This is a genomic window from Azospirillum terrae (assembly GCF_053470425.1).
Map to the genome: position 1 here is coordinate 1 of NZ_JBPXMR010000002.1, position 57671 is coordinate 57671.

Annotated in this window: 40 protein-coding genes (1 of these 40 running past the window's edge); 34 read left to right on the forward strand and 6 right to left on the reverse strand. The window is 70.7% G+C overall.

Annotated elements, in window-relative coordinates; genetic code table 11:
- Nucleotides 1-558: 558 nt before the first annotated feature.
- From ACSVDD_RS06565 to ACSVDD_RS06600, 8 genes are all read left to right on the forward strand, one after another.
- Nucleotides 559-1200 carry a hypothetical protein gene (locus ACSVDD_RS06565; RefSeq protein WP_448188522.1) on the forward strand — a complete coding sequence of 214 codons (642 nt, stop codon included), beginning with the start codon at nucleotides 559-561 and terminating at the stop codon, nucleotides 1198-1200.
- Nucleotides 1197-1661, forward strand: coding sequence for a hypothetical protein (locus ACSVDD_RS06570; protein WP_448188523.1), 465 nt, complete (start codon nucleotides 1197-1199; stop codon nucleotides 1659-1661). The genes ACSVDD_RS06565 and ACSVDD_RS06570 overlap by 4 nt, the downstream gene beginning before the upstream one ends.
- Nucleotides 1662-2116: 455 nt before the next feature.
- Nucleotides 2117-3733 (forward strand): hypothetical protein, encoded by a 1617-nt coding sequence (locus ACSVDD_RS06575; RefSeq protein ID WP_448188524.1) that lies wholly within the window; start codon nucleotides 2117-2119, stop codon nucleotides 3731-3733.
- 25 nt (nucleotides 3734-3758) lie between these two features.
- The gene (locus tag ACSVDD_RS06580) at nucleotides 3759-5396 is read left to right on the forward strand and encodes an asparagine synthase-related protein (protein WP_448188525.1); all 1638 of its coding nucleotides are present in this window, start codon (nucleotides 3759-3761) and stop codon (nucleotides 5394-5396) included.
- Nucleotides 5397-5421: 25 nt separating this feature from the next.
- Nucleotides 5422-6225, forward strand: a complete 804-nt coding sequence (locus tag ACSVDD_RS06585) for a division plane positioning ATPase MipZ (RefSeq protein ID WP_448188526.1) — start codon at nucleotides 5422-5424, stop codon at nucleotides 6223-6225.
- A 395-nt stretch (nucleotides 6226-6620) separates the two neighbouring features.
- The gene (locus ACSVDD_RS06590; RefSeq protein ID WP_448188527.1) at nucleotides 6621-7232 is read left to right on the forward strand and encodes a DUF4337 domain-containing protein; all 612 of its coding nucleotides are present in this window, start codon (nucleotides 6621-6623) and stop codon (nucleotides 7230-7232) included.
- Nucleotides 7233-7670: 438 nt separating this feature from the next.
- The gene (locus ACSVDD_RS06595; RefSeq protein WP_448188528.1) at nucleotides 7671-10100 is read left to right on the forward strand and encodes a methyl-accepting chemotaxis protein; all 2430 of its coding nucleotides are present in this window, start codon (nucleotides 7671-7673) and stop codon (nucleotides 10098-10100) included.
- A gap of 83 nt (nucleotides 10101-10183) precedes the next feature.
- Nucleotides 10184-10840, forward strand: a complete 657-nt coding sequence (locus tag ACSVDD_RS06600; protein ID WP_448188529.1) for a response regulator transcription factor — start codon at nucleotides 10184-10186, stop codon at nucleotides 10838-10840.
- Nucleotides 10841-10870: 30 nt separating this feature from the next.
- On the opposite strand, the gene ACSVDD_RS06605 is transcribed toward ACSVDD_RS06600, so the two are convergent.
- Complete coding sequence (locus tag ACSVDD_RS06605; protein ID WP_448188530.1) at nucleotides 10871-12625, reverse strand: SWIM zinc finger family protein; 1755 nt, start codon at nucleotides 12623-12625, stop codon at nucleotides 10871-10873.
- A 125-nt stretch (nucleotides 12626-12750) separates the two neighbouring features.
- On the opposite strand from ACSVDD_RS06605, the gene ACSVDD_RS06610 reads away from it, so the two are divergent.
- Both ACSVDD_RS06610 and ACSVDD_RS06615 read left to right on the forward strand, forming a co-directional pair.
- Nucleotides 12751-14001, forward strand: coding sequence for a metallophosphoesterase family protein (locus ACSVDD_RS06610; RefSeq protein WP_448188531.1), 1251 nt, complete (start codon nucleotides 12751-12753; stop codon nucleotides 13999-14001).
- The gene (locus ACSVDD_RS06615) at nucleotides 13998-17543 is read left to right on the forward strand and encodes an ATP-binding protein (protein ID WP_448188532.1); all 3546 of its coding nucleotides are present in this window, start codon (nucleotides 13998-14000) and stop codon (nucleotides 17541-17543) included. The genes ACSVDD_RS06610 and ACSVDD_RS06615 overlap by 4 nt, the downstream gene beginning before the upstream one ends.
- Nucleotides 17544-17565: 22 nt before the next feature.
- Here the strand turns inward: ACSVDD_RS06615 and infC are convergent, their stop codons facing one another.
- Nucleotides 17566-18099, reverse strand: coding sequence for a translation initiation factor IF-3 (infC, locus tag ACSVDD_RS06620; RefSeq protein WP_448189147.1), 534 nt, complete (start codon nucleotides 18097-18099; stop codon nucleotides 17566-17568).
- 217 nt (nucleotides 18100-18316) lie between these two features.
- On the opposite strand from infC, the gene ACSVDD_RS06625 reads away from it, so the two are divergent.
- The 21 genes from ACSVDD_RS06625 to ACSVDD_RS06725 all read left to right on the forward strand — a co-directional run bounded on the left by ACSVDD_RS06625 (nucleotide 18317) and on the right by ACSVDD_RS06725 (nucleotide 44015).
- Nucleotides 18317-18844: a helix-turn-helix domain-containing protein gene (locus ACSVDD_RS06625; protein WP_448188533.1), complete on the forward strand. Its 528-nt coding sequence runs from the start codon at nucleotides 18317-18319 to the stop codon at nucleotides 18842-18844.
- A gap of 297 nt (nucleotides 18845-19141) precedes the next feature.
- Nucleotides 19142-19576 (forward strand): hypothetical protein, encoded by a 435-nt coding sequence (locus ACSVDD_RS06630; RefSeq protein ID WP_448188534.1) that lies wholly within the window; start codon nucleotides 19142-19144, stop codon nucleotides 19574-19576.
- 37 nt (nucleotides 19577-19613) lie between these two features.
- The gene (tssK, locus tag ACSVDD_RS06635; protein ID WP_448188535.1) at nucleotides 19614-21014 is read left to right on the forward strand and encodes a type VI secretion system baseplate subunit TssK; all 1401 of its coding nucleotides are present in this window, start codon (nucleotides 19614-19616) and stop codon (nucleotides 21012-21014) included.
- Between the two features lie 25 nt (nucleotides 21015-21039).
- Entirely contained in the window at nucleotides 21040-21867 is an 828-nt protein-coding gene (locus ACSVDD_RS06640) for a DotU family type IV/VI secretion system protein (RefSeq protein WP_448188536.1), read from the forward strand.
- An 11-nt stretch (nucleotides 21868-21878) separates the two neighbouring features.
- The gene (locus ACSVDD_RS06645; RefSeq protein WP_448188537.1) at nucleotides 21879-26171 is read left to right on the forward strand and encodes a type VI secretion system protein; all 4293 of its coding nucleotides are present in this window, start codon (nucleotides 21879-21881) and stop codon (nucleotides 26169-26171) included.
- Nucleotides 26168-27310: a type VI secretion system protein TssA gene (gene tssA, locus ACSVDD_RS06650; protein ID WP_448188538.1), complete on the forward strand. Its 1143-nt coding sequence runs from the start codon at nucleotides 26168-26170 to the stop codon at nucleotides 27308-27310. Before ACSVDD_RS06645 ends, tssA begins: the two co-directional genes overlap by 4 nt.
- 136 nt (nucleotides 27311-27446) lie before the next feature.
- Nucleotides 27447-27995: a type VI secretion system contractile sheath small subunit gene (tssB, locus tag ACSVDD_RS06655; protein WP_448188539.1), complete on the forward strand. Its 549-nt coding sequence runs from the start codon at nucleotides 27447-27449 to the stop codon at nucleotides 27993-27995.
- A gap of 75 nt (nucleotides 27996-28070) precedes the next feature.
- Nucleotides 28071-29558 carry a type VI secretion system contractile sheath large subunit gene (gene tssC, locus ACSVDD_RS06660; protein ID WP_448188540.1) on the forward strand — a complete coding sequence of 496 codons (1488 nt, stop codon included), beginning with the start codon at nucleotides 28071-28073 and terminating at the stop codon, nucleotides 29556-29558.
- 90 nt (nucleotides 29559-29648) lie between these two features.
- Nucleotides 29649-30149, forward strand: coding sequence for an Hcp family type VI secretion system effector (locus ACSVDD_RS06665; protein ID WP_448188541.1), 501 nt, complete (start codon nucleotides 29649-29651; stop codon nucleotides 30147-30149).
- Nucleotides 30150-30158: 9 nt separating this feature from the next.
- The gene (tssE, locus tag ACSVDD_RS06670; protein ID WP_448188542.1) at nucleotides 30159-30620 is read left to right on the forward strand and encodes a type VI secretion system baseplate subunit TssE; all 462 of its coding nucleotides are present in this window, start codon (nucleotides 30159-30161) and stop codon (nucleotides 30618-30620) included.
- Entirely contained in the window at nucleotides 30617-32464 is a 1848-nt protein-coding gene (gene tssF, locus ACSVDD_RS06675) for a type VI secretion system baseplate subunit TssF (RefSeq protein WP_448188543.1), read from the forward strand. The genes tssE and tssF overlap by 4 nt, the downstream gene beginning before the upstream one ends.
- Nucleotides 32428-33546 (forward strand): type VI secretion system baseplate subunit TssG, encoded by a 1119-nt coding sequence (tssG, locus tag ACSVDD_RS06680; RefSeq protein ID WP_448188544.1) that lies wholly within the window; start codon nucleotides 32428-32430, stop codon nucleotides 33544-33546. The genes tssF and tssG overlap by 37 nt, the downstream gene beginning before the upstream one ends.
- Nucleotides 33543-34706, forward strand: a complete 1164-nt coding sequence (locus ACSVDD_RS06685; RefSeq protein ID WP_448188545.1) for a hypothetical protein — start codon at nucleotides 33543-33545, stop codon at nucleotides 34704-34706. The genes tssG and ACSVDD_RS06685 overlap by 4 nt, the downstream gene beginning before the upstream one ends.
- 70 nt (nucleotides 34707-34776) lie before the next feature.
- Nucleotides 34777-35793, forward strand: coding sequence for an eCIS core domain-containing protein (locus ACSVDD_RS06690; protein ID WP_448188546.1), 1017 nt, complete (start codon nucleotides 34777-34779; stop codon nucleotides 35791-35793).
- Nucleotides 35794-35858: 65 nt separating this feature from the next.
- Nucleotides 35859-38534 carry a type VI secretion system ATPase TssH gene (gene tssH / locus ACSVDD_RS06695; protein WP_448188547.1) on the forward strand — a complete coding sequence of 892 codons (2676 nt, stop codon included), beginning with the start codon at nucleotides 35859-35861 and terminating at the stop codon, nucleotides 38532-38534.
- Nucleotides 38531-40555 (forward strand): type VI secretion system Vgr family protein, encoded by a 2025-nt coding sequence (locus ACSVDD_RS06700; RefSeq protein ID WP_448188548.1) that lies wholly within the window; start codon nucleotides 38531-38533, stop codon nucleotides 40553-40555. Before tssH ends, ACSVDD_RS06700 begins: the two co-directional genes overlap by 4 nt.
- Nucleotides 40556-40559: 4 nt before the next feature.
- The gene (locus tag ACSVDD_RS06705) at nucleotides 40560-41177 is read left to right on the forward strand and encodes a toxin-antitoxin system YwqK family antitoxin (protein WP_448188549.1); all 618 of its coding nucleotides are present in this window, start codon (nucleotides 40560-40562) and stop codon (nucleotides 41175-41177) included.
- Between the two features lie 15 nt (nucleotides 41178-41192).
- Nucleotides 41193-41579 (forward strand): DUF4280 domain-containing protein, encoded by a 387-nt coding sequence (locus ACSVDD_RS06710; RefSeq protein ID WP_448188550.1) that lies wholly within the window; start codon nucleotides 41193-41195, stop codon nucleotides 41577-41579.
- Between the two features lie 71 nt (nucleotides 41580-41650).
- On the forward strand, nucleotides 41651-42442 hold the full coding sequence (locus ACSVDD_RS06715; RefSeq protein ID WP_448188551.1) for a hypothetical protein: 792 nt from the start codon (nucleotides 41651-41653) through the stop codon (nucleotides 42440-42442).
- 3 nt (nucleotides 42443-42445) lie between these two features.
- Entirely contained in the window at nucleotides 42446-43171 is a 726-nt protein-coding gene (locus tag ACSVDD_RS06720; RefSeq protein WP_448188552.1) for an SPOR domain-containing protein, read from the forward strand.
- Nucleotides 43172-43592: 421 nt separating this feature from the next.
- Complete coding sequence (locus ACSVDD_RS06725; RefSeq protein ID WP_448188553.1) at nucleotides 43593-44015, forward strand: response regulator; 423 nt, start codon at nucleotides 43593-43595, stop codon at nucleotides 44013-44015.
- Nucleotides 44016-44063: 48 nt separating this feature from the next.
- On the opposite strand, the gene ACSVDD_RS06730 is transcribed toward ACSVDD_RS06725, so the two are convergent.
- Nucleotides 44064-44399 carry a YgaP family membrane protein gene (locus ACSVDD_RS06730; RefSeq protein ID WP_448188554.1) on the reverse strand — a complete coding sequence of 112 codons (336 nt, stop codon included), beginning with the start codon at nucleotides 44397-44399 and terminating at the stop codon, nucleotides 44064-44066.
- A gap of 61 nt (nucleotides 44400-44460) precedes the next feature.
- Nucleotides 44461-50040, reverse strand: a complete 5580-nt coding sequence (treZ, locus tag ACSVDD_RS06735) for a malto-oligosyltrehalose trehalohydrolase (RefSeq protein ID WP_448188555.1) — start codon at nucleotides 50038-50040, stop codon at nucleotides 44461-44463.
- A 194-nt stretch (nucleotides 50041-50234) separates the two neighbouring features.
- Here treZ and ACSVDD_RS06740 point away from each other — a divergent pair, with 194 nt between their 5' ends.
- Complete coding sequence (locus ACSVDD_RS06740) at nucleotides 50235-52517, forward strand: GGDEF domain-containing protein (protein ID WP_448188556.1); 2283 nt, start codon at nucleotides 50235-50237, stop codon at nucleotides 52515-52517.
- Nucleotides 52518-52561: 44 nt separating this feature from the next.
- Entirely contained in the window at nucleotides 52562-55471 is a 2910-nt protein-coding gene (locus ACSVDD_RS06745) for a PAS domain S-box protein (protein ID WP_448188557.1), read from the forward strand.
- A 9-nt stretch (nucleotides 55472-55480) separates the two neighbouring features.
- Here ACSVDD_RS06745 and ACSVDD_RS06750 read toward each other — a convergent pair whose 3' ends face one another.
- Both ACSVDD_RS06750 and ACSVDD_RS06755 read right to left on the reverse strand, forming a co-directional pair.
- Nucleotides 55481-55996: a metallophosphoesterase family protein gene (locus tag ACSVDD_RS06750; protein WP_448188558.1), complete on the reverse strand. Its 516-nt coding sequence runs from the start codon at nucleotides 55994-55996 to the stop codon at nucleotides 55481-55483.
- 88 nt (nucleotides 55997-56084) lie between these two features.
- Nucleotides 56085-56333, reverse strand: coding sequence for a DUF4170 domain-containing protein (locus ACSVDD_RS06755; protein ID WP_448188559.1), 249 nt, complete (start codon nucleotides 56331-56333; stop codon nucleotides 56085-56087).
- A gap of 219 nt (nucleotides 56334-56552) precedes the next feature.
- Here ACSVDD_RS06755 and ACSVDD_RS06760 point away from each other — a divergent pair, with 219 nt between their 5' ends.
- Nucleotides 56553-57671 carry the 5' portion of a pyridoxal phosphate-dependent aminotransferase gene (locus ACSVDD_RS06760; protein ID WP_448188560.1) on the forward strand. It continues 84 nt past the right edge of the window, so 1119 of the gene's 1203 nt are visible here — the first part of the coding sequence; its start codon is at nucleotides 56553-56555; its stop codon lies off the right edge, out of view.

The window sequence follows — 57671 nt, forward strand, 5'->3', positions numbered from 1 at the left end:
TGATCCGGGGCATCGTGGAACCTCCTGGGTGGGATTGGTTCCATCCCCACATTCCAACGGGTCGGAGGTTCCGCGCTGCTGACGCCCCCTATGCCGCGTCAGCGGCTTCGTTCAATCCGCATGCTGGTGACACATTATAGTTTTCAGCGTTCATGCGCTTTCGGCGGCGGTGTCCATGCTGTTGCGGCGTTGGGGGCGAGATTGTCGACCGCGTCATGCATCGCGCGGCAGCGCTGCCCCCGCCGGGCGGACCCGGGAACAGGAACGGCACGATTTGGCGGCTCGCCCGCAAGGGGAAGCGCTGGCGCGATGCGTCGATGGCCGTGCGCTGGACCGCCGCCGGCATGTGGAAGGCCAAGAGGGTCTTGCCGCTGGAAAGCCGACACGCCGCTGCCGGCCCGTCCGGCGGCGCGCGCGGCGACCATCGCCACCGACGACGCCCTTGCCAGCGTGAGCGCGGCGGCGTAAGCGTCAATCCGCAGGGCCCACCATTTGCGACACCGGCCGGGACAGCCCCAACGAACATGAAAAGGCGGTGTTCAGGAGACTCGCTCAGTCATGGCCACGAGACACCGGGCGACACCGCCCACCGACGCCCCCGCCGCGGACGCGCCCCGGCCCCTCGTCCCGGTGATCCCCGAGGACGTGCGCGCCTTCCTCGGGGACCCGCCTCTGACCGTCCTCGAAGACCCCCGCGCTTATGAGGATCAGCTCGCCCGCATCGCTGGCGCCGTCGCCCCCAAGGACGCGATCGAGTGGCTCTGGGTGCGCGACGTGTGCGATCTGGTCTGGGAGTCCCGGCGCCTGCGGATGGCCAAGGTGGAGGTCGTCCGGCTCTCCATGGTCGAGGCCCTGGATGACGTCCTCCTCGATCCGGGGCAACGGACGCTCAAGGCCCTTCTCCGCGCCGATCCCAACTCCAGCGACGAAGACGGTTTGGCGCTCGCGTGGCTGGCAGGGGACGCGGACGCCCGTGCCGAACTGGAAGAGCAGCTCATGGCGCGCGGGCGCACCCTCGCCACCGTGGAGGCGCAGGCGCACCTCCTGCGCCTCAACGCCCTGGAGCGCCTCGACCGCCTGATCGCGATCGGCGATGGCCGCCGCGACGCCATCCTCCGCGACCTCGAGCGCCGCCGCGCCGCCGTCGCCGCGCGGCTCCGGGCCGTGGCGGAAACCCTCATCGACGAGCCCGCGCCATGACCTCCCACCGTAAAGCCGCCGCCAACCGGCGCAACGCCCGCAAGAGCACCGGCCCCAACACCCCGGCCGGCAAGGCCCGCTCCAGCCGGAACGCGGTCTCCCACGGCTTGGCGGTTCCGCTGGCGGTGTTCCCGGACCTCGCCCGCGCGATCGACGCCGTGGCGCGGCGCCTCGCCGGACCCGACGCCGCCGATCCCTCCCTCTTGGAGCGCGCGCGCGCCGTTGCCGTGGCGGAGTTCGATCTGCGCCGCGTGCGCGCTGCCAAGCGCCGGCTGCTGGAGAGCGCTCTGGCCGAGCCCGCGCGGGCGACGCCGGGATCGGGCGCGGCGCCAACCGCGGTCCCGGAGTCGCGGCTGGCGCAAGCCCTGGTCGAGACAGCCCCTGAGCTGCTGTGCCTCGACCGCTACGAGCGCCGGGCCCTGTCCCGGCGGCGCGCCGCCTTGCGGGGGCTTGGCGTGTGACAGCCGGTCAGACGGAAGAAGAGGTGTGTCTGATATATAGCAATTATGCTAAATTCATAACATATTTTAAGTAGTGCAGCGCCTACCGGTCGGTTGCGCAGGGCCCGCCGACACAGGCTGGGGCTCGCGTCGTACTCCGCTTTCACAACCAAGCATCTGGATGGTCTGGCAACGCTTGGCTTGGTCGGCCGATTTGGCAGAACGAACCCAAACTGTTGGATTCCTGTTCGGCGGCTCTGCATTGTCGTCGAGGTTGCCGCCCAACCGGCATCCGATAATACGGTTGCGCCTCACGCCCAACGGGTGATCGATCGCTGTCTTGACACAGCGGATCGCGACGATCTGGTGGCAGTACCGCGGCGAGACCGTCTCCGTCGGTCAATCGGCTGGGGAAATGCCGCGGTTCGGCATCGTCTTGATGTCGAGGCAGAACCGCGGAGACCGGCCTCCGCCTGGTGGCCGGCGCCACACTGGCCGAGGTGGCGGCGCTGCTGGGTGCCGCCGGGGCGCTGGTCGACGTGCTGTGCCACGGCGAGCCCTGCCTGACCATGGCGCTGCGCCAAGCCATCGCCGCCGCCAACCGCATCCCGCTGGTCGAATGGAGCGCCGCGCACAACGCGACTGCTCTGAAGGCGGCGCTGGAGCCGCGCGCGGCGGCGGCCGGCCCGGCACCGGTGCAGGCCGACCCGCGGCTGCCCGACGGGCTGCTGACCCGCCGCTGCCGCCGGCCGCGCGCAATCCCCCCCGCCGGCTCCGTGCTGGCATTGGCGCGCACCGACGCCGCCGAGGCGCAGGAGCGCCTGCTCCAGCCGCTGACCTCGCTGCTGCGGCGAGGCCGCATCGACGGCTTCACCTTGCTGCTCGACACCGGCGACGGCAACGCGCCGGAGGTGGCGCACCACGGCCAAGTCGACGCCAGCGGGCGCTACGACGCCGTGCTGGTCGGCGGCGACCTCGACCGCAGCTTTGCCCAGGCGGTGGCGCTGGGCACCGGCGGCTACGCGCTCGACCTGCCGGCCGGCGTGCCGGTCGAGGAGATGCCGGCCACCCTGCAGCGGCTGGCGCGTGCCGCCGCCGCGCTGGCCGCGCCGAGCGCCGCCGTCCTCGCCGACGCGCTGGCGGTGCTGCCGGTGGCCGAGCGGCCGGCGGTGGTGGCGCCGCCCCACCTGGAGTTCCACCTGTCGGTGCCGAGCCGCGGCGGCCGGCCGACCGCCCTGGTCATCGACGCGTCGAACGGGCTGCTGCTCGATTCCGCGAAGGAGGCCGTCCTCAGCGCCGTGATGCAGGCGACCGAACGCTTCGGCCTGCCGCTGCTGTGGTACGGGCCGTCCGATCCGGACTTCGAGCGCAACGTCCCGTCGCTGCGCCCGATGGCGGCGCGCGGCGCCCGCGACGTAGCGCTGGAGCTGCTGCGCGCCGACGCGCTGCTGCCGCTGGCGCCGCTGGAAGGGCCGGGCGACGGCATCGTCGGCCGGCGCGCTGCCTTGCAGACCGACGCCGCCATGGTGCTGTTCGGCGGTACCGGCCACGCCGGCATCTACTCGGCGGTCGGCCCCTACGCCGCCAGCTCGCTGTCGGCCGGGCTGTGCGTGCCGAACACGGCGGACGCCTGGCTCGACGCCATCGCCGGCATGGTCGAGGGCACGGCGGAGGCGCCGGTGGACGCGGCGGCGGTGTGCGCCGAGCGCGGCGTCGACCACCTCGCCGACGCCTGCTGGGCGCCGCTGATCGCCGCCGCCGCCGCGCCGCAGCCGGTGTCGCTGCCGGCGTTGCTGGAGTTGCGGCTGACCGTCGCCGATCTGGCGCACCGCCTGCCGTTCAGCGAGGCCGCCTACCTGGAGCGCCACCCCGACGTCGGCGCCGCGGTGGCGGCCGGCGAGTTCGCCTCCGGCTACGACCACTTCATCAAGCACGGCTACGCGGAGGGCCGCATGCCCGAGTTCGTCCCGGCCGACACGGTGGCGGTCGACTCCCTGGTCAAGGCCGAGATCCCCGGCTGTGAGGGCAGCCTGCGCGAGGCCGAGCACATCGCCGCGCAGATCGAACGCATGCTGTCATCGCTGCCGCGCTGAGCCGCTCCCGAAGAGGTCCAATCCCATGTCCTTCATCGCAGGGTACGTTCCGGCTCCGGGCAACGGCGTGGATGCGGCGCACGCCTTCATCCTGCGCGCCGCCGAGTGTGCGCAGGCCGCCGGCGCCGACCATTTCGGCTTCCAGGACGCCAGTGGCGGCGCCCTGGTTGTGGGCCAGCGCTTCACCGGCGGAATGGCCGAGGCGCCGCAGCCCTACCAGTCCGAGGACGGGGCGTGCCGCCTAGTGTTCTCCGGCGTGCTGTACAACGCCGCCGAGCTGCAGGAGCGCATTGCCCCGCCGGCCCCGGCGCTGCACGGCGGCGAGGTGCTGCTCGGCCTCTACCGCCACGAGGGCGAGGCGGCCTTCGCCCGGCTGGCCGGCGCCTACAGCTTCGGCCTGTGGGACGCTGCGCGCGGGCAGATGTTCGTCGGGCACGACGGCGGCGGGGTGGGGCGGCTCTACGTGGCGCAGGACGCCGGCAGCGTGCGCTTCTCTTCGGACGCCGGGCTGGTTGGCGGCCCCGGTGGCGCGCTGAGCCCGGCGGTGGTGGCGCAGTTCCTCGCCTACGGCACCGTGCTGCCCGGCGCTGCGGTTGGGGAAGGCGTGTGGAACCTCGACCCCGGCGGCTACCTGCGCATCACCGAGGGGCGCGCGACGCGGTGGAACGCGGCGGCGGCCGGGCTGGAGCCCGAAGCCGCGGCCGAGGAAACACTGGCCGGGGCGCTGGCGCGTTCGCTGCGCGGGGCGTTGCGGCGCGGGCGGGCGCCGGCCGGTCTGCTGGTCGGCGGCGGCCTCTATTCCGGGGTTCTGACCGCGGCGCTCGGCGAACTCCATGGCGCGCTGTCCGCGGTGAGCGTCGGCCTGCCGGTGCTCAACGAGTTCGACGGCGCCGGCATGGCCTGCGAGCACGCCGCGGTGCCGCTGCGCGCCGTCGACGTCACGCTGGACCATGTCATGGAGCGCCTCGATTCCGTGCTCGCCAACGCGCCGAGCCCGGTCGACGACCCACAGGCACTTCTGCTGGCGCTGGCGGTGGAGAGCGTCGAGCCCGGCGTCAGGACGCTGTTCACCGGCATCGGCGGCCGCGAGCTGTTCGGCGACCACGGCTGGGACGCGGTTGAGCCGGCTGACGTCCGCGCCCTGATTCGCCGGCCGGCCGACCTCCAGGCGACGCGCACGCTCGACAAGTGGCTGCGCACGCTCCCGCCCGGCCAGCCGCTGCCGCACACCGATGCCACGCTGATGGTTGCCGAGCGGCGCGCTGCCTTGGTCTCGGCCGCGGCGGCGGCGCGTGGCATGGTCGCGGTGCACCCGTTCCTCGCCAATCCGGCGCTGCGACCCTTCGCGCGTGCCGTGGCGGAGGCGGCGGAGGCCGGAGGCATGCGCCCGCGCGCGGCGCTGCTGGGCCGGCTCGGCCTCGATCTGCCGCCGGTGCTGGCCGGGCGCGAACCGTCGCAGCCCTCGCTGTACCGCGAGTTGCTGCTGGACGCGTGCCGCGGAGCGGTGGAGGCGACGGTGGCCGGGCTGCACCGCATGGACGAGACCGTCGACGCGGCGGAGGCGGTCCGGCTCACCGGCCGCTATTATGACGGCGAGGCGGCGCTGGCGCCGCTGGTGTGGCGGCTGTATGTGCTGGGCCGCTGGCTGGAGCGGCGGGTCTGAGGAACGCAGGGAAGGAACGGTTTTTATGCGTACGAAATTCATTGTTGCCAATGACAAGGGCGGCGTCGGCAAGAGCACCCTCGCGCAGTTCTGCATCCTCTACCTGCAGCACAAGGGCACGCCGGCCCGCGTCGTCGAGTACGACCGCCAGCCGAAATTGCAGCGCTTCTTCGGAGCCGAGGTGCTGACGCAGTCGATCGCGCCGGACTGGGGCGCGCAGTACGCCAACGCCGGCGCGCTGGCGACCTTCTGGGACCCGGTGGTCAAGTGGTTCCGCGTCGAGCGGCCGCTGATCATGGATTTCGGCGCGCAGGTCTGGGATTACTTCCACGCCTGGGCCCGGGCGGTGTCGCTGCCCGATCTGGTCGACAGCGCGCGCGTCACCGTGCTGATCCCGGTCACCGCCGACGCCGAGGCGGTGGTCGGCGCGCTGCGCGTCGTCCGCTCGGCGCCGGAGATCCTGCCGAAGGCGCGGCTGATCGTGCTGTTCTGCGACAAGGACGGCGACGTCGCTCTGATGCAGGGTCTGTCGGAGTTCAAGGAACTTCAGGCCGCCATAGCCGCCGGCACGGTAGAGCACCGCGACGTCCCAGTGCTGGCGCGCGAGGGTTACCCGGCGGCGGCCAACCGCGGCTGGCGCTTCGACCAGATCTATCAGGCGACGCCAGGCGCATTCGTCAACGCCACCGGCGCCTCGCTGATGGTTGCCGCGCGCACCATCAAGGCGGTGCGCACCTGGGTCGACGGCATGACGCAGGCGCTCGGCGACGTGCTCGCCAAGCGCGGCGGCCGCAAGGTGTCGGTCACAGCGGTGGCGGCGGCGCGGTGACCGTTTCGGCTGCGGCCTTGATGTGACGGCGCCGATGGCGACAATTGGCGCCTTCCAACCGGCAGCCGAGGGACCAGGATGAAGGCGCGCGTGAAGTGGGTTCTGGACAGTCCCAGGAAGGTCTTCACCCGCTCGTCGATCTCGGCGCACAGGCAGCTGACCTGGCTCTTGGAGATGCCCGACGAGGAAGGGCCGATCACCTGATCGGCTGGGACTGTGGCGGGCGCGGCGAAACCACCTTCCGGCACCTGCGCCAGCGGCTGCTACGGTGGGGAGCGCGCTTGTTCCACACCGGCCAGTTTGCCGTCTGCGGCATCGTTGAATTTCCCTTCTTGTGATCCGCCCTGTCCGCCCTCAGACTTCCCGGTGCGATATGGACACCACAAGGAAGGCCAATGGAAGCCGACGAGGTCTGTGAGAAGATCCGCGAGTCCGCCGGATCGGAAAGCGCGGAAGAGGCCCCCAACCGCAAGGGCATGGCCGTCTACATCTCCTTCCTGGCTGCGGTCCTCGCCATCACCAGCGTGGGCGGATCGAACGCCGCCAAGCAGATGGTGAACAGCAACATCCAGGCCAGCGACACCTTCTCCTTCTACCAGGGCAAGGCCGTACGCCAGACCGAATACCAGCTGGCGGCGCGCACGCTGGAATTGTCGGTTCTTTCCCGCCCCGACCTGACGCCCGAGCAACGGGCCGACGTGGAGCAGGAGGTGGCGCGGTATCGCGCGACGGTGGCCCGCTACGAAAGCGAGCCGCAAACCGGCGAGGGCAAGAAGGAGTTGCTGGCGAAGGCGCGGCGCTTCGAGGATGAGCGGGACCGGGCGGCCACGCAGGACCCCTACTTCGATGCCGCCGAGGCCCTCCTGCAACTTGCCATCGTGCTGGCGTCCGTATCGACCGTCATCGGGGTGGCCGGGCTGGTCTGGCTGAGCGTGGCCTGCGCGGCCGTCGGTGTGCTGTCGACCATCAACGGGTTCGTTTTGTTTGTGAATGTTCCTTTCATGTGAGTCGTCGACAGAAAGCGGGGCCGCGAGAATTTCGGCTGCGCAAGCTTGTTCTTTCGCTTCCCGCTTTTTGGAAACGGATGGAAACACTGGCGGAACAGGATTGTCACAAGCCCGCAATAGAATGCCGTTGCGAACACACTCCTTCCTCGGGTTGAGAGCGGTCTTGCCGTGAATGCGAAGCCGCCCTGAGTGTGCCTTGCTCTTTAAGCTGCCCCGTGATGTCATGACGGCAGAAAGGCGCGCGCGTCGTCCTTGTTTGCGCCGCCCGGATCGGGTACATATGCCCCTCGGTTTATGTTCGTGTGGTTCTGTTTGGTATCGTCTTTACTTTTTTTTAGTCCTTTTCGGACCTGACACCCTGCTCGATACTCCATTCCTAAGGTCCGACAGGACCGTGCCCCGCTGACCCTTTTCGGCGCGTTCGCCCCGGAGACCATCATGCAAAACGCCAGCAGCTTTTCGGGCCGCTTCAAGGTCGGAACCCGCATCTACACGGGATTCCTACTGATTTTGGTGCTCTTGACCGCTCTTGCGGTGACCGGCTACCGGGCGCTGGGTTCGGCCGAGGGGGGCTTTGACCGCTACGCCTCGATTTCCGACAACGTGGCGCGTGTCCTCGACCTCGCCGCCGATGTCGGGCACATGCGGCGCAACGTCATCAACTTCTCGTTCTCCGGCGATCCCAAGGCCGCCCAGCAGGTGCTGGAGCTTCAGAAGACCCTGCGCACCGCGCTGAAGGACGCGACGGCGGCCACCCTGGACCCCGAGCGGCGCCGCGGCCTGGAGCGCATGACCGCTCTGTTCGAGGCGTATGGCGCGAACTTCGCCAAGCTGGTCGAGGCGCGCCACCAGCGCGACAAGCTGGTCGAGGAGCAGGTGAACCCGTCGGGCACCAAGGCCCGCGAGAACTTGACCAAGGTCATCGCCTCCGCCATGGCCGACGGGGACATGGAAGCGGCGGCCCGCGCCGGCCAGGCGCAGGAAAGCCTCATGCAGCTGCGCATCGCCGGCCTGCGGTTCCTCACCGCCCCGGACCGGAAGGCAGCCGAGGACGTCAAGAAGCGCAACGATGATTTCGACGTGCTGATCAAGGCATTGACCGAGCGTCTCAAGAACCCGGAACGCAAGCGGCTGGCGCAAGAGGCCGACCGGCTCTCCGACCAGTACACCGAAGCCTTCGGGAAGGTCGCCCAGGCATCCCTGGACATCCAGACGCTGGCCTTCGACACCATGGCCAAGGAAGGGGCCGAGTTCGCCGAACTCACCGACAAGGTCGTCGAGGCCCAGGCGAAGGCGCGCGGCGAGATCCTCAAGGACAGCAAGTCCGATATGGCGGCGACGCAGACGATGTCGCTCGGCCTGGGCATCGGTGCGGTGGTTCTCGGGTTGCTGCTGGCGTGGCTGGTGGCCCGCTCCATCGTCCGCCCGGTCACCGAGATGACCGACTCCATGGGCAAGCTCGCCGCCGGTGATCTGGCGGTCACCATCCCGGCGCTCGCAAATCAGGACGAGATCGGCCGGATGGCCCAGGCCGTCCAGGTGTTCAAGGACAACGCCGTCGAGAAGAAGCGCATGGACGAGGCCGAGCGCGAGCGCCTGGAGGCCGAGCGCAAGGCCGAAGAGGCGCAGCGCGTCCGCGAGGCGGCGATCGGCCAGGAAATCGCCTTGCTGATCGACGCCGTGTCCAAGGGCGACCTGTCGGAGCGCATCGATCTCGCCGGCAAGGACGGCTTCTACAAGACCATGTCCGAGGGCATCAACCGCCTGACCGACACCGTCCAGGGCGTCATCGCCGATCTGGCCGAGGTGCTCGGCGCGCTGGCCCAGGGCAACCTGAACAAGCGCGTCACCCGCGACTACCAGGGCGCCTTCCAGAACCTGAAGACCGACGTCAACGCCACCTCCGACAAGCTGACGGAGATCGTCGGCAGCATCACCGAGGCGACCCGGACCATCGCCTCGGCGTCCAGCGAAGTGTCGATGGGCTCCAGCGATCTGGCCGAGCGCACCGAGCAGCAGGCGTCCAGCCTGGAGGAAACCGCCGCCAGCATGGAAGAGCTGGGCGCCACCGTGCGCTCCAACGCCGACAACGCCCAGCGCGCCAACCGCATGGCCACCGACGCCCACAAGGCCGCCGAGAACGGCGGCGCCGTCGTCGGCTCGGCGGTCGGCGCCATGCGCCGCATCGAGGAGGCCAGCCGCAAGATCACCGACATCATCGGCGTGATCGACGAGATCGCCTTCCAGACCAACCTCCTGGCGCTCAATGCCGCGGTGGAGGCGGCGCGGGCCGGCGACGCCGGGCGAGGCTTCGCCGTCGTGGCGCAGGAGGTCCGCACGCTGGCCCAGCGCTCGGCCCAGGCGTCCAAGGAGATCAAGGCGCTGATCATGGCGTCCGACGGTCAGGTGAAGGACGGCGTCGGTCTGGCCGAGAAGGCCGGCGACGCGCTGGGCGGCATCGTGTCGTCGGTGCGCGAGGTGGCGTCGCTGATCTCGGAAATGGCCTCGGCGTCGTCGGAGCAGGCGACCGCGCTCGACGAGATCAACTCGACCATCGCCCAGATGGACGAGATGACCCAGAAGAACGCGGCGCTGGTCGAAGAGACCACGGCCGCCGCCCAGGCGATGTCCGGGCAGGCGCAGCACCTCACGGAACTGGTCGGCTTCTTCCAGTTGACCGGCGCGGCGCGTCCCATGAACTATGGCGCGGCGGCGCCCGCGGCGCCCGCGGCGGCCCGGCCGGCGGCCGCGCATCGTCCGAGCCCGAGCAAGCCCAAGGCGGCGGTGCACAAGCAGGCCGCCGCGACGAAAGCCGCAGCCCTCAAGCACGCCGACCCGGATCAGGACCCCGAGTGGAGGGAGTTCTGATCCTCAGCCCACCTCCGGGGAGCGGCGTCCCGCCGCTTCCGCCCGGAGGCTTTCGGACGGCGCCGGAGCGCGTTCGCTTAGGCGTGCTCGAGCTTCCCCGCGACCGCGTGTTTGGCGTTCTCGCCGATGCTTTCGATCTGGTCGGCGTGGCGCCGGACGTGCCTTGCGTGGCCGGTGTCGACGCTGTTCTTCTTCGCTGGCACGAGCGGGCCGACTCGCTGGTCCGGCGCGTCCGCGGGCACGGCTACCGCGGCCCCCTGATCGCCGCCCTGGACAGCCGTTCGCCGGACCACGTCGTCGCGGCGTTGTCGAGCGGGTGCGATGACGCTCAGCCCTATCCGTGCGACCCGCGGGAGTTGCGGGCGCGGATCGGCGCCATCCACCAGCGCGCCGCCATTGCCACGGCGGGGCCGGCCCGCATCCGCTCGGGCTGCCTGGAGATCGGGCGGGACGGCAGCGATCCGTGGGTCGACGGCAAGCCGCTGAAGGTCAGCCCGAACTGCGCCAAGGTCCTCGCGGCGGTCGCGCTGGCGAAGCGCCCCGTGCCGTTGCCGCGCCTCGCGGCCATGCTGTATGGCGCGGAGCCGCCGCCGTCCAAGACGATCAACACCTATCTGTGCATGCTGCGCACGATCATGACCGCGGCGACCGGACGGGATGGCTGGCTGAAGCTGAAGGACGGCGGGTACGTCCTGTCCGACGATACCGCCTGTATCCCCGATCGCCAGCTGTCGAAGTAAATCGCTGCGCGGGGCATTTGGTAAGCCGATCTACGAGGCCAGCAGCTTCATGAAGTTGCGCTTGGGCTTGAAACGGATCTTCAGGTCGGCGACGTACGCCGCGTGCTTGGCCTCTTCGCCCAGCCGGCGGCGGATGGCCCCCATGCGCGTGACGAGGCGGAAGGCCTCCTCATAGTTCGGCTGGCCGCCTTGCCCGACCAAACCCTCCACGAGGCCTTTGTAAGTCGTCAGCGCGTGCTGCGGATGGCTGTCCTCGGTCGCTCCGGCCAGTTCCCGGTGCAGGCCGGCGCTGGCGCCATGCTTCTTCACCGCCTCCCACGCGGCGTCGAACAGCTTTTCCTTCATCAGCACCTGGATCAGCAGATCGGCCGGTGAATGCCACGCGGACGCGCGTGCACCCTTGCCGAGTCCGGCCCGCAGCATCTCCACCGCCCGGTCGCGGGCGGCGTCGGCGGACGCTCCATGGCCACCCGCCATCTCCTTAAGCCGCTCGTACAGGGCAAGGCTGGGCTGCCGCGCGAAGCGTGCCCACAGCAGCGCCTCGGCATCCTGCGTGCGGCCGGCGCGCTGGTAAAGCTCGGCGGCGAGGTCGGTCAGGCCCTGATCGGGCTGCTGGTCCTCGAACTGCCACAACCCCTCTTCGACCCAGCGCAACGCCTCGGCGTCGCGACCGTGGTCGAGGCAGATCTGCGCGATCTCCACATAGCGGTGGGGCGAGGAGAGATCCTTGGCGCGGATGGCGATCCGGGCGTCCACGTCGCCGTCCAGTTCGGCGAGGTCGTCGAGGATCGCGGTCAGCCGGTAGCGGAGGCCATAGGTCTCGTCGAACGCGCGCCGGTTCGGGCTGGCCGGCTTGAGCTTGGACCACGCCGCCTCGGCGAGCCGGCGGAATTCGGCCAGCCCCGCCTCGCCCAGAACATCCTGATAGGCCACGGCGCCACCGCCGAAGACGTCCCAATTCGACTCCGCCTCGCGCTCGAACAGGGCGCGCGCCAGCGCCACCGGGTCGGGCGACGCGGCGCGGCAGGCCGCCACGTGCAGGTCGTACGCCCGTTCGATCACGGTGAACGCCTCGCCTTCCGAATCGGCCACCACGTTCGGCGCCTCTTCCGCGCGCTCCAGGAAATGGTCGAGCAGGCGCACCGCCAAGGCCGCGCGGCCGGCCTTGATCAAATCCTCGATGGGGTCGAGCACGGCGTCGAGATCCGCCGCCCAGTCCGGCACGGCGTCGTAGCCGAAATAATCGTCCGTGCTGGTGGCCTTGGTGATCGCCGTGCGCAGGCGGGCGAACAGCGTCTCGTCGTCGGCCGACTCGGTGGCGGTGGCCAGATCCAGGCGCTGGAACAGGGCCGGGTCGCGCTCGGCCTGCGCGAGGATCATTTCGACCAGCGCCTCGGCGTCCTTGGTCCGCAGATGGCGGCGGATGCGCTCGATGGGATAGTCCGCCTCCGCCGATCCGCCGGCCGGCGCCTCGTTGGCGGCGAGTGCGGTTGCCACCAGATGCTTGCAGAACCCCCAGTTGGAAAACGCCCGGCACGAGCACGCGCCGGTGAACGAGCGGCCCCGGCCGCGCAGTTCGGCCCGGTAAAGCTCGGTCCCGGCGACGCGGCTCAGCACGTGATCCTCATCGACGGCCAGAAGTTCCACATGGCCATCCCGGTGATAGGCCTGCCCACGGGCGAAGGCCTGGTCGCCGGCCAGTTCGCGAAGGGCGTCGATGTCGAAGCGCGGGGGCATGGCGGTCGCGGCGGTTCTGCTGCAGGACTCCACATTGAATTCGGCCAAGCGGGCGATCCTGTCAACCGCCACCCGCCCCACATCCGTCACGGCGGTCCCCCTCCCGCCGGGCGGCCGCGGTGTGCTAGGCTCGGCGCTCGCTTCCGCCCCGCGACCGACCCCGGACCCGTCCCGTGCGCTTCATCCACACCGCCGACATCCACCTCGACAGCCCGCTGGCCGGGCTGAAGGCGCGTGCCGGCGAGGAGCGGGCGCGCGACCTCGTCGGCGCCACGCGGCGGGCGTTCTCTGGGATGATCGACACGGCCATCGAGCAGGCGGTGGACTTCGTGGTGATCGCCGGCGACCTGTACGACGGCGACTGGCGCGACTTCTCCACCGGGCTGTTTTTCGCCGAGGGCATGGCACGGCTGGAGCACGCCGGCATCCGCGTCGCCCTGGTCAAGGGCAACCACGACGCCGAGAACGCCATGACGCGCAGCCTGACGCTGCCGCCCAACGTTCACGTCTTCCGCTCCGATCGCGCCGAGACGTTCCGCTGGGACGATCTGGGCGTGGCGCTGCACGGGCGCAGCTACGGCCAGCGGCAGATGCGTGACAACATCGCGGCCGGCTACCCGGCCCCGGTGCCCGGCCTGCTCAACATCGGCGTTCTGCACACCGCCGCCGACGGCCGGCCGGGGCACGAGCCCTACGCGCCGTGCGCGCTGACCGAACTGGCGGCCAAGGGCTACGCCTACTGGGCGCTCGGCCACGTGCACGCCCGCGAGGTGTTGAGCCGCCAGCCCTGGATCGTCTTCCCCGGCAACCTCCAGGGCCGCCACGCCAACGAAACCGGGCCGAAGGGCTTCACCCTGGTCACCGCCGATGCCGGCGAGGTGGTGGCGGTCGAGCACATCGACGCCGACGTGCTGCGCTGGGCCAGAGTCACCGTGGAGATCGGCGGCTGCACCGGCCTCGACGATGTCGGCGAGCGCATCCGCGCCGCTCTGGACGAGGCGCTGGAGGAGGCCGGGCGCCGCACTCTGGCCGTCCGCCTGACGCTGACCGGCCGCAGCGCCGCGCACCGCGCGCTGGCCGGCGACCCGGAGCGCACGGCGGCCGAATGCGCCGCCGCCGCTCAACGTGCCCGAGGCGACGTGTGGATCGAGAAGGTCGAGCTGCGCACCGCCGAACCGGAAGCCGAATCATCAGCCCTGCCGGACGCCTTCGGCGAACTGCTGAACGCGGTCGAGGAGGTGCGCGCCGACCCGGCCGAGCACGATGCCGTCCGCGCCGAGCTGGAAGCGCTGTTGTCCCGCATGCCGCACGCCGTGCGCGCCGAGGCGGGGCTGGAGGAACTGGACGATGCGCAGTTGTCCGCCATCCTCGAAGACGCGCGGGCCATCGTGTTGAGCCGGCTGACCGGCGAGGGCAACGCATGAGGATCGACCGCCTTCACCTGGAACGCTACGGCCACTTCGAGGACCTCGCCCTCGATCTGGGCGGGCCGGAGGTGCTGCTGCACGTGGTGCACGGGCCGAACGAGGCCGGCAAGTCCACGGCGCTGTCGGCGATCTGCGACCTGCTGTTCGGCATCAAGGATCGCACGCGCTACGCGTTCCGCTACGACTACGGCCAACTGCGCATCGGCGCCGAACTGTCGAACCGCGCCGGGGACACCCTGGCCTTCAAGCGGCGCAAGGGGCGGGCCAACACGCTGCTCGCCGCCGAGGGCGGGGCGGCGCTGCCGGACACGGCGCTGGCCGGGTTCCTCGGCGGGGCGGACCGGGACTTTTTCGAGCGCATGTTCGGCCTGGATTACGACCGGCTGCGCGCGGGTGGCGACGCCATGCTGGCGGCCGGCGGCGATCTGGCGCGCAGCCTGTTCCAGGCCGGCAGCGGCGTGGCCGGCATCGCCGGTGTGCTCGACCGCCTGGACGGCGAGGCCGACGCGCTCGCCACGCCGCGCAAATCCGCGGCGAAGCCGTTCTGGAAGGCCATGGAGCGCTATGACGAGGCGCAGGGCCGCATGCGGCACGAGGCCCTGCGCGCCGACGACTGGACGCGCGCCGTCAAGGCGGTGCAGGAGGCCGAGGCCGGGCGCGCCGCGGTGGATGCGCAGCTCGCCGGCTGCCGGGTGCGACGCAGTCAGGTGCAGCGCTTGCGCCGCGTGCTGCCGATCCTGGCGCGCCTGGACGAACTGGCCGCCCTTCTGGCGGCGGACGGCGGCGGCCCGGATTTGCCGGACGCCTTCGAGGAGGCGTGGCGCGCCGCGCAACGCACCGCCGACGAGCTGGCCGAGGCGGTGGCGCACGCCGCCCGCCGGCTGGAGGGGCTGGAGCACGATCTGGCCGCCTTCGGCCCCCCCGGACCGCTGCCCGGCCTCGCCGCGGAGATCGAGCGCCTGCACGTCGCCTATGGCGATGTCGAGGCCAAGCGCGCCGACCTGCCGAAGCTGGAGCGCGACCTGTCGCTCGGCCGGGCGCGGCTGGAGGGGCTGATCGCCCAACTCGGCGGCGGCTTCGCGCCGGAGGACGCCGCGACCCGCGTGCCGCCGCGCCCTGTCGTGGCGCGCCTGCGCGCCCGCATGGCGGAACGGCAGGCAATCGACACCGCATTGGAGGCGGCGCGCCGCCAGCGCGACGGCGCCCGCGACCGTCTGGCCGAGACCGAGGCGGCGTTGACGGAGCTGGGCATCCCCTCCGACCCGGCGGAAGCCGCCGCCGCGCTCGCCGAGGCGGCGAAGGCCGGCGACACCGACGCGCGGCTGGCCGAGGCCATCGCCGAGGAAGCGGCGGTTAAGACCGAGGCCGGCGTCGCCTTCGCGCGGCTCGGGCTGTGGCGGGGCACGCTGGGCGGGCTGGCGACCGCGCATTTCCCCGACGATTCCGCGGTGGCCCGGCACGAGCAGGCGTTCGCCGCCTTGTCCGCCGAGCGCGAGGCCGTCGCGCGCGAGCGCCGGCAGGCGCGGGACTCCCTGGAACGGCTGGACGGCGACCTCGCCGAGTTGAAAGCCGCGGGCACCGTGCCGACGCCCGAGGCGGTGCAGGACGCTCGGCAGCGCCGCGACCGCGGCTGGCGTCAGGTGCGCCGCCGCTACATCGAGGGCGTGCCCGACGAGACGCCGGCCGAGAGTCCGGCCGACTTGGCCGCGACCTACGAGGAGGCGGTGCGCCACGCCGACGATCTGGTGGACCGGCGCGAGCGCGAGGCGCAGCGCATCGCCCGCTTCGCCACACTCACCCGCCAGCGCCAGGACGCCGAGCGGGCGCTGGAGGCGGCGAACGCACGCGCGGCCGCCCTGGATGCGCGCGACGCGGAAGCCGCCGCGGCATGGAGCGCGGCGTGGGCGGCGGCGGGCGTCGAGCCGCGGGAGCCCGCGGCGATGCGCGTCTGGCTGCAACGCAAGGACGCCGTGGTCCGCCTCGCCGATTCCGCCCACAAGGCCGAGTCCGCCGTGCGCCGCGCCCGCACGGACGCCGAGCAGGCCCGCGCGCACCGGCTGCATGCGGCCCGTCTGGTCGGCATGGCCGATGCCGAGTCCCTGGACGCGGCGACGCTGCGCAGCCGGGTGGCTGCCGCGGTGACGAAGGCGGGCGAGACCTGGGGCCGCGCGACCCGCCTGCGCCAGGAACTGGCCGACCGGCGCCGCGAGATGGACGCGGCCGACCGCGCGCTGACCACCGCCGAAAGCCGGTCCGGGGAGTGGGCCGCGGCCTGGGCCGCCGACCTGCCGCTGATCGGCTTGGCTGCCGGTGCCGCGCCGGCCGAGGCAGCGGCGGCGTTGGGAGTGTGGGAAGACATTCAGAAGGAAGCCAACGACGGACTCCAGACGCATCGGCGCTGCGACGGCATCCGCGCCGATCTCGACGCGCATGCGACCGCCATCCGCGCCCTGCTGGACCGCGCCGCCCCGGCGCTGGACGACTTGCGCGACCGGGAGCCGCTGACTCTGGCCCCGATGATCGCGCAGCGCCTGCGCGCCGCGTCCGATGTCGCCTCCAAGCGGCAGGCGTTGGAAAAGCAGCGCGACAAGGCCGCCGTCGCCCTCGCCGACGCCCGGCAGGAGTCTGAGCAGGCCCTGCGTGCGGTGCGGGCGCTGCGCCAGGAACATCGGCTTGGTCCCGACGCCGACCCGGTGCTGCTCGCCCGCCGCGCCGCCGAGCGCCGGCAGCTTCAGGCCCGTCTCGATCAGGCGCGCCGCGACCTCGTGGCGGCCGGGGACGGGCAGGGTGAGGCGGCGCTGCGCGCGGAAGCGGCCGGCGCCGCCCCCGACGCGCTGGCCGCCGAGGCCGCCGCGGTCGAGGACGAGGCCGCGCGCCTCCAGAAACAAGGCGAGGCGGCGGCGCAGGCCGTCGTGGTGGCGCAGCAGGAACTGGCCGCGTTGAAGGGCCGCGTCGGTATTGGCGAGGCGGCGTGGCTCGCCAAGGACGCGGCGCTGGAGATGACGGAGTGCGCGCAGCGCTGGATGCGGCTGAAGGCGGCGTCGCTCATCCTGTGCCGCGCGGTGGAGCGCTACCGCTCGGCCAACGAACATCCCCTGGTGAAGCGCGCCAGCGAGGTGATGGCGCGCATCGCGTCCACTGGCGACAACCCCATCGAGCGCCTGACCGTGGACTACGCCGAGGCCGATCATCCCGTGCTGGTCGGCGTGCGGCGCGACGGCGGGCGCTGCCCGGTGGAGGGGATGAGCGACGGCACGCGCGACCAGATGTTCCTGGCGCTGCGCATCGCCGCCGTCGAGCGCTACGCCCAGGCGGCCGAGCCCTTGCCCTTCGTCGCCGACGACCTGTTCATCACGTCCGACGAGGAGCGCACGGTGCCGGGCCTGCGCGCGCTGGCCGAGCTGGGCCGCACCACGCAGGTGCTGCTGTTCACCCACCACCGCTATGTGGTGGACGCCGCCGCGGCGGCGCTGCCGGGGCCCCAAGTGCGTTTCCACACCCTGGTGCCGGAGCCGGCCATCTCCGAACCGGTGGGCTGACGCCCACCGTTTACTTCGGCAATCACTTGGGCGAGAGCACCATGATCATCTGGCGGCCTTCGAGCTTGGGCATCTGCTCGACCTTCGCCAGCGTCTCCAGGCGGTCGCGCACGCGCATCAGCACGTTCATGCCGATGTCCTGGTGCGCCATCTCGCGGCCGCGGAAGCGCATGGTCACCTTGACCTTGTCGCCCTCTTCGAGGAAGCGGGTCGCGGCGCGCATCTTCACGTCGTAGTCGTTGTCATCGATGTTGGGGCGGAGTTTGATCTCCTTCAACTCGATGATCTTCTGCCTCTTGCGCGCCTCGTTCGCCTTCTTCTGCTCCTCGAACCGGAACTTGCCGTAATCGAGGATCTTGCAGACCGGCGGCTCGGCCTGCGGGGCGATCTCGACGAGGTCGAGTCCGGCGTCGGCGGCGGCGTCGAAGGCGTCGCGCAGGGACACGATGCCGATCATCTCGCCGTTGGCGCCGACGAGGCGCACCGTGCGCGCGGTGATTTCCCGGTTGAGCCGCGGGCCTTCGCGGACCGGGTCCGCATCGTAGAGCTTGGCTATGTCGAATCTCCTTGAATGGTGAGCTTGCGCGGTGAGGGTGAACGGCGCCCGGACCGGCCGGGGCCCTTGGGACTTTACCACAGCCGACGCGCGAGTGGAGTGCGAATGGGGGGAAATTTCACTCCCCAACGCGAGTCCGTTTCCCATGACGCGAAATCGCGTTACGATACTCCCCCTCCGGTCGCTGGCCGGGGGCAACTTCTGAGAGGCGGAGGCGATGGAGCGGGGCGACAGCGGGTACTTGCACGTCGTCGCCGGCATGCCGGACCAGCAGGAGCGTCTGCCCAACGCCGCCGGCCGCCGCCTGGACGATTCCGCCCGCCGCGCGCTGGTCGAGCGCCTGCGCCGCCAGGGCTGGAGCTACCGCCGCATCTCCAGCGAGTTGAACATCAGCTACGCCACCGTGTCGCGCTGGCTGGACGGGCCGGCGGCGGCGGCCCCGCTGGAGCCACTGCCCATCCGCTTGGGCGCGCCGCGCCGGCCGACCGCGGCGGCGGCCCGGCCGGAAGCGCCGCCACCGCACGAGTCGGGCGCACCTCAACCGCTCATTGAACAGCTGATCACGCAGAATCGCACTCTGCTGCACCGCGTCGACCAGCTCGTCACCGCCAGCACCGCTCAGCAGCAAGCCATCGCCGACCTGGAGGCGCGCCTCGTCGCCAATATCGAGGACCAACACAAGAAATTGGGGGAGCGTCTGCTCGACTCAATCAAGTTGTTGTTGGCCAAGTTCATCCCGGCCTGAGTCGCTCCCGAGTCGCGCGTCTCCCCTATGTCATACCGTGGTATGGCCGAATGGCCGATTCGGTGCGCGGATACGGCGAGCGCGGGCTGTGACATCGCGTATTACAACGCATTACAATGGACAAGGGTGTGTTTCTTCCCTAGCCTTTCGAGCATCATACGAATTCGTCGCCCGCGGCGAACGTAATAATAATGCTTCCGCTAATTGGGGGAGAAGGAAGCCTTGCTCCGTTCACCGTGGTCCCGCCGAGGGGCCGCCACATCCCGAAGTGCGCGCTGTGTCCGCCCGGCGTCGGCCGTGACCGCGATCCTGATGGCGCTGGTGCTGGCCGCCTGCGGCACGGATTCGCGAATAGCCACGCGGACGGTGGACATGGACGTGGCGACCAACGCCAACGCCGACAACGCGTTGGCGGTGGATCTGGTGCTCATCTACGACACCACGCTGATCCCCTCCTTCGCCGAGCTGACCTCCGCCAACTGGTTCAAGAACCGCGACCAGCTGAAGCTCGCCAACCCCACCGGCATCGAGGTGCAGTCCTTCGAGGTGATCCCCGGCCAGAAGGGCCCGCGCTACAAGGTGACCGGCCGCGGCAACGACGCTTTGGGCGCCTTCGTGTTCGCCGGTTACGACACGCCGGGGCCGCACCGCGCCCGCATCGACGGCATGCCCGCCGTCCTTCTCCGCCTCGGCGAGAAGGACTTCGCGGTGGCGCTGCCGCCGTCTTCCTGACCGTCCCCCGATCGAAACCCCCCAGGTGCGACACGGCATGAGCCACCCCACCCCGCCGCATGATCCGATCCAATGGTACGAGGGCATGCTGCTCACCCCGCAGCATTTCCAGCAGAACTGGCTGCGTCAGGACGAGTTGCTGCACTACCACCTCGGCCGGCTGTCGCCCTTCCATTACGGCGTGCACACGCTGAAGGTGGATCAGGCGATGCTGGTGGTCGGCATCTTCCGCGTCCTGGCGCTGGAGGCGGTGCTGCCCGATGGTCTGGTCGTCGCTCATCCGGCCGACGGCGTGGCCGATCTTCAGATCAGTCTGGTGCCCCACGCCGACCAGCTGAAGGACGCCCCGGCGACCATCCACCTCGTGGTTCCGGCCTACAAGCCCGGCGCCGCCGCCGGTGGCGAGCTGGCGCGCTATCGCTCGGTGGAGGGCGCGCCGGTGGTCGACGAGAACACCGGCGACAACGAACAGTCCATGGCCCGCCTGCGCCCGCGCGTGTCGCTGCTGGTGGGCGAGGAGGTGCCGCAGAAGTACGCGGCCCTGCCCATCGCCCGCGTGGTCTACCGGGACGAGGCGTTCCAGCTCACCGATTACGTGCCGCCGTCCTTCGCGGAAGCCACCGAGTCGCCGCTGGCCGATTCCTGCCGAACCATCGCCAAGCGCCTGCGCGAGAAGGCCGCCTTCCTGGCCGGACGCCTGCGCGCCCCGGCCGGCACGGTGCAGGCGACGCTGCTGTCCGACACCCGGCACGCGGTGCAGTGCCTCGCCGCCGGCCTGCCGCAGCTGGAGGCCATCCTGGGGGCCGGCGCCGCGCACCCGTTCGCGCTCTACACGGCGCTGTGCGGCATCGCCGGGCACGTGGCGACGCTGGGGCCGGGGCTGCTGCCGCCGATCTTCGACGCCTACGACCACCGCGACACGCTCGGCTCGCTCCGGCCGGTGCTCGACTTCATCGAACGCATGATCGAGACGGTCAGCGAGACCTACGTGGCGCTGCGCTTCGCCATGGAGGATTCCGGCTTCCGCCTGAAGATCGAGCCGGCGTGGCTGGGCACCGGACCGGACAACGGGCCGGGCAGCGGGCCGGACGGGCACGGCCTGCTGATCGGCGTGCGGCTGGCGCCCGGCCAGACCGAGACCGAGGCGGACGCCTGGGTGGCCGAAAGCCTGATCGCCTCCGCCGAGAACATGGGCATGCTGCGCGAACGGCGGCTGCGCGGTGCCGTGCGACAGCGGGTCGAGCGCGACGACCGGCTGGAGGTGGTGCCGGAGCGCGGCGTGCTGCTCTACCGCATCACCGCCGACCCCGCCTTCATCGAAGCCGAGCGCGTGCTGGAGATCGCCAACCCCGGCGACCGGCTGGGCGCCCGCCGCCCGGCGGAGATCGCCCTCTACGTGGCGCCGCCCGGCGGCGGCTCTGCCGCCGGCGCCGGTTAGCGGCGGGCGGGGGAGGGGGAAGCCCATGGACGCGCCGATGCAGGAACTGATGCAGGTGCCCGACCCGGTGCCGCCGTCCGTGGCGACTCTTCTGATGGGCGAACGCGGCGACCACACGCTGCTCGTCCAGTTCGGCGACTTCTTCGCCGAGCTTCTGCGCCTGAAATACGCGCTGGCCGCCGGCCACCTGGGCGCCGACTCCCTGGCCCCCGCCGACCTCGCCGGGCTGGTGCACCAGCGGCTGCGCACGCTGTTGGAGGCGCAGGCGGTCAAGGCGCGGCACTGGGGCGGCGCCTACGGCGAAGCGATGTACCGCGAGGCGCAGTACGTCATGGCGGCGCTGGCCGACGAGACGATGCTGCTGCGCGTCAACTGGGACGGCAAGGCCGCGTGGCAGGACCGCCTGCTGGAAACCGCGCTGTTCGGCACGCGCATCGCTGGTGAACGCGTGTTCGAGCGCCTGGACGCGCTGCTGGCCGACAGCTCGCGCGCGTCGGGCGATCTGGCGACCATCTATCTGGTGGCGCTGGCGCTGGGCTTCCGCGGCCGCTACTGGCAGCCGGAGGACGAGGGGGACCTGCGTTCCTACCGCACGGCGCTGTCGCGCATCATCGCCCGCCACGACCCGGAACTGGCGCGCGACGGCGCGCACCTCTTCGAGCAGGCCTACGGCCACACCATCGACCAGGGCCGGGCCGTGCGGCTGCCCTATCTGCGGCCCTGGGGGCTGGCGCTGCTGGCGGTCTTCGCCCTGTTCCTGGCCGGCAGCCACGCGCTTTGGGTTTCGACCACGGCCGACGTGGAGGCCGCCATCCGGCGCATCGACCACGCCGTCAGCCAGCCGACGCACTGAGGAAACGAGACGTGAGCCTCAGCCTCAGCCTTCTGTCCGAACACCCGCTGCCGGTCGGCTTCCTGCTCGGCATGCTGGCGCTTGCGGTGCTGGCGCTGCTGGTGTGGCTGGTGCGCCGGCAGGAGCGCGGGGCGGAGACGGGACCGGATGCGGCGGCGGCGGTGCTGGCCGCCGTGCGCGGCCCCAGCGTGCGCGCGCTCACCGCCAGCTTCTCCACGACGCTGCGGGCGATGCGCGGCATGGTGCCCGGTCCGGGCTGGCGCTACGCGGCGCCGTGGGTGCTGATGCTGGGCGGCAGCGGGTCGGGCAAGAGCGCGCTGGCCGCGGCCATCGGCCTCAACCGGCCCTTCGACCTCGCCACCGACCCCGAACTGGCGGAACAGGGCTGCGGCTGGCACGTGTTCGAGCGCGGCATCGTGCTCGACCCGGCCGGCAGCGTGCTGTGGGGGCCGGAGGGCGACGGCGGCACCGGCTCCGGCAACGGCGGGGACGCGGCGTGGCGCCGGCTGGTGCAGCTCATCGTCCGCAACCGGCCGGAGCGCGGCCTGGACGGTGTGGTGGTGACGCTGCCCGCCAGCGAACTGGTCGGGCCGGACCGGCTCGACGCCATCGGGCTGGCGGCGCGGGCCAAGCAGCTGCGCCGGCGCCTGCGCGAGCTTCAGCAGCAGCTCGGCCTGCGCCTGCCGGTCTATCTGGTGGTCACCAAGTGCGACGCCGTGCCCGGCTTCACCAGCTATTGGGAGCCGCTGGCGGTCCAGCGCGCGCACGAGGTGTTCGGCTGGTCGAACCCGCAGACGCTGGACACCGCCTACGCGCCGCACCTGCTGAACGAGGCGTTCGACGGGATCGGCCGCGAACTGCACCGCACGCTGATCGCCACCGCGGTCGCCACCGGCGGCATCAGCGACATGGCCTTCCTGTTCCCGGCCGAATTCCAGAAGCTGGCGCCGACCGTCGCCCGCTTCGCCAACGCGCTGTTCCGCGTCGATTCCTACCAGGACCCGCACTTCTTCCGCGGCGTCTACTTCACCGGCGACGGGGCGTCGCTGATGGCGGGCGGGCGCGGCCTGCCGGCGGCGCTGGACGGCGACGTCGATCTGCCCGCGGGCATGGCGGCGGCCATGGCGCAGGCGCCGTCCGCGCAACCGCTGTTCGCCACCGAGCTGTTCGGCGAGAAGATCTTCCGCGAATCACGGCTGGTGCGCCCGGCCCGGCGCGGGCTGGTGGCGCGCAGCCGGACGCTGCGCATCGCCCAGGCCACCGTGGTGGGCACCGCCATCGTGCTGTCCGCTGGCCTCTGGCATTCCACCGTGTCGCTCCAGGGCGCGGCGAAGGACGTGCTCCACCCGCTGCTGCTGATCGAGAAGACCGACGCGGAGGTGCGCAAGGCCCGCGAGTCGGGCGCGAGCCTGAGCGAGGGCCTGTACCGCGAGGTGCATGCGGCGGCGCCGCCGATTCTGCGCGCCTTCAAGACCATCAGCGACCGTTCGCTGATGGAGCCGTTCATCCCGACCTCGTGGTTCGCCCCCATCGAGGAGAGCGTCAAGGATGCCATGGCGCACGGCTTCGGGCTGGTCGTGCTCTATCCCATGCGTCTCGAACTCATCAAGCGCTGGGAGGCGATTCAGGCGCGCTATGCCGGGCCGCCGCCCGCCACGGCCAACGGGGGGGTCAACGGAATGGCCGCCTCGGTGGCGATGAAGGCCTATCTGACGGACCTGGACGCGCTGTCCGCCAACGTGAAGCAGTTCAACACCGCGACCGAGCTGCCGGTGCTGGTCTTCTCCAAGCTCGTGACCTCGCTGCTCAACGTCGACCTGGGCGAGGCGCTGATCAACGACAGCGACCTGTACCGCGAGGTGATGGACAAGGCGCGGGTCAAGCCCTTCGACCCCTCGCGCAATCTGGCGCCGTCGCTCCTGACGCTGGGGCGGTTGGCGAAGGCCGCCACCGAGTTGGTGGCGCCGGAAGGCCCGGTGGTGCAGCGCTTCACCGCGGTCGCCAGCGCGCTGGAGCGCAGCGAACTGGCGCGCTTCGGCACCCCGGACGCGGCCGGTGCGACGCTGGGCGACCTGAACACCGCCATCGATCAGGTGCAGGATCTGCTCCGCAACGACGATCTGCGCTGGCTGTTCGTCCTCCACCCCGCGCAGGAGCCGCACTGGCGGGACCAGCTGGCGCGGGTGCGTGCCAACCTGTTCCTGGGCGACAACGCGGCCAACCTGATGATGAGCGCCGCGACCGCGCGCATCGCCGGTCTGCGCACGACGCTGCTGGCGGTCCGCACGCCGGCCACCGGGGCGCTGCTGGTTGCCGACGACAGCGACGACGGCCGGCTGAAGCTGTCGCCGGCCCTGGAGGGGCTGGCCGCGGCGCTGCCGGACATCCTGCGCTACGGCTTCATGGCCGACAATCCCGTGCGCGAGCCGGTGCTGCCGTCGCAGCGCAGCGCCGCCATGATGTGGATGCCCGAACCGCTCGACAAGGCCATGGGCAATTACCGCGCCTTCGAGGCGATGGAGGCCGGGCCGCTGACCCGCGTGCCGGATTCGCTGCGCCCGCTGGTGCAGGCGCTGGCGGCGCAACGGTTGCAGGCCGCCATGCTGACCGCGGTGGCCGAGGCGCAGGTGATCGAGAAGCGCGGGCAGGACTTCCGCCTCGTCGCCGACGAAACCGGTCTGCTGCGCGAGGTGCGCCAGTTCGGCCGCGCCTCCCGCAGTCTCGGCGACATCCTGGGCGCCTTCAGCCGGAGCGGCTTCGACCAGTCCTACGCCACCGTCTCCAACATCGTCAGCCAGCACCTCGTGAGCATGCTGGAACAGGCCGACCGCATCGGCGACGAGGGGGCGCCCTATCTGCCGTTCGACGAGTTCCGCGACTGGGACGGCACGCTGCCGCTCAACTTCGAGGGCTATCAGGTGCTCAGCGACACCGAGCTGGCGCAGTACCTCGACAACACCCGCGGGCGTTTCGACTGGCTGGGCACCGAGGTGGCGTCGCCGATCGTCAATTTCGCGCTGCGCGAACAGACGCCCGCCACTCTGCGCAGCGACCCGCACGTGCTGAAATGGCAGCGCATCCTGATCGAGCAGCAGCGCTACAAGGCCGACAACCCCGGCAGCTCGCTGGCCCAGCTGGAGCGCTACATCCGTTTCGACCTCGGCGGGGTGAAGCCGGACACCTGTCTGCAACAGCTCTCCACCGGCACCGGGGCGGGCGGCGACTTCTTCATGCAGCGGCGCGACACGCTGCGCCGGATGGCGCTGGCACAGTGCCAGCGCGTCGCCGTGCGCACGCTGTCCACCGACTACACGCGCCTGGCGTCCGACTTCAACGGCATGCTGGCCGGGCGCTACCCGTTCGCCGACTACAACGGGGCGGACACCGCCGAGGCCGACCTCGACGCGGTCACCGCGTTCCTCGAACGCTTCGGCAATTCCGAAGCGGCGATCCGCCGCGGCCTCGGCGCGCCGCAGCCCGGCACGCCGGCCGCCCAGGCGCTGGACTTCGTCGACCGGGTCGCCGCGGTGCGCGACTTCCTGGCGCCGTTCCTGGCGCCCGCCTCCAACGCGCCGCCGGCCTACGACGTGAACGCCGAGTTCCGCGTCAACCGCCCGCGCGAGAGCGGCGGCAATCAGATCATCGAATGGATGGTGGCGCTGGGCGGCCAGCAACTGCTGCGCGGCAGCGACGCCAAGGCCGGCACCTGGGCGCCCGGCGACCAGGCGGCGGTGACGCTGCGCTGGGCCAAGGACGCGCCGGTGGTCCCGGTGTCGATCATCGGCACGGACGGCAGCGTGCAGCCCGACCGCGCCATCACCTTCACCTACGCCAACCGCTGGTCGCTGGTGCGGCTGCTGCAAGTGCACCGCGCCCCGGCGGCCGACCTGCCCAAGCTGACCGACAGCCGGCCGCACACGCTGAAGTTCTCGGCCGACACCGGCAACGTTCCGGTGATGGGCGAGCCGCCGTCGCCCAAGCCGCTGGTCGGCGGCAAGACCAGCGTGTTCCTGCGCCTGTCGCTCAGCACGCTCAACCCGGACGGCAAGACCCGGACGTCCTACGTGCTGCCGGCGTTCCCCTACGCGGCGCCGAGCCTGGAGAGCGCGCCGCGCCCCGCCGCCGCGTCCTCCGAACCGTTCACCGGCGACCCGGCACCGGCTCCGGCGACGAAGACCGCCGCCGCGAAGGCCGCCGCGAAGAAGCCCGCCCCGGCCAAGGCGGCCCCGGCCAAACCGACTGCGGCCAAACCGGCTGCGGCGAAGCCCGCGGCCGCCGCCGCTCCGACGAGGATCACCCCATGAGTGTGGCGCTTCCCGACTTCAGCGCCGTGCTGGCACCGCTGCCGGGCGAGACCCCGACCGGCCCGTCGCTGCGCTACGACCCGGTGTACAGCGCGATCGGCGAGGCCCGCCGCGGGGACGACCCGTCGCTGCCCATGGGCGTCTGGCAGACCGCGCAGAAGCGCGCCGACTGGGACGAGGTGGCGCGGCTGTGCATGGGCGTGCTGGAGACCCGATCCAAGGACCTCCAGATCGCCTGCTGGCTGCTGGAAGCGCTGGTCCACCGCCACGGGCTTGTGGCGCTCGGGCCGTCGCTGAACATGCTGGCCGGTCTCTGCGAAAGATTCTGGGACGGCCTGCACCCGCAGATCGACGACGGCGACCTCGGCGCCCGCGTCTCCCCTTTGGAATGGCTGAACAAGAAGCTGCCCAGCCAGTTGCACATGCTGCCGATCACCCGCTCGGGCAGCCAGCCGGTGGTCACCTTCTCCTACACCGATTACCAGAACGCCCAGCGCCTCAGCATCATCGCCGCCAAGGACCCGCGCGCCGGCGACGCCGCGCGTGCCAAGGGCGAGGCTCTGCTGCCCGACGTGCAGGCCAGCGCCGCCGCCACGCCCGTCGCCTTCCACCGCGCCCAGCACGCGCAACTGGCCGAGGCGGTCGCCGCCACCGAAGCGCTGTCGGCGCTGCTCGACGAGCGTTGCGGCCGCGACGCGCCGGGGCTGGTCCTGCTGCGCGAGACGCTGACCGGGCTTCAGGGCTGGGTCGATACCGTGCTGCGCGCCAAGGGAGAGGAGCCCGCGATGCCCGCCGACGTCACCGCCGCGCCAGCGGAGCAGGACGGGGTGCCCAACGAGTTCCCGGACGCCTACGACGAGGACGAGGCGGCCGGCGACGGCGCGCCGCAGTACCACGCCGGCCCGATCCGCTCGCGCGAGGAGGCGTATTACTGGCTGGCGGAGGCGGCGGACTTCCTGCTGCGCACCGAGCCGCACAGCCCGACCCCCTACCTCGTCCACCGGGCGTTGGGCTGGGCGAACATGCCATTGCATGAAGTTCTTCTCGAAGTCAGCCGCGGCCGGAACGATCTCGCCGCCGTTTTCGACCTTCTCGGCTTCAATTTTACAGAACTGACACAGAAGACGGGGGCGCGATGAACGAATGAGTTGATGATCCGCACGAATCTTCTTGTTCCGATGCAAGAGCGATTCTAATGTTATCCTCAAATCTACATTATCGCGCCTGATATTCCCGTCGGGCGCGCGCAGAAACTCCTGGGAGAGGGCAAATCCGATGGCCGAAAGCACCCAGCACAAACTGAGCAGAGTTCGCCCGCCGCGCGTCCAGATCACCTACGACGTGGAAATCGGCAACGCGATCGAGAAGAAGGAACTGCCGTACATCGTCGGCATCATGGCCGACCTGTCGGGAAAGCCGGCCGAGGCGCTGCCGCCGGTCAAGGACCGCAAGTTCATCGAGATCGACCGCGACAACTTCCAGGACGTGCTGTCGTCCATCAATCCGCGCGTGGCTTTCCGGGTGCCGAACAAGCTCCAGCCGGACAGCAAGGATTTCCTCAACGTCGAGCTTCGCTTCAAGCACATGGACGATTTCGGCCCGGTCGAGGTGCTGAAGCAGGTGCCGCAGCTGAAGCGCCTGTTCGAGGCCCGCTCGCGCCTGCGCGACCTGCTGACCAAGCTGGACGGCAACGACGATCTGGACGCGCTGCTCAAGCAGGTGATGGCGAGCACCGAGGACCAGACGGCGTTGAAGGCGCAGCTCGCGGCCCCCGCCGCCGATGCCGCTGCCGCCCCGGCCGCCGAACCGCCCGCGGCCGAGTGATCGCGGCCACACGACAATCGATGAGACGCCGCGGGCCCCCGACGCCCGGCGGTGCGACACGAGGAGACGCTTGCCATGGCTGAAGAGACCGAGACCCCCGGCGCCGGCACGGCCGCCGCCGCCGAGACCCTCCCCATCCTCGACCGCATCATGGTCGAGGGCAAGCTGGTGCGCGACGAGACGCAGCGCAGCTACGCCCGCGATCTGGTGGACGAGTTCGTCAACTCCGTGCTGGCCGAGACCGGCGGCACGGTCAGCGGCGACGTGGTCGCCGCCATCAGCGACCGCATCGCCGAGATCGACGACCTGATCTCGCTCCAGCTGAACGAGATCCTGCACCACTCCGACCTGCAGAAGCTGGAAGCCTCCTGGCGCGGCCTGTCCTATCTGGTGTTCAACACCGAGACGGGCACCAAGCTGAAGCTGCGCCTGATGAACATCACCAAGGCGGAGCTGCTCAAGGACCTGGAGAAGGCGGTCGAGTTCGACCAGAGCGCCCTGTTCAAGAAGGTCTACGAGGAAGAGTACGGCACCTTCGGCGGCTATCCCTACAGCGTGCTGATCGGCGATTACGAGTTCGGCCGGCACCCGCAGGACATGGCGCTGCTGGAGAAGGTCTCCAACGTCGCCGCCGCCGCGCACGCGCCGTTCATCGCCGCCGCCGCGCCCATGCTGTTCGACATGGGCGGCTTCACCGACCTGGGCATTCCTCGCGACCTCTCGAAGATCTTCGAGAGCGCCGAGCTGATCAAGTGGCGCTCGTTCCGCGCCAGCGAGGATTCGCGCTACGTCACGCTGTGCCTGCCGCACGTGCTGCTGCGCCTGCCCTACGGCCCGGACACCGTGCCGGTCGAGGGCATGAACTTCGTCGAGGACACCGACGGGCGCGACCATTCCAAGTATCTCTGGGGCAATCCGGCGTGGATGCTGGCCACCCGCATCACCGACGCCTTCGCCAAGTACGGCTGGACCGCGGCCATCCGCGGCGTCGAGGGCGGCGGCAAGGTCGAGGGTCTGCCGACGCACACCTTCCACACCGACGAGGGCGACATCGCGCTGAAGTGCCCGACGGAGATCTCGATCACCGACCGCCGCGAGAAGGAGCTGAACGACCTCGGCTTCATATCGCTGGTGCACTGCAAGGGCACGGACTACGCCGCCTTCTTCGGTGGCCAGACCACCAACAAGCCCAAGCTCTACAACACCGCCTCGGCCAACGCGAACAGCCGGCTGTCGGCGATGCTGCCCTACATCCTGAACGCGTCGCGCTTTGCCCATTACATCAAGGTCATCATGCGCGACAAGATCGGCAGCTTCATGACCAAGGAGAACGTGCAGACGTATCTCAACACCTGGATCATGGACTATGTGCTGGCCAAGGACGACGCCGGCCAGGACCTCAAGGCCCAGTACCCGCTGCGTGAAGCCCGCGTCGACGTGACGGACATCCCCGGCAAGCCCGGCTGCTACAACGCGACCGTCTTCCTGCGGCCGCACTTCCAGCTGGAAGAGCTGACAGCGTCCATCCGTCTGGTGGCCGAACTGCCGCCGCCGGCCGCGTAAGGCGCCGACCATCACCGACCTCACCCCCTTTGGGGGTGAGGCGGACCTCACCGATCCGTTCCATCGCTTGCCGCTACTGGGAGACCCATCATGGCCGGCAATATGTTCATCGCTTTCAAGACGCCGGACATCACCGGTGAAAGCGCCGACAGCAACAACACCGGCGCCATCCAGGTGCTGTCGTGGAGCCACTCGTTCAACCAGCCGACCTCGCCGACGCGCAGCTCGGCCGGTTCGGGCACGGTCGAGCAGGCCAACCACTCCGACTTCTCGTTCACCAAGTACATGGACGCGGCGACCGACGACCTGCTGAAGATGTGCTGGAGCGGTCAGCAGATCGGCACCGCCACCTTCTCCGCCTACCGCTCGGACGGCAACAACACCCCGGTGAAGTACCTGGAGATCGCGATGACCAACGTCATCGTCTCCAACGTCTCCATCGGCGGCGGCACCGGCGACATCGCCACCGAGACGATCACGCTCAGCTACAGCTCGGTGCAGTACACCTACATCCAGCAGCAGACGTCGGACGGCACCCCCGGCGGCAACCAGCCGGTCAAGCACGACCTCGCCACGCAGACCGTGTCGTAAAGGGCCGCCATGTCGGGACCGCGGGTCACGCCGGGCGTACGGGTGCCATTGTTCGACCGCTTGGCGGCGGACACGGCGCCGGACGGCCGGCGCGACCTGCGGATGCTGGACCGGGCGGGGCTCGCGGCGTCCATCGCGCGCGAGCTCGACCGCCTGCTGAACACGCGCACGCCGCTGGCCGCCGACGATCTCGGCCGGCGGCCGCGCAGCACGCTGGACTACGGCTTGCCGGACCTGTCGCTGTTCTGGCCCTTCGACTCCGACAGCGAGAAACGGCTGTGCGGGCTGGTCACCGACACGGTGGCCGCCTTCGAACCGCGCCTGCGCAACCCGCGGGTGACGGTCGAGCGCGTCGACGGCCAGCGCCGCACGCTGCGCGCCACCGTCGTCGGCGAGATCGCGCTTGACGGCATGGTGGAGCCGGTGTCCTTCCCGATCCTGCTGAGCGACAGCGCGAGTGACAGCCCATGAGCCGTGACGACCTGCTCGACTATTACCAGCGCGAGTTGGTCTACCTGCGCCACGAGGGCTCGGCCTTCGCCGAGCGTTACCCGCGCGTGGCGTCCCGCCTCGACCTGAGCGGCAGCGAGTCCCCCGACCCGCACGTCGAACGCCTGCTGGAGAGCTTCGCCTTCCTCACCGCGCGCATCCAGCGCACGCTGGATGCCGAATTCCCGCAGATCCCCGCGGCGTTGCTGGGCGTGCTGTACCCGCACCTCGTGGCGCCGGTGCCCAGCATGGCCATCACGCAGTTCGAGGTGGACCCCGATCAGGCGCGCTCCGCCACCGGCTTCACGCTGGCCGGCGGCACGGCGCTGTACGCCCATTCCTATGCGCTGGACACGCCGCGCGACAAACCGAACGCCAGCGTGACCTGCCGCTTCCGCACCGCCTACCCGGTGACGCTGTGGCCCATCGAGGTGGTGGAGGCGGTGATCCAGCCCTCCGCCAATTTCGATTTCCTCGACCGCCGCAGCGACGTCGGCGCGGTGCTGCGCCTCAAGCTGCGCGGCCTGGGCAAGCTGGGCTTCGCCGACATGGCGCCGGGCAGCCTGCGCTTCCACCTGCACGCCGGGCCGCTGGCCGGCGGCGCGCTCTACGAACTGCTGCTGAACCAAGTGCGCGGCGTCGCGGTGCGTCCGGCTGGTGCCGCGATGCCGGCGCGCGAGCTGCCGCCGTCCTGCATCCGCCCGGTCGGTTTCGCCGAGGACGAGGGCGTGCTGCCCTGGCCGCGCCACGCGCATCAGGCCTACCGCCTGATCCAGGAATATTTCGTCTTCCCGGAGAAGTTCCTGTTCCTCGATGTGGAGAACCTGAGCGGCTACGGCGACGGGCGCGAGGCGGAGATCCTGTTCCTGCTGTCCGCCCCGCCGGCCCGGCCGATCCCGATCCACCGCGGCACCTTCCGGCTGAACTGCGCGCCCATCGTCAACCTGTTCCGCAAGACGACGGAGCCGGTGCGCCTCGACCAGACGCAGGTGGACTACCGGCTGCTGCCCGACAGCCACCGCGAGCGCTCGACCGAGATCCACTCGATCCTCAAGGTCTCCGCCAGCTCCGCCTACGAGGACGACAGCCGCGTTTTCCAGCCCTTCTACTCCTTCGACCACGGCACCGGGCGCGGTCCGGGACAGGATGGGGCGCGGGCCTTCTGGACGGCGCGCCGGCAGCCCACGGGCCGCGCCGACCTGCCGGGCACGGACATGGTGCTGTCCTTCCTCGACCTCGACTTCAAGCCGACGCGGCCGCCGGCCCAGGTGGTGTTCGCGCACACGCTGTGCACCAACCGCGGCGTCGCCGAGCAGATCCCGGCCGGCGCCCAACTGGACATCGAGGTTGACGCGCCGCTGGTCGGCGTCGCCTGCCTGACCAAGCCGACGCGCCAGATCACCCCGCCCTTGGGCGGGCAGACACTGTGGCGGCTGGTGTCGCACCTGTCGCTCAACCATTTGTCGCTGGACGGCGAGGCCGGGCTGGCGGCGTTGCGCGAGATCCTGCGCCTGTACGCCGCCTTCGATGACGCCACGGTGGACAGTCAGGTCGCCGGCCTGTCCGGTCTGGCCTGCGGCACCGTCGTGCGGCGGGTCGGCACCGAGGCGTGGCGCGGCTTCTGCCGCGGCACCGAGGTGCGCCTGGACCTGGACGAGGAGCGCTTCGTCGGCAGCCATCCGTTCCTGCTCGCCTCGGTGCTCAACCGCTTCTTCGGGCTGTACGCCGCGGTCAATTCCTTCACCCAGCTGGTGCTCACCAGCCGGCAACGTCACGGGATCTGGAAGACATGGCCGCCTCTGGCTGGCGATCGCGCCGTTCTGTAATCGAGCAGCTGGCCGCCGAGGCCCACCGCTTCGATTTCCATCAGGCGGTCAGCCTGATCGAACGGCTGCGCCCGCACGCCCGCAGCGTCGGCGACGGCTCCAACCCGGCGCACGAGGCGGTGCGTTTCCGCTCCAGCCTGACCAGCGCCTTCCCGGCCAGCGACCTCACCGCCGCGGCGCCGCCGGGGCCGGGCGAGCCGCGCTGGGAGCTGGCGGTGAATTTCCTGGGCCTTGCCGGCGGCTTCGGCCCGCTGCCGCCGCCCTTCACCGAGGCCATCGTCGAGCAGACGCGCGCCGGCGACTCGGCGACCGCCGATTTTCTGGACATCTTCAACCACCGTCTGGTCTCGCTGCTGTACCGGGCGCGGCGCAAGCACCGCCCGGTGCTGAACCGCGGCACGCCCGACCAGGGGCCGTTCGCACGCTATCTCTACAGCCTGATCGGCATGGGCACCGATGGCTTGCACTGGCGCATGGCGGTGCCCGACCGCGTGCTGCTGAACCACGCCGGGGTCCTGGCGCAGCAGCCCCGCAGCCTGCACGGGCTGGAGCGCATGCTGGGCGACCATTTCAGCGTGGCGGTGCGGGCGCTGCCGTTGCAGGGCCGCTGGCTCAAGCTCGACGACACGCAGACGACGCGGCTGGGCCAGCGTAACTCGGCGCTGGGGCAGGGGGCCGTGCTGGGCAGCCGGGCCTGGGACCAGCAGGCGGCGGTGGTGCTGGAGATCGGCCCCCTGGGGCTGGAGGCGTTCCGCAGCTTCCTGCCCGACGGCCACGCGGCGCGGGCGTTGCGCGATCTGGCGGCGTTCTACGTCGGGCCGGGCATCGAAACGGACGTGCGCCTGCGCCTGGAGCCGTCCGACGTGCCGGGCACGCGGCTGATCGGCGCCAACCGCCTGCACCTGCATAGCCCACGCACGCTGGCCGACCGGCCGCGGGTGGCGGGGGTGCGGCTGGGCGGGCCGGGGAGGTTGTTGACGCGGGCCGGACCGGACGGGCCGCGGCTGGGCTGGACGACGTGGCTGACCACCCGGCCGCGGACGGACGAAGGGGTGGTGGAACTGAAGAGGGGGGCGGCGTGACCAAGCGAATTCTCCCCCCGCCGCCCGGTCCGCAAGCTCCTGCACGGCCGAATGCGCCGCGACCGCCGGCTCTGCCCCCCGGCATCGCCTGGTCGAGCGCGCAGCCGAAGAGGCCGGTGCCGCCGCCCTTGCAGCCCATGCCGGGACGGGATGTCCGGCTCACATCGGCGGGCGCGGCCGTGGCACAGCCGCATCGGCCGGCCGGTGCCGCATGGCCCCGGCATGCACCGCCGCCGGTGGCCGGGAGGCCGCCGCAGCCGGTGCTTTCGCAGGGCGCCGCCGTCATTCAGGAAAGCAAAGCCGGCAAAGGCGGTAAGGGAGGCAAGGGAGGCAAGGCCAAGAAGAAGGAGGATTCCCGAATCCCGTTTCCATGGCGGTTCGCCGACAAGGGCGACAGAGCCATGCGAGTGGAGCGGATGCTGGTGGATCTGATCGCGACGTCGGTGCCGTCAAAACTTGTCAAAGACATAACGTTCACGGTCGGCGGAAAAGAAAAATCGCTGAAATCGGTCGCCATCACGGACAAGCGTTACCGCAACCTGACCAAGACCTCGAAGCGCGCGGTGTCGCAGGTCTCGGTCATGTTCGGATTGAGCCCCAACAAGGTCGCCGAAGCCGCGGGGTTCGAAAAGGGCGGCGGCTGGGAATGGCTGCACCTCGTCGCGTTCAGCTTCGGGCATCAGTACGTGAGTTCGCTGTCGGACAGTTCGCTGTCCTTGTTCCGAAAGACCAAGCAGCAACAGCAGATACCGGAGAACCTCGTCCTCGGGACCGCCGCTGCCAACACCGCGATGTTGCAAGTCGAATCGGCGATCAAGGCATCCTTGGCCGGTCAGCCGGATTTGCAGCTTCAATTATGGGCTCATGCAAGCGAAAACTCCCATGAGGCCACGGTGGATGGTGACACGTGGTTTTTCAAGTCATGCGATGAGATCCGATATCATTTCAGATTTTTCAAACGCTACCATGATGCTGATGGAATTGAGCGTGAGCTGTCCACCGGGGCTATCATCATGACTTTTGATCCTTTTAGTCATGTGCGGCCGCTGAAGACGGAGTATTCGCAGGTGCATCAGGAGATTGTCGAGTTTTCCAGGAGGCTCTACGAACTGTCGAACCCGACGCAGGGCATCCGCACCGGGGGGATGGTGGGGATGTAGTGACGCCTCGGCCACATTGACAGGATCGGGGTGTTCCCCGAAGATGATGCAACTTGCAAGGAGGTGCGCCGTGCCGTCCTACACCAGCCAGGACAGTATGCGCCGAAGCCGCGTCATCCAGGGCCGCTTCGTTGCGGGCGCTCCGCGTCTGCCTGCACCCGGTTCGGGCGGAACAGTGCAGCGGCAGGCCAGCGGACACGCCCAGCCGCTGCCGCCGGGCCTCGTGCGCATGGGCGGCGGCGGACGGCCGCTGCCGGACGGCGTGCGGCAGAAGATGGAAACCTTCTTCAAGGCCGACTTCTCGGACGTGCGCGTGCATGTGGGCGCGGAAGCGCCGGCCATCGGCGCGCTGGCCTTCACGCTGGGCTCCAGCCTGTATTTCGCGCCGGGGCAGTACAACCCCGACACCCCGCACGGCCAGCAGCTCATCGGGCACGAGCTGACGCACGTCCTCCAGCAGCGCGCCGGCCGCGTGCGCAACCCCTTCGGCAGCGGCATCGCCGTGGTGCAGGACCCGTCCTTGGAGGCCGAGGCCGACCGCATGGGGCTCCGCGCCGCCGCGCACCACGTGGCGCCCACCGCGCAGGCCAAACCGGCGCCGCAGCACGCGGCACAACGCCCGCAGCTTCAGCCGAAGGCGGCGGACGGCTCCGGCTACCGGCTGATCGTCGGCGCTTATCTGCACCAGGACCAGGGCTTGCCCGACGCCATGGCCGGCCACGGCTTCGTGGCGGTGGAGCGCCCCGGCGGCAAGCGCGAGGCCTGGGGCTTCTCGCCCGCTGGGCTTTCGGGCATGGACCCGAAGCGCGATCTGGGCCGGCTGACCACGGGGGTGCGGGGCCAAGTGCACCGCGACGAGTCGGCGTTCCAGAAGCCCGGCGTGCGCACCCGCAGCTTCGCCGTCAGCCGTGAGCAGGCCGAGCAGGCTATGGCCAAGATCGGCGAGTACCGTTCAGGCACGGCGCAGTTCAGCCTGTCGCGGCGCCAGTGCACGGCGTTCGCCACCGACGTGGCAAACGCCGCCGGTGTGGACACGTTTGGTGCGGCAGGCGCCACCTCGCCACGCGCGTTTTATCGCAAGCTTTGATGGCGTAAGCTTCGATGCGCCGGACGTGGCCCGCCACGTCCTCGTCGTTACGTCCGCGAGCGCCCATGTCCCCCCTGAAGCCTCTCATCGGCAAGCTGAACCCCACCGCCAAGCGGGCGCTGGAGACGGCGGCGCAGCTCTGCCTGACGCAGACGCACTTCGCGGTGGAGGTGCAGCACCTGCTGCTCAAGCTCGCTGGCATGGCCGACAGCGACATGGCCCGCCTGTTGCGCCACTATGGCGTCGATGCCGGCGCGCTGTCCGCCGACCTCACCCGAGCGCTGGAGCGGTTGCCGCGCGGCAACATGCAGACGCCGGCCTTCTCGGAACATCTGCTGCGCCTCCTGGAGCGCGCTTGGGTGGTGTCGTCGCTGCGGCTCGGCGGGCAAGCCATCCGCTCCGGCGCCATCCTCTCGGCGCTGCTGGAGGACGACGCGCTGCGCGGCATGCTGGTCGAGGCAGCCCCCCTGCTGACCCGCATCCCGCGCGGCAAGCTGGCCGAGGATCTGCCCGACCTGCTGCGCGGCGGCGTCGAGGATGCCGGCGGCCCCACCGCCGCCCCGCTCCCCGGCGCTCCCGCCCCGGCCCCTGGCGCCGCCCCGTCGAAGACCCCGGCGCTCGACTCCTACACCATCGACCTCACCGCGCAGGCCCGCGCCGGCAGGATCGACCCCATCGTCGGCCGCGACGCGGAGATCCGGCAGGTGGTGGACATCCTGATGCGCCGCCGGCAGAACAACCCGATCCTCACCGGCGACCCCGGTGTCGGCAAGACCGCGGTGGTCGAGGGCTTCGCCCAGCAGGTCGCCGACGGCGCCGTGCCGCCGCCCTTGCAAAACGTCGCGGTGCGCATCCTCGACCTGGGCCTGCTCCAGGCCGGCGCCGGCATCAAGGGCGAGTTCGAGAACCGGCTGAAGCAGGTGATCGACGAGGTCGCCGCCGCGCCCACCCCCGTCATCCTGTTCATCGACGAGGCGCACACGCTGGTCGGTGCCGGCGGCCCGGCCGGGCAGGGCGACGCCGCCAACCTGCTGAAGCCCGCGCTGGCGCGCGGCGAATTGCGCACCATCGCCGCCACCACCTGGGCCGAGTACAAGCGCTATTTCGAAAAGGACGCGGCGCTGGCCCGCCGCTTCCAGGTGGTCAAGGTCGAGGAGCCGGACGAGCCCACCGCCGTCGCCATGCTGCGCGCCCTGGTGCCGAAGCTGGAGGCGCACCACGGCGTCTGCATCCTCGATGAGGCGGTGGCCGACGCCGTGCGCTTGTCGCACCGCTACATCAGCGACCGCCATCTGCCGGACAAGGCCATCGGCGTGCTCGACACTGCCTGCGCGCGCGTCGCGCTGGCGCAATCCAGCCCGCCGCCGGAACTGCAAGGGGCGGCCCGCCGCTCCGCCGACCTGACCGCCGAGTTGGCCCTGCTGACGCGCGAGAGCGCCGCCGGCCGCGACCACGCCGAGCGCATGGAACGCCTCGCCGACGAGCGCGCCGCGGTGGAGGAGCAGCGTCACCGCCTGGAGTCGCGCTGGCGCCAGGAGGCCGAGGTGGCCGGCCGCGTCCGCGACCTTGAGGACTCGCTGGCCGGCCTCGGCGGCGGCGCCTACCTGCACGCCCGCGCCGAGCTGGACGGGCTGCGGCTGGAGCTGGAGCAGATGCAGGACGACCACCCCATGGTGCCCACGTCGGTGGACCACCGCGCGGTGGCGTCGGTGGTGTCGGGCTGGACCGGCATTCCCTTGGGCCGCATGCTGACCGACAACGTCCAGGCGGTGCGCACCCTGCGCGAGCGCATGGGCGAGCGCGTCGTCGGCCAGGACGCGGCGCTGGATGCGGTGGCGAAGCGCATCCGCACCTACTTCGCCGGGCTGGGCGAGCCGGGCAAACCCACCGGCGTCTTCCTGCTGGTCGGCCCGTCCGGCGTCGGCAAGACGGAAACGGCGCTGACGCTGGCCGACCTGCTGTTCGGCGGCGAGCGCAGCCTCGTCACCATCAACATGTCCGAGTACCAGGAGGCGCACTCCGTCTCCGGCCTGAAGGGCGCGCCGCCGGGCTATGTCGGCTTCGGCAAGGGCGGCGTGCTGACCGAGGCGGTGCGGCGCACGCCCTATTCCGTCGTCCTGCTCGATGAGGTGGAGAAGGCCCACCCCGACGTGCTGGAGCTGTTCTATCAGGTGTTCGACAAGGGCACGCTGGAGGACAGCGAGGGCGTGGTGGTGGACTTCAAGAACACGCTCATCCTGCTGACCTCGAACCTCGGCACCGACACCATCGCGCAACTGGCGGCCCAGCCGCCGCTCACCAGCCAGCTCAGCGCGCCCCCGCTGACGGCTGAGCGCATCGCCGAGGCGATCCGGCCGGAGCTGGTGCGGCGCTTCAAGCCGGCGCTGCTGGGCCGCATGGTGGTGGTGCCCTACCTGCCGCTCGCCGAATCGCGCATCCAGTCCATCGTGCGCCTGAAGCTCGGCCGCGTGCAGGCGCGCTTCGCCGAGGCGCACGGGGCGGAGCTGACTTACGATGACGCGGTGGTGGCGTACCTCGCCGGCCGCTGCCACGCCACCGACGCCGGTGCGCGGGCCATCGACCATCTGCTGACCAACACGCTGCTGCCCGACCTGTCGTCCGGCGTGCTGGAGCGGCTGGCCGACGGGGTGCCGGTGGACCTCGTGCATGTGGATCTCGACGGAGCGGGAGCGCTGCGTTACACCTTCGGCATGCCCGCCCACCGCGCGTCCATGCCATGAGCGACAAGGCCACCACCCAGGCCAGCGCCTCGCTGTCGGTATCCACGCCGCTGGGCAAGGACGCGCTGATCCTCCAGGAATTCAGCGGCACCGAATACGTCTCCGGCCTGTTCGAGTTCACCCTGGTCATGCAGTCGGCGACCGGCGCGCAGGACGTGGACCTGACCCAGCTGGTCGGCCAGCACCTCACCGTCACGCTGACCGGCGACAGCGGCGCCACGCGGATCATCGACGGCATGTGCACGCGGGTCATCCAGACCGCCACCTCCTACGTGGCCGAGCTGCGCCCGTGGCTGTGGATGCTGGGCCTCAGCTCCGACAACCGCATCTACCAGACGCAGACCGCGGTCGACATCATCAAGGCGGTGTTCGGCAACCTCGGCTACAGCGATTTCAAGGACTCGACCACCGCCACCTACACCACGCGCGACTACTGCGTGCAGTACGGCGAGAGCTGCCTGAACTTCGTCCTGCGGCTGATGGAGGACGAGGGCATCTTCTACTTCTTCACCCACGCGGCGGGGAAGCACACGCTGGTTCTGGCCGACGACGCGTCGGCGTTCGCCGACATCTCCGGCACCTCCTCCGTGCCCTACCTGCAAGTGCCGAGCGGCAAGGACTGGATCGACGCGCTGCACGTCACGGCGTGCTCGCTGGAGCAGGCGGTGACCAGCGGCATCTACCAGGCCGACGACTACAACTTCACCACCCCCGCCACCGAACTGAAGGCCAGCGTCACCGGAACCTCGGGCGCCGCGCAGATCTACGAATACCCCGGCAACTACACCACCAAGGACCAGGGCGACGGCATCGCCAGCGTCCGCGTGGCCGAGCTTCAGGCATCGGCGAAGCGGCTGACCGGGGCCGGCGTGGTGCGCGCCTTTACGGCCGGGCAGGCGTTCACGCTGTCCGGCCACCCGCGCTCCGACCTCAACGCCGCCTGGGTGCTGCACAGCGTCAGCCACCGCGCGACCTTCCGCGAGTATTCCAACGGCTTCACCGCACTGCCCTCGGCGACCACGTTCCGGCCGCCGCGCGTCACGCCGTGGCCGCGCATTCCCGGCACGCAGACCGCGACCGTGGTCGGCAAGTCGGGGCAGGAGATCTACACCGACCAGTACGGCCGCATCAAAGTGCAGTTCCACTGGGACCAGCAGGGCACCAGCGACGAGAACAGCTCGTGCTGGATCCGCGTGGCGCAGGGCTGGGCCGGCAAGAGCTGGGGCGCCTTCTTCCTGCCGCGCATGGGCATGGAGGTGATCGTCAGCTTCCTGGAGGGCAACCCCGACCAGCCCATCGTGACGGGGTGCGTCTACAACGGCACCAACACCGTGCCCTATGCCCTGACCGACGACCAGACCAAGAGCACGATCAAGTCCAACAGCTCGACCGGCGGCAACGGCTACAACGAGATCCGCTTCGAAGACAAGGCCGGCTCGGAAGAGGTCTACGTCCAGGCGCAGAAGGACATGACCGTCCTGATCAACAACAGCCGCACCACCACGGTGGACGCCGCCGACGACACGCTGACGCTGAACCAGGGCAACCGTTCGACCACCATCTCCAAGGGCAACGACACCCTGACGATCACCGAGGGCAACCGCACCTACGCCGTCTCCAAGGGCAACGAGACGTATTCGGTCAAGGGCACCCGCGACGTGACGGCGGAAGGGGCGGAGACCCACACCAACAAGGACGCGTACACGCAGACCGTCTCCAAGGACTTCACGCTGACGGTGGACGGCGACATCACCATCAGCGCCAGCGGTGCCGTCACCATCAAGGCCGGCAAGGGCCTGACGCTGCAATCCACCTCGGACATGAGCCTGACCTCGTCCGCCGGCCTGACCGCCAAGGCATCCAGCGACGCCACCGTGCAGGGCATGAACGCCACCGTGAAGGCCGACACCGGCGCCACGCTCCAGGGCGGCACCACCGTCACCGTCAAGGGCAGCGCCCAGGCCACCATCGACGGCGGCGGCATGACCTCGGTGAAGGGCGGCCTGATCCAGCTGAACTGAGCCCATGGACGAAGCCGCTCCCCATACCACCGCGGACCACACCACCGTCGAGTCGCGCACCGCCGATGGCCGCCTCGTCTCCTCAACGACGCTGGGGCCGGACGGCGCGCCGGATGGCGAGTTCGTGGCCTACGACGCGGACGGCACGGTGCAGATGCGCATGCTCTACCGCGCCGGGGCGCCGGACGGCCCGGCGACGATCTACCGCAACGGCACGCTTCAGACCGAGATGACTTACGCCGCCGGGCTGCTGGACGGCGAGATGCGGGGCTACGACCTCGCCGGGCGGCTGTCGTCGGTGGTGCGCTACGCCCAGGGGAAGAAGCACGGCCTGATGGAGTGCTTCACCGCCGAGGGCGCGCCGCTGCTGACCGCCGAGTATAAGGACGACCGCCTGGACGGCGCGACCACGGAGTTCCGCCCGGACGGCACGGTGCGCCGCCGTGCGCTGTACAAGGCCGATTTGCCGGACGGCGAGACGGTGGAGTTCCACCCCGGCGGCCAGCCGGCCGAGCGCACCGTTTTCCAGGCCGGCGTCCCGATCGAGGGGCCGGAGCGCTTCGACGACCCCGGTGCGCCGGGCAAGAAGGGCCTGCTGGCCCGCCTCACGGGCAAGAAGTAGGGGAGGGCCGAAGTCATGGGACAGCTTGTCGTGTCCGGTGCGATGACCCAGTGCAGCTTCGGCATGGCGCCGGCCAGCCTGATGGTGCTGCCGACGAACTGCGTCATGGCCGGCGGCATGCCGGCGGCCAACATCATGGACTACATCCCCATGGTGAACATTCTGCCCTTCGGCATGTGCCAGAGCCCGGCCAACCCCACGGTGATCGCCGCGACCGCGGCGGCGATGGGCGTCTTGACGCCGATGCCCTGCATTCCGGTCACCGCGGCGCCGTGGATACCCGGCGTGCCCACGGTGATGCTCGCCAAGATGCCGGCGCTCAACAACAGCTGCAAATGCATGTGCAGTTGGGGCGGCGTCATCAGCATCAACTTTGCCGGTCAGGTCCAGACGATGGCGTGAGCCTCCCGTCCCGGTTGCAGGTGCCGTGGCAACCGCGATAGACTAACGGGGTACCCACCGCAGGCCGACGCATGTCCGACCCGCAGAAGCGCTTCGCTCCCCCGCCGCCCCACTGGCCCGGCCGCCGGCCGGAAGCGGCTGCGCAGCCGCAAGCCGTGCAGCGCCAGACCCTCCAGCGGCAAACGGCCCAAAGACAGGCCACCTTCGGCGCGCTCCGCGCCGGCAAGGCCGAGCGCGCCAGTGCCGGCGACGAGCTGATGCGCGTCCAATCCGACCAGTTCCTGCTGAAGACCGCCGAGCGCGGCCTGCACGTCAAGCCGAACGGCACCTACAACTTCGTGCGAGTGCAAGGCGACACGCGCAACGACGCGCACACCTACGTCTCGTCGCGCAGTGGCCACGCCGGCTTGGCCGCCGGCAAGCCGGTGCTGTACGCGGGGACGGTGCGCTTCGACAGCGGCCGGATCGACTGGTGGAGCAACTATTCCGGCACCTACCAGCCCATCGCCGCGTTCCGCCAGCAGGCGCAACTTCCCGACGACAACTTCGTCCCCTGGCAGAAGCTGCAAATGGGCGGAGTCGGCTTGCAGCGCGGCATGTTCAACGACCGCCGCGCCTCCACCGCGCCCACCAAACCCGCGCCCACCAAACCCGCCCCCACCAAACCCGCCCCCACCAAACTAGAGCGCCCTAGCGCGCCGCAGCCAGCCGCCCCGGCCAAGGCCGAAGCGCCGCGCGCCGCCGCACCCGCGAAGCCTGCGGCACCGACGCCCTCACCGCCGGCCGGCGCCAAGCCCGCAGCCTTTACCGCCGCGCCGGCCCCGACCCCGGCCTCGGTCCCGGCCCAAGCCAAGGGACGCTGAACGGTGGCGGCGCCGCGCTCGTCTCTGGTCATCGTCCTTGCCGGCACGCTGCTGTTCGGCGTGCTGACCTTCCTGCTCGGCCTCTTGGTTGGCGCCAACCTCGCTCCACCCGCACCCGGCAGCACCGCTCCCGCCACCGCCCGCGCCGCATCGCCCGCTACCCCGGCCCCCGCCACGCAAGCTGCACCCGCGCAGACCGCCCCGGCACCGGCGGCGGCACCGGCGGCGTCCCCAAGCCAGGGGGGCTCGTCCACGGGCGGGGCGCCGCCGGCCGCGCCCGCACCGGGCAAGAGCAGTGCGGCGGACCCGCCGCCCCCGGCGGTCAAGCCGGTGAAGGTGAAGGGTTTCGGCTTTGGCGCGCCGCCATCGGTCGAGCCGTCTTCGGGCCTGCGCGGCCGGTTGCTGACGCAGGCGGCGGCTCCGGCCACCGACCCGTCTGCCGCCGCTCCCGCCGCGGCCCCCGCCGCGAAAGAGCCCGCCGGGCCGCCGCTGACCTTCTCGGTGGCGCTCGGGCGCTTTCTGGTGGCCGAGAACGCCGGCCGGCTGTACGCCGATGCGCAGGCGAAGGGGTACCAGCCCGTGGTCGTCGTCCCCGACCCGCCGGACCCGACCGGCTGGCTGACCGTGACCCTCGGCCCGCTGGGCGACGCCACCGCCGCCAACCGCATCGCCGCCGACGCCTCGGCAAAGGGCTTCGAGACGTGGCTGGTCAGCTGGCTGGCGCCCTGAAGCGGCGCGCTTGCTCTCATCGGCCGTGTCCCGTAGGATAAAAATCCTCGTTGGCGAGGCGCGTCCGCGCGGCGCCTGGGGGATGAGACGCTTGGCAAAAAGGCGTCTCATAGCGTCTCACTCCGTCTCATCCGACATCGCCGAACGGATGCAACGCTCCATCGAATCGCGTTTCATAGCGTTTCATTGTGTTACATCCGCCCTGCCGGTCCTGACTAAGTTATTGATTTTCAAAAAAACTCATGTCCCCGCGCGAAGCGCGAATGCAACGCGCGTTGCACGGTGCAGGCGGCCCCGTTCCAAGGTTCCGCGCCGGTTCATCGGTAGGTGACCGGACGGCGGTGGCAGGGATCGAATGTTGAACCGGGCCGTTTCCTTCCCATCTGGGAGCGCTTCCACTCCACTTCGGTAGGAACCCACGGTGAAGCTCTTGATAGTCGAGGACGATCCGCTGATCGGGCCGGCCATGAAGGCTGTTCTGATAAACGCGGGTTATACCGTCATCGGGCCGCTGCGCGACGCGTCCAAGGCCATGCGCTTGGCCGAGCGCGAGCACCCCGACCTGGCGCTCGTCGACGTGCTGCTGGCCGGCGGGGAGGACGGCGTGAGCCTGAGCCGCCGCCTGCGCTCCAAGCTGGGCGTACCGTCGCTGCTGGTGACCGGCTACGACCACCTCGCCGAGGAGGTGCGCGACACCGCGCTGGGCTTCCTGCACAAACCCTTTGCGCCACAGGCGCTGCTCGGCGCCGTCGGCGTGGTGGCCGAGATGCTCGGCGGCTTGCGCCCGTCTCTGGCGCCGCGCGAACTGGAACTGTTCCCCGCCGCGCGGCGTCTGCACGTCTGATTTGGCTTTGCCCCCTCCGTCTTGAAGAGGGGAGGGGGCAAAACGTCCTCACATCGCGTGCGTCGCCATCGCCCGGTCATGCGCCTCGTGGGAGGCTTCGCTGTGGCCCCCGTCGTGGTAGCCGCTGTCGTGGTGGGTCACCTGCTGGTGGCTGTCGTCGTAGCCCATGGCGGACTTGATCGGGCAATGGCCGCTCATGCCGCGGGCGACCAGGGCGCCGCCAGTCAGGCCCATGACGGCGCCCGGCAGATCGGCGCGGTTGACGCCGGCCGCCGCCATGATCAGGCCCAGGCCGACGGAGGTGACGCGCTCCAGGGTGGACATGTTCCGCTCGCCGCCGAACACCGTGTCGTAGGTGTCGCGGATCGTGTTTTCGACGCTCATGGCGTGGCTCCCGTGATTCGTGGCGTCCCCAACAACCGGCCCGCCAAGGCGAAGGTTCCGTTCACGGCTCCCCGGTCGGTGCCGGGCGGGCCGCCGCCATGATGGAGGCCAGCGCCGCGGCCGGCCCGTCGTCGGCCAGTTCCTCCAGCGTCAGCGACAGCTTGCGCCGCCAGTTCGGGTACTGGTCCACGGTGCCGGGCAGATTGACCTGCTCGCGCTCGTCGGTCAGCTCGTCCAACTGGACCATGGCGATGGCGGCGTTGCTGCGCGCCAGGAAGGCGTGCACGGCGGTCGCCAGCGCCAGATCGTAGGGCGAATCCGCGCCGAAGCTGGCCGGCAGCGGCAGGCCGGCGGCCCGCACCGCCTCGATCAGCCGGCCGCGCTCGTCGCGACGGCGGTCGCGCTGCTTGCCGGCCTCGTCGGCGGCGGGGTAGAGGCCCATGCGCGCCTTCAGCTCGATGTCCTGCCCCTCCCACCAGCCGCGCAGCGTGGCGAGGTCGTGGCTGCCCACGGTGGCGAGCGCCAGGAACGGATAGTCGTCCGGCCCGACGAAGCCGCCGTCGTCCGTCCATTCGAAGAACACCACCCGGTAGCTGAGGATTCCCGCCGCCGCCATGCGGTCGCGGAAACCCTCGGGCACCGTGCCGAGATCCTCGCCGACCACCAGACAGCCGGACCGCCGGCTCTCCAGCGCCAGGATGCCGACCAGATCGTCGAGGGGGTAGGCGACGTAAGCCCCCTCGGACGGCGGATGTCCCTCGGGGATCCAGTAGACGTGCTGCAACGCCATGGCGTGGTCGATGCGGAGCGCTCCGGCGTGCCGCATGTTGGCGCGCACCAGCTCGATGAAGCCGGCGTAGCCTTGCTCGCGGAGCGCGCGGGGGTGGAAGGGCGGCAGGCCCCAGTCCTGGCCGGCGGGGTTGAACAGGTCCGGCGGGGCGCCGACGTGCGCGCTGGACACCACCACGTCCGGCGAGGCCCAGGTTTCCGCCCCGCCGGCATCGGCGCCCACCGCCAGATCGCGGTAGAGGCCCACCGCCATGCCGCGCGCCTTGGCTTGCTCGGCCGCCGCTTCCAGTTGGCAGTCGGCCACCCATTGCAGCCACGCCAGAAAGTCCAGACGCCCGGCGTTCTCCGCGGCGAAACGGGCGACGGCGTCGGAGGCCGGGTCGCGGAACGCCTCCGGCCACTGCGGCCAGCCCTGCCCGCCGAAGCGCTCGCGCAGCGTCTGGAAGGTGCAGTAGCGCTCCAGGCTGGCGCCGCGCTCACGCCGGAACGCCTCGAACGCCAACCGGCGCGCCGCCGGGGCCTTGGCCTGGAAGGCGCCGAACAGCGTTTCCAGCAGCGGCAGCTTGAGCCCCGCCGCCGTGTCGTAATCGACCATGTCGCAGTCGCGGGCCTTCTCCAGCGCCGCCTGGAACGTCTCGGACGCGATGCGGGCGCGGACCTCATCGCAGTCTATCAGCTCCGGGATCGCGGTCACGTCGATGTAGAGCGGGTTGAGGAACAGCCGGCTCGCCGGGGAATAGGGGCTGCATTGCTCCGGGTCATCGGGGAACAGCGCGTGCAGCGGGTTCACCCCGACCACCGAGGCGCCGCGGCTGGCGGCGATCTCCACGAGCGTGGCGAGGTCGCCGAAGTCGCCGAGGCCCCAGTCGTTGGCCGAGCGCACCGCGTAGAGCTGCGCCGACAGCCCCCAGACCGGGGTCCCCATCTCGATGGGCACCGGCAGATGGCAGCGGTCGGGCACGCCGATGATTGTGGTCTCGGCCTTCAGCGCGCCGGTCTCGACGCGCAGGGTGTGGTAGCCCAGCGGCAGAGCCTCGCCAAGATCGAGCCGGCGCACCGCCATCGCGTGGCCGTCCGTGGTCACCCGGTGCTCCTGGGGGCGCTCCAGGGGCAAATCGGCGAACAGGGCGGTGCCGGTGCGCTCGCCGCCGTCCTCCAGCGCCAGCGTCCAGCGCAGCTCCCCGGCCTCGGCCGGCAGGGTGACCGGCACGCTGAAGGGCGGTCGGTCGATGCGCAGCACGGCGACCGGGGGCAGGGCGCTGGCCAGCTCCGCCCGCTCGATCCCGGCGAGGCGCTCCTCGGCGGCGGCCTCGTCGGGGGCGTCCACGCCCATGGCGGCGAGCAGGGCGCGCACCGTGTCCGGCGCGGCCCGCACGGTCTCGCCGGAGGCGTTGACGTAGGAGGTCTCGATGCCCATGCGTCCGGCCAGCCGGTCGAGGGCGGTGGGCTCCTCGATGGACCAGAGCACCGACCATGCGGCCAGGGCGCCGTCGCGCACGCCGTCGCCCTCGGTCCACAGCGGCCGGCCGGGCGGCTCCGCCAGCCCCGGCGCCGGGGTGTCCGACAGGTTGGCGCGCAGGTGCAGCGTGCTGCCGTCGCCGAGGCGCCATGTCACGGCGATGCCCGTGCGCCCGGTCACGTCGAATGTCCCGGTGCCGCCGGGCATGCCGGCGAGGCGCGGGGCGATCTCGACGCTGCGCAGCGTCAGCAGCAGGCGGTACCAGCTCAGCCAGTCGGCGTGCGGCGGGCGGTTGCGCACACTCCAGTCCAGGGCCGCGCTGCGCACCGTCGCCTCGGCGCTGGGGTCGGGGATGCGGTCGCGCGCGGCCGGGTTCTGGAACTCGGGGAACTTGGCGAACTCCGCGCGCCGGCCCTCGCGCACGGCCTCGGCCAGCCCGTCGCCGAAGTCGGCGAAGAACGGGAAGGGCTGCGGTGCCGCCCACTCCTCGCCCATGAACAGCATGGGGATCTGCGGGCTGAGCAGATAGATGGCCGTCGCGGCGCGCACCGCCGGGCGGGGGGCGAAGGCGGTGATGCGCTCGCCGAAGGCGCGGTTGCCGACCTGATCGTGGTTCTGCAGGAAGCTGACGAACGCCGTCGCCGGCAGGTGCGCCGAGGGCTCGCCGCGGGCCTCGCCCTCGCGGTAGGCGGACGGGTCGCCCTGGTAGGCGAAGCCCTCGGCCAGCGCGCGGGCCAGCTTGCCGGCATCGTCGGCGTAGTCGGCGTAGTAGCCGCCGGCCTCGCCGCTGACCGCGGCGTGCAGCGCGTGGTGCAGATCGTCGTTCCACTGCGCGGTGTACCAGCGTGGCGCGGCGTCGGCGCGCTCCAGGAAGCGCGCGGCGTTGTCGTCGTTCTCCAGCACGAGGTGCACCGGCCGCCGGCCGCCGGTCAGGTCTGCGACGCGCTCGGCCAGTTCTTCGAGGAACGGCTCGTCGCTGTCGTCGGGGATGGCGTGCACCGCGTCGAAGCGCAGGCCGTCGAGGTGGAACTCCTCGATCCAGTACAGCGCGTTGTGGATGAAGAAGTCGCGCACGGTGGCGCTGTCCGGCCCGTCGACGTTGACCGCAGCCCCCCACGGGGTGTGGTGCCGGTCGGTGAAGAACGCGTCGGCGTAGGCGTTCAGATAATTCCCCTCCGGCCCGAAGTGGTTGTAGACGACGTCGAGGAAGACCATCAGCCCGCAGCCGTGCGCGGCGTCGATCAGCGCCTTCAGATCCTCCGGCCGGCCGTAGGCGCTGTCGGGCGCGAAGGGCAGCACGCCGTCGTAGCCCCAGTTCCAGCGGCCGGGGAAGTCGGACACCGGCATCAGCTCGATGGCCGTGACGCCCAGCTCGACCAGATGGTCCAGCCGGCCGATGGCGGAGCGAAAAGTCCCCTCGGGCGTGAAGGTGCCGATGTGCAACTCGTACAGCACCGTCTCGTGCCAGGGCCGGCCATGCCATGCGGCGTCCTGCCAGCGGTGCGTGGTGGGATCGACCACCTCGCTTGGGCCGTGCACGTCCTCCGGCTGCCAGCGCGAGGCGGGGTCGGGGATGTGCGTGCCGTCCGCCAGCACGAAGCGGTAGCGCGAGCCGGGGTGGGCCTGCGCCGTCGTCCACTCGAACCAGCCCTGGCCCTGGCGCAGCATGGGCAGCAGCTCGGTCGCCGTGTCCAGCCACAGCGACACCTGCTCGGCGCCCGGCGCCCACAGCCGGAAGCGCACCGTGCCGTCGCCCAGCACCTGGGCGCCGAAGGGCATGGCGTGGCTGCGCGCCTCGCCCAACTGCACGGACGCCTCGGCGCCCACATGGTCGGCGACCTCCGGCCCGGCTTCGGCGCCGAGGATGCCCAGCACGCCGCCCAGCGGGATCGGCAGCCAGTCCGGCCGATTCGACAGCTCGTAGCCGATCTCGTACAGCGCCTTTTCCAGCAGGAACAGCTTCAGCAGGCTGGCCGCCGCCGTGCTGTCCGCCGGGAAACTCGGGCAGTCGCCGATGGCGGCGCGGTAGCCGTCGATGAAGGCGCCGCCGGCCTCGGCTTCCCACCACGCCAACCAGGACTCACGGGATGCCCGCGCCGGCTCGGCCAGACCCTCGGGCAGCGCGTTGCGTGCCGCCGCCGCCGCGTAGGCGACCGAGCGCAGCATGCCGGCCACGTCGCGCAACGGGCTGTGCTTGCCGCGCCGCTCGGCCAGCGGGCGCATGGGCTCGCCCTCGAAGTCGATGATGAAGACGTCGTTGTGCGTGACCAGAACCTGCCCCAGGTGGAAGTCGCCGTGCAGGCGGGTGCGCTGGAGGCCGGAGACCTGCGGAATCAGCGTGTCGATCTGCGTCATGATCGCCGGCTCGCAGGCCAGCAGGGTGCGTGCCTGCGCCGCCACTGCGCCATCGAGGGTCGTCAGCGCGCCGCGCAGCGCATCGAGGGTGCCGCGCGCCGTGCGCCGGACATCCTCCGCCCACGCCGCCAGCACGGAGCCGTCCGCCGGTTCGGCCCGGAACGCCGGGTCCCCGGTGGGGATGGCGAAGGCGCGGTGCAACTCCGCCGTGCGCTGGCCGAGCCGGCGCATCAGGCCGAACAGGTGCCGGTCGTCCGCGGCGTCGCCGTCTTCGAAGCGGCGCAGCCGTTCGGTCAGCCGGCTGGTGACGTGCTCCCACGCGTCCTCGGCGTCCGGCACCAGCTTTTGCAGCACGGCCAGCGCCAGGTCTCCAGGCCCTTCGACCCAGCCCAGCAGCGAGGGCGTGTTGGGGTAGCGCGCGACCTCGGTGAGAAAGCGGCCGATCTCCACCTCCGGGTGGGTGCCGGCTTCCAGCTTGCGGAAAGCCTTGAGGACGGCCGCGTCGGCGACGCGGATGGAGGTATTGGACTGCTCGGCACCCGGCCGGTGCAGCGGCCCGTCCAGCGCCGCCTCGACCGGGGGGGCCAGCGCCTCGGTCCGGCCGAAGCGCAGCCGTCCGCCGTCGCCCTGACCTCCGGTGCTGTGGCCCCCGGTGCTGTGGCCGGAACGGATGCCGTCCAGCAGCGCCCGCACCATGCGGTCGTCGCCGAAGCCGTCGCGCACATGCCCGTTCCACGGCCCGTCCTGCGGGCCGGCGATGCGGAACGCGTCCTCCTGGGCCGCACCGCCCCGCTCGATCACCAGGGGCAGCAGGTAGAGCTGCTCCGCCGTGCCCGGCGGCTGGACGCGCAGGATGCAGAGCTGCGCGCCGCCCATCGGGATGGCGTCCACCACCTGGACGCGCGGTTGGCCGGCGCTCTTGGCGGCGTACCAGCGGCGGGCGGTGATGCAGCGGGGAAGAATGTTCTCCTCCAGATGGTGGAGGGCATCGGCCTGGAGCGGAGCGGGCTGGGCGTTCGGGCTCGTGGCGGGTGGCACGGGGCCTCTCCTCTTGGTGCGGCTTGGCGCTGGGTCAACAACATCGGCCCTCATTCCTCACGGGCAAGCGACCGCCGGGCGGGCTGGTGCGCCGCCGTGCGCGTGCGTAAAAATTGCCCGCGCAAACCGCGCGGCGGAGGTGGTAGAACCGGCACCATCAAGGAGGGGCGGATATTCCCATGCAGGGTGGCGAGATGAGCGCGGCTGGAACGGTGGGACGCGGCGTCCGCTGGGCGGACCGGCCGGCCCTGCTGCTGTGCGCCAACGCCCTCGTCGCGGCGGGATATTTCGCCTTCGGCGTGCTCACCGACCTGTTCTTCCGCAAATACGGCTTCTTCCCGGCGCCGCTATGGCCGGCGGCCAGCCTGTCGGTCGCCGCGGCCATGGCGCTGGGCGGCCGGGCGTGGCCGGGCATCTTCCTGGGCTCGCTGGCGGCCAACCACGCGGTGTTCGACGCCTCCCTGATCGAGGCGCTCGGCGTGTCGGCCGGCAACGCGCTCGGGCCGGTGGCCGGGGTGCTGCTGGCGCGGCGCCTGTCCGGGCCGCTGACGCCGCGCCTCGGCCTGCGGCCGGTCGCCGCCTTCACCCTGGGCGCCATCGGCGTGCACGCGGTGCTGACCGCCGCCGGTGGGACGGCGGTGCTGTTCGCCGCCGGGGCCGTGTCGCGCGACGACGTGCTGCCGGCCTTCGTCCACTGGTGGCTGTCGGACGCCGGTGGCACGCTGGTGCTGGCGCCGACGGTGCTGCTGTGGATGCTCGACCGCGGCATCGGCGCGCCGCGCCGGGGCCGGCTGGTCGAGCTGGCCCTGGTCTCGGCGGCGACGCTGGCCGGCGGGGCGGCGCTGTTCACCGGCGTGCGCTTCGACGATCAGTCGAACGCGACGCTGCCGTTCCTGCTGCTGGTGCCGCTGGCCTGGATGGCGATGCGCTTCCTGCTGCGCGACGCCTACACGCTGTTCAGCGTGCTGGTCCTGCTGATGGTGGGCGGAACCGCCATGGGCTACGGCCCCTTCGCCGCGCCGGGCATCGAGAAGCCGATGCTGTTCGTCGGCGTGTTCATCGTCACCGCTGCGCTGACCGTCCTGTCCTGCGGCGCCCAGGCCAACGACCGGCGGCGGGCCGAACATTCCCTGCGCCGCATGGTCGATACGCTGGAGCAGGCGGTCGCCGACCGCACCGCCGAACTGCGGGAGCGCGAGGAGCAGCTGCGCATCGTGCTGGAGGACGCGCCGATCCCGCTGTTCGTCACCAGCCTGCGCACCCACCGGCTGACCTTCGTGAACAGTCTGGCGGAGCGGTTGCTGGGCTCCACCCGTGAGCGGTTGATCGGCGCCTACGCGCCCAAATACTGGGCCGACCCGGCGGAGCGCGAGCGCCTGCTGGAGGCCATCGCCCGCGACGGCCACGCCCGCAGCGTCGAGGTGGGCTTCCTCCGCCAGGGGGGAGAGGCGTTCGTGGCGCTGCTGTCGGCCGCCCGCACGATGTTCGACGGCGAACCGGCTTTCATCGTCGGCATCAACGACATCACCGACCGCAAGCGCACCGAGAACGCCGTGCGCGAGAGCGAACGCAAGCTGCGCATCCTGGCCGACAACATGACCGACGTGGTGTGGTCGGTGGACGCCGACCTTCACTACACCTACATCAGCCCCTCCATCGAGCGCCTGCGCGGCTTCAAGGTGGAGGAGATGATGGGCCGCCACATCCAGGACGGCCTGACGCCGGAATCCTTCGTCTTCGCCTACCGTCATATCCTCGAAGCCTGCGGCGCCGCAGCGCGCGGCGAGGCGAGCGGTCCGGCAGCGTTGCGCATGGAACTGGAGCATGCGCACAAGGACGGCTCCCGGACACAAAGCGAGGTGTGCGCTACCGTGCTGTTCGACGCCGGGGGTGGCTTCATCGGCCTCCAGGGCGTCACCCGCGACATCACCGAGCGCAAGCGGCTGGAGGCGGAACTGCAACGCCTCGCCATCATGGACGGCCTGACCGAACTGCCCAACCGACGCCATTTCCTGAAACGCCTGGAAGCGGAGATCGAACGCGCCCGGCGCTACGACCGGCCACTCTGTGTCGCCATGATCGACCTCGACCACTTCAAGACGATCAACGACACCCATGGGCACGCGGCGGGCGACGAGGTGCTGCGCCGATTCGCGGCGATCGGCCGGGATGCGCTGCGCGCTTCGGACGTCATCGGCCGTCTGGGCGGCGAGGAATTCGCCATCGCCCTGCCGGAAGCCGGCATCGACGCCGCCACGCCGGTCATGGAGCGGCTGCGCGAGGCGGTCGGCGGTCCGTGGGTGCACGACACCGAATCCGCCTTCAGCGTCACCATCAGCGTCGGCATCGCCGAACTGCGCCCCGAGGACGACGTGACGAAACTGCTCAGCCGCGCCGACCGGGCACTCTACGCCGCCAAGCGCCAGGGGCGCAACCGGGTGGTGCCGGAGGGGCTGGTTGTGGAGACCGCCGCATAAAGTCGTTGCGGCAAACGTGCCTTTACCCGCTATCTTGTCGGCGCATGCGTCCACTCACCATCCTCCTCTGGGTTTCCCTCGTGTTGCCGCCGGCGGTCGCCGGCGCCATCGCGTGGCGTTCCTATGAACAGACGCTGGAGCGCGCCTCGGCCGAGGGGATGCAGACGGTCTCCATCCTGCGCGAGCACGCCATGCGTGTGTTCGAGGTGCAGGAGCAGGTCATCGGCCAGATCGACGCCCACATCGCCGGCATGGGCTGGGACGAGATCGAGCGGTCGCCGACCGTGCACGCCCTGCTGAGGGGCTTGACCGACACCTCGCCGCACATCGACGGGCTGTGGCTGGTGCGGCCGGACGGGCGGACCGTCAACAGCGCCGACTTCTTCCCGATGCCGTCCTCGAAGGTCACCGAGCGCGAGTACTTCCAGGTGCTGAAGGAGCGCGACGTTACCCACCTCGGGCGGATGATCCAGGGGAGGCTCAAGGGCAACCTCAACTTCAACATCAGCCGGCGGCGCAGTACCCCCGGCGCGCCCCCCGGCAGCGTCTTCGACGGCGTGATCCTGGTCACCACATCGATCGACTTCTTCAGCGAGTTCTGGCGCGGCGTGCTGGGCCAGCAGAAACACGTCGTCGGCATCATCCGCAGCGACGGCGAGATCCTGGCGCGCTATCCGGCCGTCAAGCAGCTGCCGCCGCGCATTCCGGCGGATTCGCCGTTCTACACGGCCATCACCGGGCAGGACAGCGGCCGCTACAGCTTCCGCTCGGCTTCGGACGGGCGTGAGCGGATGTACGCCTACGCCAAGCTCGGCGGCTACCCGGCGTACGTGACGGTCGGTCTGGACCGCGAATCGGTGCTGGAGCCGTGGCGGCGGGGCACGGCGGTGGTGTCGGCGCTGGCGGCGGCGGTCGCGCTGCTGATGGCCGCCGTGGTGCAGTTCGCCCGGCGGCGCGAGGACCGATTGCAGACCGAGGTGGTGCGGCGGCGCTATGCCGAGAGCTCCCTGGTCGCCAAGGAGGAACACCTGTCGGCGCTGCGACGCGCCGAGGCGGCGCTGCGCGCCAGCGAGGAGCGCTTCCGCTCGGTCTACGAGCAGGCGGCGGTCGGCATCAAGCGCGTCGGCCTGGACGGCCGCATCGTCGACGTCAACGAGACGCTGTGCGGCATCCTCGGCTACCGCCGCGACGATCTGATCGGCCGCAGCTTCGAGGAGATCACCGACCCCGTCGACGTGTCGGGCGAGCGCGAGCCGCTGCGCCGCCTGCTGGCCGGCGAGGTGGACCGCTACGCCTGCGAGAAGCGCTACATCCGCAAGGACGGCGGCCGGGTGTGGGTGCGCATCACCTCGTCGCTGGTGCGCGGCAGCGGCGACGAGGGGTCCTACCGCCTGTGCATCGTCGAGGACGTCTCGCGCCGGCAGGCGGTGGAGACGGCGCTGCGCAACAGCGAGGAGCGCTTCCGCCGGCTGTTTGAGGCCGCCCCGTTCGGCGTCATGATGATCGAGCCCGGCACGCTGCGCCTCGTCGCCTTCAACGACCAGACGCCGCGCATCCTCGGCTACACCCGCAGCGAATTCGCCCGCCTGACCACCGCCGACATCGAGGCCGACCAGTCCCGCGCCGAGATCGTGCAAGCGCAGAGCGACATCATCGCGTCCGGCACCCGCAACGCCTTCGAGACCCGGCTGAAGGCCAAGGGGGGCGAGCTGCGCGACGTCATCGTCTCGGTACTGCCGGTGGAGATCGACGGCAAGAACTACATCTATTCCGGCATCGTCGACATCACCGACCGCAAGCAGATCGAGCGCGAGCTGGCCGAGGCCAAGGAAACGGCGGAGCAGGCCAACGTGGCCAAGTCGAAGTTCCTCGCCGCCGCCAGCCATGATCTGCGCCAGCCCTTGCAGTCGCTGTTCCTGTTCGCCCATGTGCTGGAGGCGCAGGTCGCCGGCAACGACAAGGCGCAGGGCACGCTGGGCGCGCTGCACAAGGGCCTGGAGGCCATGAAGGGGCTGCTGGACAGCCTGCTCGACGTTTCCCGCCTCGACGCCGGCTCGGTGAACGCCGAGATCCGCAGCGTGCCGGTCGCCGGCCTGCTCGACGCCCTGGACACCGCCTACGCCCGCATCGCCGCCAACAAGGCGTTGTCCTGGCGCGTGGAGCCCTGCACGGCGGTGGTGCGCAGCGATCCGACGCTGCTGGCCCAGTTGGTGCGCAACCTCGTCGAGAACGCCATTCGCTACACGCCGCGCGGCGGCGTGCGGGTGGAGTGCCATGTGGAAGGCGACTCCCTGGCCATCGCCGTGCACGACACCGGCATCGGCATCCCGGCCGAGCACATGGCCAGCATCTGGGAGGAGTTCCATCAGGTCGGCAACCCCGAACGCGACCGCGAGAAGGGCCTCGGTCTCGGACTCGCCATCGTGCGGCGGCTGTCGGTCCTGCTCGGCCATCCGGTGACGGCGCGCTCGGAGCCGGGCAAGGGCTCGGTCTTCTCGGTCGAGGTGCCGCTGGACACCGACGAACGCGCCCTGGAGATCGAGGCGCCGGCCCGCCCGGCCCCAGGTCCCGGCGCCACGCCGCGGCTGGTGGTGGTGGTCGAGGATGACGCCATCGTGCTGACGGCGCTGGAGGCGCTGCTGACCGAGTGGGGCTACGAGGTGCTGGCGGCCAGTTCCGGAGCCGAGGCGGTGGAACGCATTCAGGATGGCGGGCGGCTGCCCGACGTGGTGGTCAGCGACTACCGCCTGCGCGGCGGCGAGGTGGGCACCCAGGCGGTCCGCCTGATCCGCGAAGCCTGCGGACTCCCGATCCCCGGAATCCTGCTGACCGGCGAGACGGCCGGCGCCGCGTTGCGCGACGCCGCGGACGAGGGGCTGCTGGTGGTGCACAAGCCGGTGCTTCCCACCGAACTGGACGACGCCCTGCGCCAGCAGATCCTGGCGGGGGTTTAAGGGGCCGGCTTACGTCGCCGCCGTTTTCCGCCGCCTTGGCGCCGCCAGTTCCGCCAGCCGCACCGGGCGGAAGCTCCAGACATCCACCCCGACGTCGATCTGGCGGGGCAGCGGCTTGAGCTGGCCGTGGCTGTGGCCGTGCAGGTTCAAGGCGCCCTTGTACATGCCGTTCCAGGTGCGGAACGGGTAGTGGCACAGCACGAGGTGCCTGTCCTCGACGCGGATCTCCGCGTAATGCCCGACGCTGGCCCAGCCCGGCAGCGCCAGGGCGGGCGGGCCGTCGTTGTTGCCGGCGATCAGGTGCTTGGTGCCGTTCAGCCGGTCGAGCAGGGCGGCCATGGCGTCGGGCTTGGTGCGCAGCGCGAAGTCGCCGAGGTGCCAGACCTCATCCTCGGGCCCGACCGTGGCGTTCCAGTTCGCCACCATGGCCTCGTCCATCGCCGTCACGTCGGCGAAGGGCCGCCGGAAGCGGCCGAGCGCGCCGGTGTGGCCGAAATGCGTGTCGCTGGTGAAGAAGACCGCCATCGGTCGTCCTCCGCTGGCCGTTCGGGGTTGGGGGCGTGCCCCTTGCCTTCAACGGCCGCGCCGGACGACCGGATCGCCGGGGTCTCGATCAGTGGTGGTGGTGGTCGTGACCGTGCTCGTCCGTCGGGTCCATCAGGCGGTGCATGTGGACGATGAAGTAGCGCATGTGCGCGTCGTCGATGGTGGCGCCGGTGGCGCCGCGCCATGCCTTCTTCGCCTCTTCATAGCTCGGGAAGATGCCGACGACGTGGAGCTTGGTGGGATCGACGAACTCCTGGCCGTCCGGCTTGACCAACTGGCCGCCGAAGACGAGGTGGAGCAACTGCTTGTCGGGCATGGCTGACGCGTCCTTATTGTTCTGATGGGTCCGCTGATTCGCACCCTCTTAGCTGTGCCATTCCCCGCCTTCAAGTCCCTAATGATCGCGCGCGCGTACAAACCGTCCGGTTCGTCACGAGTCGGCCGCGCGCGCTTGCATCCATTCGGGGGCGGTCGTAATGTCGCGAGCCGTTTTTTCCGGCCTGACTTCCCACCATCGATCCTCAGGGGCAGCCCCATGTCGATTCTCGCCTCCCGCCTGTCGCGCATCAAGCCGTCGCCGACCATCGCCGTGACCAACAAAGCCCGCGAGTTGAAGGCGGCCGGCCGCGACGTGATCGGGCTTGGCGCCGGCGAGCCGGACTTCGACACGCCGGACAGCATCAAGGCCGCCGCCATCAAGGCCATCGAGGCCGGCGACACCAAGTACACCGCGGTGGACGGCACGCCCGCGCTGAAGAAGGCCATCTGCGCCAAGTTCCAGCGCGAGAACGGCCTGACCTACACGCCCGAGCAGATCACCGTCGGCACCGGCGGCAAGCAGGTGCTGTACAACGCGCTGATGGCGACGCTGAACCCCGGCGACGAGGTCATCATCCCGGCGCCGTACTGGGTGTCCTACCCGGACATGGTGGAACTGGCCGAGGGCACGCCGGTGTCCGTCTCGTGCCCGGCCGAGCAGGGCTTCAAGCTCCAGGCCGCCGATCTGGAGAAGGCGATCACGCCGAAGACCAAGTGGCTGATCCTGAACTCGCCCTCCAACCCGTCGGGTGCGGCGTACACCTGGGACGAGATGAAGGCGCTCACCGACGTGCTGGTCAAGCACCCGCACGTCTGGGTGATGAGCGACGACATGTACGAGCACCTGCTCTACGACGGCCTGAAGTTCTGCACCCCGGCCCAGGTCGAACCGTCGCTGTACGACCGCACGCTGACGGTGAACGGCGTGTCGAAGTCCTACGCCATGACCGGCTGGCGCATCGGTTACGCCGGTGGCCCGAAGGAGCTGATCAAGGCGATCGGCGTGATCCAGAGCCAGTCCACCTCCAACCCGTCGTCGGTCAGCCAGGCGGCGGCCGTCGAGGCGCTGAACGGCCCGCAGGACTTCATCAAGGAGCGCGCCGAGGTGTTCCGCCAGCGCCGCGATCTGGTGGTGTCGATGCTGAACCAGGCCTCGGGCATCAAGTGCCCGACGCCGGAGGGGGCGTTCTACGTCTACCCGTCCTGCGCCGGCACCATCGGCAAGAGCACGCCGGACGGCAAGGTGATCAACAGCGACGAGGACTTCGTCACCTACCTGCTGGAGACCGAGGGCGTCGCGGTGGTCCAGGGCTCGGCCTTCGGCCTTGCTCCGCAC

Coding starts and splice junctions, on each gene's coding strand:
- tssK (WP_448188535.1), top strand. CDS start 19,614: ATGAGCCACCCCACCCCGCCGCATGATCCGATCCAATGGTACGAGGGC.
- ACSVDD_RS06715 (WP_448188551.1), top strand. CDS start 41,651: ATGTCCGACCCGCAGAAGCGCTTCGCTCCCCCGCCGCCCCACTGGCCC.
- tssH (WP_448188547.1), top strand. CDS start 35,859: ATGTCCCCCCTGAAGCCTCTCATCGGCAAGCTGAACCCCACCGCCAAG.
- ACSVDD_RS06595 (WP_448188528.1), top strand. CDS start 7,671: ATGCAAAACGCCAGCAGCTTTTCGGGCCGCTTCAAGGTCGGAACCCGC.
- ACSVDD_RS06565 (WP_448188522.1), top strand. CDS start 559: ATGGCCACGAGACACCGGGCGACACCGCCCACCGACGCCCCCGCCGCG.
- ACSVDD_RS06615 (WP_448188532.1), top strand. CDS start 13,998: ATGAGGATCGACCGCCTTCACCTGGAACGCTACGGCCACTTCGAGGAC.
- tssG (WP_448188544.1), top strand. CDS start 32,428: ATGGCCGCCTCTGGCTGGCGATCGCGCCGTTCTGTAATCGAGCAGCTG.
- ACSVDD_RS06570 (WP_448188523.1), top strand. CDS start 1,197: ATGACCTCCCACCGTAAAGCCGCCGCCAACCGGCGCAACGCCCGCAAG.
- ACSVDD_RS06590 (WP_448188527.1), top strand. CDS start 6,621: ATGGAAGCCGACGAGGTCTGTGAGAAGATCCGCGAGTCCGCCGGATCG.
- tssF (WP_448188543.1), top strand. CDS start 30,617: ATGAGCCGTGACGACCTGCTCGACTATTACCAGCGCGAGTTGGTCTAC.
- ACSVDD_RS06700 (WP_448188548.1), top strand. CDS start 38,531: ATGAGCGACAAGGCCACCACCCAGGCCAGCGCCTCGCTGTCGGTATCC.
- ACSVDD_RS06755 (WP_448188559.1), bottom strand. CDS start 56,333: ATGCCCGACAAGCAGTTGCTCCACCTCGTCTTCGGCGGCCAGTTGGTC.
- tssE (WP_448188542.1), top strand. CDS start 30,159: ATGTCGGGACCGCGGGTCACGCCGGGCGTACGGGTGCCATTGTTCGAC.
- ACSVDD_RS06730 (WP_448188554.1), bottom strand. CDS start 44,399: ATGAGCGTCGAAAACACGATCCGCGACACCTACGACACGGTGTTCGGC.
- ACSVDD_RS06640 (WP_448188536.1), top strand. CDS start 21,040: ATGGACGCGCCGATGCAGGAACTGATGCAGGTGCCCGACCCGGTGCCG.
- ACSVDD_RS06585 (WP_448188526.1), top strand. CDS start 5,422: ATGCGTACGAAATTCATTGTTGCCAATGACAAGGGCGGCGTCGGCAAG.
- ACSVDD_RS06710 (WP_448188550.1), top strand. CDS start 41,193: ATGGGACAGCTTGTCGTGTCCGGTGCGATGACCCAGTGCAGCTTCGGC.
- tssA (WP_448188538.1), top strand. CDS start 26,168: ATGAGTGTGGCGCTTCCCGACTTCAGCGCCGTGCTGGCACCGCTGCCG.
- ACSVDD_RS06750 (WP_448188558.1), bottom strand. CDS start 55,996: ATGGCGGTCTTCTTCACCAGCGACACGCATTTCGGCCACACCGGCGCG.
- ACSVDD_RS06665 (WP_448188541.1), top strand. CDS start 29,649: ATGGCCGGCAATATGTTCATCGCTTTCAAGACGCCGGACATCACCGGT.
- ACSVDD_RS06705 (WP_448188549.1), top strand. CDS start 40,560: ATGGACGAAGCCGCTCCCCATACCACCGCGGACCACACCACCGTCGAG.
- ACSVDD_RS06745 (WP_448188557.1), top strand. CDS start 52,562: ATGCGTCCACTCACCATCCTCCTCTGGGTTTCCCTCGTGTTGCCGCCG.
- ACSVDD_RS06740 (WP_448188556.1), top strand. CDS start 50,235: ATGAGCGCGGCTGGAACGGTGGGACGCGGCGTCCGCTGGGCGGACCGG.
- tssC (WP_448188540.1), top strand. CDS start 28,071: ATGGCTGAAGAGACCGAGACCCCCGGCGCCGGCACGGCCGCCGCCGCC.
- ACSVDD_RS06625 (WP_448188533.1), top strand. CDS start 18,317: ATGGAGCGGGGCGACAGCGGGTACTTGCACGTCGTCGCCGGCATGCCG.
- ACSVDD_RS06580 (WP_448188525.1), top strand. CDS start 3,759: ATGTCCTTCATCGCAGGGTACGTTCCGGCTCCGGGCAACGGCGTGGAT.
- tssB (WP_448188539.1), top strand. CDS start 27,447: ATGGCCGAAAGCACCCAGCACAAACTGAGCAGAGTTCGCCCGCCGCGC.